45 protein-coding genes are annotated in these 50,861 nt (G+C 62.4%); 21 read left to right on the top strand and 24 right to left on the bottom strand.

The window, feature by feature from the left end:
- The first annotated feature begins 462 nt into the window (after positions 1-462).
- A complete protein-coding gene (locus tag GMST_RS21175) occupies positions 463-3,198 on the top strand; it encodes an MBG domain-containing protein (RefSeq protein ID WP_183356706.1) in 2,736 nt (911 codons plus the stop codon).
- 204 nt (positions 3,199-3,402) lie between these two features.
- Positions 3,403-3,786 (top strand): hypothetical protein, encoded by a 384-nt coding sequence (locus tag GMST_RS21170; protein WP_183356705.1) that lies wholly within the window; start codon positions 3,403-3,405, stop codon positions 3,784-3,786.
- A 146-nt stretch (positions 3,787-3,932) separates the two neighbouring features.
- Here the strand turns inward: GMST_RS21170 and extS are convergent, their stop codons facing one another.
- The 8 genes from extS to extH form a co-directional block, all read right to left on the bottom strand.
- On the bottom strand, positions 3,933-4,703 hold the full coding sequence (gene extS, locus GMST_RS21165) for a selenite/tellurite reduction operon c-type cytochrome lipoprotein ExtS (RefSeq protein WP_183356708.1): 771 nt from the start codon (positions 4,701-4,703) through the stop codon (positions 3,933-3,935).
- A 2-nt stretch (positions 4,704-4,705) separates the two neighbouring features.
- On the bottom strand, positions 4,706-5,122 hold the full coding sequence (extQ, locus tag GMST_RS21160; RefSeq protein WP_183356704.1) for a selenite/tellurite reduction operon b-type cytochrome membrane protein ExtQ: 417 nt from the start codon (positions 5,120-5,122) through the stop codon (positions 4,706-4,708).
- Complete coding sequence (locus GMST_RS21155; RefSeq protein WP_183356703.1) at positions 5,119-5,739, bottom strand: cytochrome b N-terminal domain-containing protein; 621 nt, start codon at positions 5,737-5,739, stop codon at positions 5,119-5,121. The genes extQ and GMST_RS21155 overlap by 4 nt, the downstream gene beginning before the upstream one ends.
- A gap of 45 nt (positions 5,740-5,784) precedes the next feature.
- Positions 5,785-6,177 carry a QcrA and Rieske domain-containing protein gene (locus GMST_RS21150; protein WP_183356702.1) on the bottom strand — a complete coding sequence of 131 codons (393 nt, stop codon included), beginning with the start codon at positions 6,175-6,177 and terminating at the stop codon, positions 5,785-5,787.
- Positions 6,132-7,409, bottom strand: a complete 1,278-nt coding sequence (gene extO / locus GMST_RS21145; protein WP_183356701.1) for a selenite/tellurite reduction operon b-type cytochrome iron-sulfur cluster-binding subunit ExtO — start codon at positions 7,407-7,409, stop codon at positions 6,132-6,134. The genes GMST_RS21150 and extO overlap by 46 nt, the downstream gene beginning before the upstream one ends.
- The gene (extM, locus tag GMST_RS21140) at positions 7,363-9,222 is read right to left on the bottom strand and encodes a selenite/tellurite reduction operon c-type cytochrome ExtM (protein WP_183356700.1); all 1,860 of its coding nucleotides are present in this window, start codon (positions 9,220-9,222) and stop codon (positions 7,363-7,365) included. The genes extO and extM overlap by 47 nt, the downstream gene beginning before the upstream one ends.
- A gap of 213 nt (positions 9,223-9,435) precedes the next feature.
- On the bottom strand, positions 9,436-10,650 hold the full coding sequence (gene extI / locus GMST_RS21135; protein ID WP_183356699.1) for a selenite/tellurite reduction operon porin ExtI: 1,215 nt from the start codon (positions 10,648-10,650) through the stop codon (positions 9,436-9,438).
- 65 nt (positions 10,651-10,715) lie between these two features.
- Positions 10,716-11,987 (bottom strand): selenite/tellurite reduction operon rhodanese-like protein ExtH, encoded by a 1,272-nt coding sequence (extH, locus tag GMST_RS21130; protein ID WP_183356698.1) that lies wholly within the window; start codon positions 11,985-11,987, stop codon positions 10,716-10,718.
- A 307-nt stretch (positions 11,988-12,294) separates the two neighbouring features.
- Here extH and GMST_RS21125 point away from each other — a divergent pair, with 307 nt between their 5' ends.
- Positions 12,295-13,212 (top strand): LysR family transcriptional regulator, encoded by a 918-nt coding sequence (locus GMST_RS21125; RefSeq protein ID WP_183356697.1) that lies wholly within the window; start codon positions 12,295-12,297, stop codon positions 13,210-13,212.
- Between the two features lie 124 nt (positions 13,213-13,336).
- On the opposite strand, the gene GMST_RS21120 is transcribed toward GMST_RS21125, so the two are convergent.
- On the bottom strand, positions 13,337-13,831 hold the full coding sequence (locus GMST_RS21120; protein ID WP_183356696.1) for a cytochrome P460 family protein: 495 nt from the start codon (positions 13,829-13,831) through the stop codon (positions 13,337-13,339).
- Positions 13,832-14,175: 344 nt separating this feature from the next.
- Between GMST_RS21120 and GMST_RS21115 the strand changes: the two genes are divergently transcribed.
- The 7 genes from GMST_RS21115 to GMST_RS21085 all read left to right on the top strand — a co-directional run bounded on the left by GMST_RS21115 (position 14,176) and on the right by GMST_RS21085 (position 20,606).
- A complete protein-coding gene (locus tag GMST_RS21115; protein ID WP_183356695.1) occupies positions 14,176-14,484 on the top strand; it encodes a rhodanese-like domain-containing protein in 309 nt (102 codons plus the stop codon).
- 38 nt (positions 14,485-14,522) lie between these two features.
- Positions 14,523-15,197: a cation efflux transmembrane domain-containing protein gene (locus tag GMST_RS21110; RefSeq protein ID WP_183356694.1), complete on the top strand. Its 675-nt coding sequence runs from the start codon at positions 14,523-14,525 to the stop codon at positions 15,195-15,197.
- 123 nt (positions 15,198-15,320) lie between these two features.
- Positions 15,321-15,485: a SelT/SelW/SelH family protein gene (locus tag GMST_RS22350; protein WP_246399984.1), complete on the top strand. Its 165-nt coding sequence runs from the start codon at positions 15,321-15,323 to the stop codon at positions 15,483-15,485.
- 247 nt (positions 15,486-15,732) lie between these two features.
- Complete coding sequence (locus GMST_RS21100) at positions 15,733-16,233, top strand: hypothetical protein (RefSeq protein ID WP_183356692.1); 501 nt, start codon at positions 15,733-15,735, stop codon at positions 16,231-16,233.
- Between the two features lie 102 nt (positions 16,234-16,335).
- Positions 16,336-17,079, top strand: coding sequence for an energy transducer TonB (locus GMST_RS21095; RefSeq protein ID WP_183356691.1), 744 nt, complete (start codon positions 16,336-16,338; stop codon positions 17,077-17,079).
- Between the two features lie 28 nt (positions 17,080-17,107).
- Entirely contained in the window at positions 17,108-19,141 is a 2,034-nt protein-coding gene (locus GMST_RS21090; protein ID WP_183356690.1) for a TonB-dependent receptor, read from the top strand.
- A 187-nt stretch (positions 19,142-19,328) separates the two neighbouring features.
- Entirely contained in the window at positions 19,329-20,606 is a 1,278-nt protein-coding gene (locus tag GMST_RS21085; protein ID WP_183356689.1) for a rhodanese-like domain-containing protein, read from the top strand.
- A gap of 256 nt (positions 20,607-20,862) precedes the next feature.
- Here the strand turns inward: GMST_RS21085 and GMST_RS21080 are convergent, their stop codons facing one another.
- The 4 genes from GMST_RS21080 to GMST_RS21065 all read right to left on the bottom strand — a co-directional run bounded on the left by GMST_RS21080 (position 20,863) and on the right by GMST_RS21065 (position 24,941).
- Positions 20,863-21,084: a hypothetical protein gene (locus GMST_RS21080; protein WP_183356688.1), complete on the bottom strand. Its 222-nt coding sequence runs from the start codon at positions 21,082-21,084 to the stop codon at positions 20,863-20,865.
- A gap of 128 nt (positions 21,085-21,212) precedes the next feature.
- On the bottom strand, positions 21,213-22,181 hold the full coding sequence (gene nrfD / locus GMST_RS21075) for an NrfD/PsrC family molybdoenzyme membrane anchor subunit (protein ID WP_183356687.1): 969 nt from the start codon (positions 22,179-22,181) through the stop codon (positions 21,213-21,215).
- 11 nt (positions 22,182-22,192) lie between these two features.
- Positions 22,193-22,750, bottom strand: coding sequence for a 4Fe-4S dicluster domain-containing protein (locus tag GMST_RS21070; protein ID WP_183356686.1), 558 nt, complete (start codon positions 22,748-22,750; stop codon positions 22,193-22,195).
- Positions 22,743-24,941 (bottom strand): molybdopterin-containing oxidoreductase family protein, encoded by a 2,199-nt coding sequence (locus GMST_RS21065; RefSeq protein ID WP_183356685.1) that lies wholly within the window; start codon positions 24,939-24,941, stop codon positions 22,743-22,745. The genes GMST_RS21070 and GMST_RS21065 overlap by 8 nt, the downstream gene beginning before the upstream one ends.
- A 287-nt stretch (positions 24,942-25,228) precedes the next feature.
- On the opposite strand from GMST_RS21065, the gene GMST_RS21060 reads away from it, so the two are divergent.
- The 3 genes from GMST_RS21060 (at position 25,229) to GMST_RS22490 (ending at position 27,746) form a co-directional block, all read left to right on the top strand.
- Positions 25,229-25,624, top strand: a complete 396-nt coding sequence (locus GMST_RS21060) for a hypothetical protein (RefSeq protein ID WP_183356684.1) — start codon at positions 25,229-25,231, stop codon at positions 25,622-25,624.
- Between the two features lie 152 nt (positions 25,625-25,776).
- Entirely contained in the window at positions 25,777-27,252 is a 1,476-nt protein-coding gene (locus tag GMST_RS21055) for an Ada metal-binding domain-containing protein (RefSeq protein WP_183356683.1), read from the top strand.
- The gene (locus tag GMST_RS22490) at positions 27,249-27,746 is read left to right on the top strand and encodes a methylated-DNA--[protein]-cysteine S-methyltransferase (RefSeq protein ID WP_183356682.1); all 498 of its coding nucleotides are present in this window, start codon (positions 27,249-27,251) and stop codon (positions 27,744-27,746) included. Before GMST_RS21055 ends, GMST_RS22490 begins: the two co-directional genes overlap by 4 nt.
- Here GMST_RS22490 and GMST_RS21045 read toward each other — a convergent pair.
- From GMST_RS21045 to GMST_RS21015, 7 genes are all read right to left on the bottom strand, one after another.
- Positions 27,743-28,327, bottom strand: a complete 585-nt coding sequence (locus GMST_RS21045) for a thermonuclease family protein (RefSeq protein WP_246399987.1) — start codon at positions 28,325-28,327, stop codon at positions 27,743-27,745. The two genes, GMST_RS22490 and GMST_RS21045, sit on opposite strands and share 4 nt — an antisense overlap.
- Before the next feature lie 58 nt (positions 28,328-28,385).
- Positions 28,386-29,657 (bottom strand): Ni/Fe-hydrogenase cytochrome b subunit, encoded by a 1,272-nt coding sequence (hybB, locus tag GMST_RS21040; protein ID WP_183356680.1) that lies wholly within the window; start codon positions 29,655-29,657, stop codon positions 28,386-28,388.
- A gap of 219 nt (positions 29,658-29,876) precedes the next feature.
- A complete protein-coding gene (cysK, locus tag GMST_RS21035; protein WP_183356679.1) occupies positions 29,877-30,827 on the bottom strand; it encodes a cysteine synthase A in 951 nt (316 codons plus the stop codon).
- A 149-nt stretch (positions 30,828-30,976) separates the two neighbouring features.
- A complete protein-coding gene (locus GMST_RS21030) occupies positions 30,977-32,044 on the bottom strand; it encodes a sulfate/molybdate ABC transporter ATP-binding protein (protein WP_183356678.1) in 1,068 nt (355 codons plus the stop codon).
- A gap of 6 nt (positions 32,045-32,050) precedes the next feature.
- On the bottom strand, positions 32,051-32,932 hold the full coding sequence (gene cysW / locus GMST_RS21025; protein WP_183356677.1) for a sulfate ABC transporter permease subunit CysW: 882 nt from the start codon (positions 32,930-32,932) through the stop codon (positions 32,051-32,053).
- Positions 32,933-33,240: 308 nt separating this feature from the next.
- A complete protein-coding gene (cysT, locus tag GMST_RS21020) occupies positions 33,241-34,071 on the bottom strand; it encodes a sulfate ABC transporter permease subunit CysT (RefSeq protein WP_183356676.1) in 831 nt (276 codons plus the stop codon).
- Between the two features lie 152 nt (positions 34,072-34,223).
- Positions 34,224-35,219 (bottom strand): sulfate ABC transporter substrate-binding protein, encoded by a 996-nt coding sequence (locus GMST_RS21015; protein WP_183356675.1) that lies wholly within the window; start codon positions 35,217-35,219, stop codon positions 34,224-34,226.
- A 610-nt stretch (positions 35,220-35,829) separates the two neighbouring features.
- Between GMST_RS21015 and GMST_RS21010 the strand changes: the two genes are divergently transcribed.
- The 4 genes from GMST_RS21010 to mnmA all read left to right on the top strand — a co-directional run bounded on the left by GMST_RS21010 (position 35,830) and on the right by mnmA (position 39,128).
- Positions 35,830-36,645 carry a HesA/MoeB/ThiF family protein gene (locus GMST_RS21010; RefSeq protein ID WP_183356674.1) on the top strand — a complete coding sequence of 272 codons (816 nt, stop codon included), beginning with the start codon at positions 35,830-35,832 and terminating at the stop codon, positions 36,643-36,645.
- Positions 36,646-36,774: 129 nt separating this feature from the next.
- Positions 36,775-37,740, top strand: a complete 966-nt coding sequence (locus GMST_RS21005; RefSeq protein WP_183356673.1) for a ferredoxin-like domain-containing protein — start codon at positions 36,775-36,777, stop codon at positions 37,738-37,740.
- On the top strand, positions 37,728-37,949 hold the full coding sequence (locus tag GMST_RS21000) for a sulfurtransferase TusA family protein (protein WP_183356672.1): 222 nt from the start codon (positions 37,728-37,730) through the stop codon (positions 37,947-37,949). Before GMST_RS21005 ends, GMST_RS21000 begins: the two co-directional genes overlap by 13 nt.
- An 87-nt stretch (positions 37,950-38,036) precedes the next feature.
- Positions 38,037-39,128, top strand: a complete 1,092-nt coding sequence (gene mnmA / locus GMST_RS20995; protein WP_183356671.1) for a tRNA 2-thiouridine(34) synthase MnmA — start codon at positions 38,037-38,039, stop codon at positions 39,126-39,128.
- A 71-nt stretch (positions 39,129-39,199) separates the two neighbouring features.
- Here the strand turns inward: mnmA and modC are convergent, their stop codons facing one another.
- The 3 genes from modC to GMST_RS20980 form a co-directional block, all read right to left on the bottom strand.
- Positions 39,200-40,255: a molybdenum ABC transporter ATP-binding protein gene (modC, locus tag GMST_RS20990; RefSeq protein WP_183356670.1), complete on the bottom strand. Its 1,056-nt coding sequence runs from the start codon at positions 40,253-40,255 to the stop codon at positions 39,200-39,202.
- 1 nt (position 40,256) lies between these two features.
- Entirely contained in the window at positions 40,257-40,940 is a 684-nt protein-coding gene (gene modB, locus GMST_RS20985; protein ID WP_183356669.1) for a molybdate ABC transporter permease subunit, read from the bottom strand.
- A gap of 334 nt (positions 40,941-41,274) precedes the next feature.
- A complete protein-coding gene (locus GMST_RS20980; protein ID WP_183356668.1) occupies positions 41,275-42,078 on the bottom strand; it encodes a hypothetical protein in 804 nt (267 codons plus the stop codon).
- Positions 42,079-42,727: 649 nt separating this feature from the next.
- On the opposite strand from GMST_RS20980, the gene GMST_RS20975 reads away from it, so the two are divergent.
- The gene (locus GMST_RS20975) at positions 42,728-45,316 is read left to right on the top strand and encodes a PAS domain S-box protein (protein WP_183356667.1); all 2,589 of its coding nucleotides are present in this window, start codon (positions 42,728-42,730) and stop codon (positions 45,314-45,316) included.
- Between the two features lie 206 nt (positions 45,317-45,522).
- Here GMST_RS20975 and GMST_RS22340 read toward each other — a convergent pair whose 3' ends face one another.
- On the bottom strand, positions 45,523-46,137 hold the full coding sequence (locus GMST_RS22340; RefSeq protein WP_246399982.1) for a carbohydrate binding domain-containing protein: 615 nt from the start codon (positions 46,135-46,137) through the stop codon (positions 45,523-45,525).
- Between the two features lie 558 nt (positions 46,138-46,695).
- Here GMST_RS22340 and GMST_RS20965 point away from each other — a divergent pair.
- The 3 genes from GMST_RS20965 (at position 46,696) to GMST_RS20955 (ending at position 50,206) form a co-directional block, all read left to right on the top strand.
- Positions 46,696-48,291 carry a methyl-accepting chemotaxis protein gene (locus GMST_RS20965; RefSeq protein ID WP_183356666.1) on the top strand — a complete coding sequence of 532 codons (1,596 nt, stop codon included), beginning with the start codon at positions 46,696-46,698 and terminating at the stop codon, positions 48,289-48,291.
- Between the two features lie 425 nt (positions 48,292-48,716).
- A complete protein-coding gene (locus GMST_RS20960; RefSeq protein WP_183356665.1) occupies positions 48,717-48,947 on the top strand; it encodes a hypothetical protein in 231 nt (76 codons plus the stop codon).
- An 878-nt stretch (positions 48,948-49,825) separates the two neighbouring features.
- Entirely contained in the window at positions 49,826-50,206 is a 381-nt protein-coding gene (locus GMST_RS20955) for a hypothetical protein (protein ID WP_183356664.1), read from the top strand.
- Positions 50,207-50,861 lie beyond the last annotated feature (655 nt).

The raw sequence follows: 50,861 nt of genomic DNA, 5'->3' as shown, positions 1-50,861 counted from the left end.
CCCCCCCTGACTCACCCCCTGACTCACCCCCTGACTCACCCCCTGACTCACCCCCTGACTCACCCCCTGACTCACCCCCTGACTCACCCCCTGACTCACCCCCTGACTCGCCGCCTCTCTCATCGCCGCATGACTCGTCGTCCACCGCACGGCGCCGCACGAACCAAGCCCCGGACTCAACAAGCGAAACCGTTGTCCGCCTCACCAGCCGAAACGGCATCGTCTTGCCCTGAACGCCGATTTCCCGCCCCCTGCCCTGCCTCAGCCGCCTTCCGCCCCTCATCGAGCCTGTGCGCCTGGCGTACACCCACGTGCGCAAATATCGCACTCCTGACCAGGTCGGAATATTTAGCAGTCTTTAATTTCAATGTCTTGCGTCGGCACACGCCATGCGAGAACAATTAAGGGATCCCAACCTTTCGGCGTCAATGAGACGAAACGAGTTTGACCAGGAGGTATGCCATGACACGCAGAATTGTGCTAACGGCTTGGTTACTGCTGCTGGTTCCACTGGCGGCAGCAGCCGCAACGGTGAACCTACCCAAAACGGGGCAGACGCTTTGCTACGACCCAAGCGGCCCCATCGACTGCGCCAACACCGGACAGGATGGAGAAACGCAGATCGGGGCGGACTGGCCATCCCCCCGCTTTACGGACAACCTGAACGGCACGGTTACCGACAATCTGACCGGCCTCATCTGGCTTAAGGACGCGGTCTGCGCGGCAATCAACCCCCCTCCCCCCAATCCCGCCCAGAGCCTGCAAGGGGGGTGGAACTGGACGGCCGCACTCGCAGCCGCGAAGTCCTTGAGAAGCGGCCAGTGCGGTTTGAGCGACGGCTCGCTCCCCGGCACCTGGCGGGTCCCCAACGTGAACGAGTTCGAAAGCCTGATGGATCTCTCCCAGGCCAACCCGCCGTTGCCCGCAAACCACCCCTTCACCAATCTCCCCTATCCCTGGCCCATCTACTGGACCTCCACCATCACGGCTGACTACTTCCCCGGCATCAACGCGATAGGGGCGGATATGTACACCGGCACCATCCAGGGGGACGCCAAGGTCAACCTGAAGTACATCTGGCCAGTAAAGGGCGACTCCACCACCCTGGCGAGAACGGGCCAGCACGGCTGCTGGGACGCCGACGGCAACGATACTCCCTGCAACGGTAGCGGGTCGGACGGCGATCTGCAAAAAGGGGTGCCGATGCCTTATCCGCGTTTTTACGACAACGGCAACGGCACGACGACCGATGCTCTCACCGGGCTGATCTGGCCCAGGAACGCGGGATGTTTCAGCAACATAAGCTCGCAGCGGCAGGCGATCAGCTTCGCCCAAAACCTGGCAAACGGCGAGTGCGATCTGAACGACCGCTCTGTTCCGGGCGACTGGCGCCTGCCAAACCGGAAGGAAATGCGCAGTCTGGTCGATTACGTGGGCGGCTGGCTGCGGGAATTCGTCAACGCCCCCAACCACGGCTGGTACTGGACTTCGGATTCCTTCCCCGTCCCCTCCTATACGTCCGACAAGTGGATGGTGAAGTCCCAGGGGCTGGACTGGCTCGCGAGTACGCTGCTTACCTATCAGCAGCTCCCCCCGTACTTTGCGCTCCCGGTACGCGGGCCGCTCATAATCCAGCGCATAACCTTCAATGCGCCCGCCACGATACGCTACGGCGACCCGCCCCTGAACCTGAGCACGATCACTACGGGTGGCGGCTCGGGCAACCCGGTGACCTTCAACCTCGTAAGTGGCCCGGCCACACTCACCGAGACCACGTTGACCTTCACCGGCGGGGGAAATGTGGTAGTGACGGCGGCCCAGGCAGGTAATGCCCAGTACTACCCTGCCGCTGCCACGCCGCACACCTTCGTCGTCGAGAGCTCCTCAGGAACCGTGGCCATCACAACGGGCGACCTGACCCGCACCTACGACGGCACTCCGAAGCCGGTTACCGCCACGACGTCTCCCCCCGGTCTGCCGGTCACCTTAAGCTATGCCGGGAGCGCCTCCCCGCCGACCAATGCGGGGAGCTACCTTGTGGAAGCTACCATCACCGATCCCGTCCACCCGGGAAGCGCGCGCGCGACCCTGGTCATCGGGAAGGCAACCGGCACCCTCACCCTGGGCGGATTGAACCAGACCTACGATGGAACCGAGAGGAGACCCACCGCAACGACGGTTCCTGCCGGAGGGAACGTCATTTTCAGCTATACCGGCAGAACAACGCCCCCCAGCGCCGCAGGGAGCTACCCTATCGTCGCGACTATCTCCGACCCGAACTTCCTCGCCACGAGCGCGAGTGGCACCCTGACCATCGCCAAGGCCTCCGGCACCGTTACCTTGGGGAGCCTGAGCCCGGTTTACGATGGAACGGTGCAGGCCGCTACGGCTGTCACTAATCCAACGGGCCTGGCCGTCATCTTCAGTTACACCCCAGCAAACCCCGCCGCGGCCGGAAATTATGCCGTCGTTGGAACCATCGCCGACCCCAACTACCTCGGGAGCGCCAGCGGCACGATGACCATCGCCAAGGCCCCCGGCACCGTTACCCTGGGCAACCTGACCCAGGTTTCCGACGGGACGCTGAAGGCCGCCACGGTTGTCACTCATCCTGCCGGCCTGACCGTCATCTTCAGTTACACCCCAGTGAACCCGGTTGGAGTCGGAACCTATGCCGTCGTCGGGACCATTGCCGACGCCAACTACGTCGGGAGCGCCAGCGGCACCCTCACGCTTACCGCCCCGGCTGTCGCCACCTTCCTGGTTACCGGAACCGTCCTCAGCGGCAACGGCAGCATCAGCTGCACCTCACCGGTCAACGCCGGCGCCAGCGCAGCCTGCACGGTTACCTCGGCCGCTGGATATCACCCCAGCGCCCTGACCGACAACGGAGCCGATCGCCTGTCTGCCCTTTCCGGGGACACCTACTCCATATCCGGGGTCACGGCGAACCATGCCGTGGTCGTCCAGTTCATACGCCCGGACGGCATCCTCGACCCGGCAAACGGCAAGACGGGGCCCGATATCGGCGACGCCTTGGCCGTATTGAACATGGTGCACGGAGGCTCTGAAACCACCAGCGTCGGTTTGGCGCATGCCGACATCGCCCCGCTCGGATCCGATGGGAAACCCTCGGGTGACGGGAACCTCGATATCTACGATGTAATCGGGATCTTGAGAATGGTGGTGGGGTTGTAGCTACCGAGGAGGCAGGCCATGAAAAGGATTCAACGGTATATCGCACTTCTGTGCATCCTGGTGTCGGGGCTGCTCGCGGGTTGCGGCGGATCATCCGCGCCCGGTTCAGCACCGACAACGACAACGACCGCGACAACCACCACGCCACCCGAAGCGTCGCAGTCCCCTACCAAGTCAATCCTCAAGCTGAGCACCCAGGGAGTGTTGCCCCAGGGAACCCAGCTCTCGGGGCTTGGCGTCACCATCCAGCTGCCGACGGGAACAACGGTCGCCACCGACAGCACCACACCGGTCACGGTCTCTTCCGGTGTAGTGACCATTTCCGGGGTCGCGGCCCAAGCCGGAAACAGCGCGATGTTGCCTCCGGTCTACAAACCTGCGACTTCGACGGCACCGGGCACACTCGAGCTCGTCATAGCCGGGAACTTCGGCGTTGGTGAATTCGCCACGGTCAACTGCAGCACCTCGTCCGGGAGCACACCGCCCACGAGCTCGAACGTGACGGCAATTTCCTTCTCGCCGACCGACCAGCTACTGCGACCGGTGACCGGACTCAGCACGGGGGTAAACGTGACGCTGATCCCGTGATTTTAAAGAGGAGAGCGGCGGGTTATCCGGCGGAACACCAGCAAAGGGTGAAGCCAGACCGCCCGCAAACCGCAAAGGGCTTACAGTTCAAACTGTAAGCCCTTTTTTCGTAGCCCATTTAAAGAGGCACCGTTGTACCCGGCCCGTCACCTGCCGGATTGCAGCTCAGCCAGAAGCCGCTCCGTTTCGGCTTTGCTCAACCGTAGAGGTAGCATCTGGGTGACCTGCCGGTGGGCACGCGGGTTTTGCAGCCATTTCCTCAGCGCCTCTGCGGTCCAACGTTCCCCTTGCTGCCAGGTTTTCGGGTAGAAGTCGCTGAAGAGTCCCGAGAGGTTCGGTCCGACGTTTCCTCTACCCAAGCCGCCCCACGTTCCGGTCAGTGCCTTGTGGCAGGGGCCGCATTGCTTCTGGAAAACACGCTCCTCGCCCCGCCCCCCCTCGAAATGCACCAGCTGCGGTCCCTCTTTCCCTCCTTTTTTTCCCTTCAGGGCGCCGGCAAGGATGGCGACCACGAGATCGTCCACCTGGTGATCGCTACCTTGAAAATCCGGCATGAAGAAGGCAGGGGTCCGAATGGCACGCTCCAGTTGTTCAGGCACCGCCGACTTCCCCAGGCGGTCCAGATCGCTCGCCAGATGGTTACCCTTTCCGGCTAGGGTGTGGCAGCGCCGGCAGGCGAAGAGTTCCACCAGTTTTTCCCCGCGTGCGAGCGGCTCTGAGCCGGCAAGCGCAGACCAGGCGTACCTGCCGCGTACCAGGTCCCGATGCGCGATGGCAAGGCGCTCGGAGCGCCCGTCCCCCCGGTGACACTCCTCACAGCTACCCAATTGTGCATAGTGCGGCCTGTGGCAGCGCAGGCAGCTGGAGCGGGCCGCCTGAACCGTGCCCGGCATCACGACAAGCGCAGCCAAAAGCACCCCTAAAACGGCAGGACGAAGGCCCAATTCTCACCTCTGAAATACCTGGCGACGACAGTCAGGAGCAGCACGGCGGCGAAGGTGGCCATGGCTGCCGCAGCGATGCCGAGGTGCCCTTTCCCAAGCCAGGTGGCCTGATCGCTCTTTTTCTGGCCCGGAAGCCAGGGGAGCAGAACCATCCCTACCGCCAAGACGAGCACGGCGTAGATCAGGTACTTCGAGTGGCTCACCAGTTCCTGGATCCAGAGCAAGAACCAGGCGGATTTGACCGGGTTCGGGACGCGCGCCAGGTCGGCCGGCTCCTGCAGCGGCGCCGGCAGCAACGCGGCGGACACCAGAAGGCAGATGGTGCTGACCACCCAGGCGATCTTGATGATCCGGAAGAAGTACGGAGAGCTTTTCAGGTAGCCGCGCGTCATAGGTAGGGAAGCACCCCCTTGTTTTTCCGGATCCGGTAGAAATGCAGGAAACTGAGCCCCATCACGGAAAGCGGAACCAGCATAATGTGCAGCGCGTAAAAGCGCAAAAGCGACATCGATTGGCCGATGCCGTCCGGAACCAGGATCCCGCGCAGCAGCGGGCCGCAGGGGAAGATAGCCAAGAGTTCCATCCCGGTCTGGGTGGCCCACAGGGCCAGTTGGTCCATGGGGAGCAGGTAGCCTGTGTAAGCCTCGAAGACGCAGAGCAGCATCAAGAGACAGCCGATGACCCAGTTCAGGTGGCGCGGTTTCTGGTAGGCGCCGGTGAGGACCACGCGCAGGGTGTGCAGCATGAGGAGCACCAGGAGGGTGTGCGAGCAAAGCCGGTGCAGGCTGCGCAGGTAGCCCCCTCCCCAGACCGAGCTTTCCAGGAACAGGATGGAAGCGTACGCCTTGTCGGGTGCGGCCTGGTAGTAGAAGAGCAGCAGCATCCCCGACAAAAGGAGCAGCAAAAAGGCGCCGAAAGCGAGGCCGCCCAGGCAGAACGTGTAGGAAAACGCCAGGTTGCGCCGTAAAACGACCCGCGGAAAGAGATGGCTGAGAAAGTCGTTGAGCAAAAAGCCTCCCGGGGCTCGAAACCTCAGATTGCGCCTTTGCTGGCCTTACACCAGCACGTGGAAGAACTCCCCCTGTTCTTCCACCGCCAACCGCCTGAGCGGCAGATCGGCCGGACCTTTGAGGACGCGCCCATCGCGGTCGAAACTGCTGCCGTGACAGGGGCAGACGATGTCGCCGGGGGTCACGTTGACGGTACACCCGAGGTGGGTGCAGATAAGACTTAAGGCGTAGACACGCTCCCCCTCCCTCATGAGGGCGACCCGCTCCGCGCGGTAGACCAGTGCCCCCTGGACCGGCAGGTCCGCCTTGGCCACCTTGAGCAGCGCCTTTTTCCGGCGCAGCGTCGGGCTCAGGTAGCGCCCGAGTGCCGCGGCTCCGGCCAGGGCCGCGATCAGGGTGACGAGGAAGCCTCGACGTGTTTGATCAGCTGTTGCCATTTTTCCAGGTATGCCCTCTGGTATTCCTGAGTCTTGGCAGCCACCCGCCGGTAGCGCGCCATGGGGAGGAAGTCCCCGTTCACCACCTTTTGCCCGGACCGATCCCAAAAGGACGGCAGGGTCATCCCGTCGGCCTGCAGCTGGTAGATCCGGTCCTGCGGAGCCTCGAGCAGGTAACGGCGCGGGGTATCGTGACACCCCTCGCACATGACCGTCCCCCGCCTCACCGTGTGCGGGAAAAACGTCTTCCATTCGGCAGCGAGGAGGCGATTTTCCAGGAGGTCCTGCCCCCCCGCCGTCCACCCCCCAACCGCCCGGTCGTTCCTGATATCGGAGAAATAGAGCAGGAACTGGGGGCGGATCGGGCTCACCTTCCCGGCGGCATTGATCCCCAGGGGGGGCGCGTCCTGCTTGCGCAGGTAGGCGCTCTTCAGGTAGTTCCCGGCGTTCTCCTTGACCTCGAACTCCTCCTGGAGGGTGCTGTCGGTAAACCGGAGCCAGAAGGTGCCGTACTCCTGCGCGGCCCAGGCGGAGTGGCAGGCGTAGCATTCCAGCTTCTCGAGGTGTGCCGCGATCCGGTGCTCCACGACCTTTTGGCTCACCCGGTGGCAGTCGCGACACCCCTTGGAGGCCTTCTCCCCGGCCGCCAGGCTCGTCATGCTGTGGCAGGCGGCGCAGCGAAGACCGGCCTCGGCATGGACGTCGGGGGTCATCTTCAGGAAGCTCTGGCCGTAGGCGACCTCGCCGCGCTGGTAGCGCAGGCTGTCCTCGCGCGGCGCCATGCCGTAGTAGTCGGTCCCGACGAAGTACCCCTTGTGGCAGGCAAAGCAGGCCCGGTCGCCGGCGCGCTTAAGTCGGTGACCGCTCCCGCCGTGGCAGTCGGTGCAGCCGGCCAGGTGGCAGGACCCGCAGCGGTTTTCGAAGAACCCGGCGTCGAACCTACCGATGCTGCGTTCCACAAAGCGCCGCTCCCGGTCCCGGGTTCCCATGGCGTGGTCGAAGAGCCGGGCGTACCCCGCGTGGCAGCCGCTGCACCCTTGGGCGCCTCCGGCCGCAGCCGCTGGGTTGGCAAGCGTCGCGCTTTCGCTCAAATGACAGGAGAGGCAGGCAAGGCGCGCATGCACCCCCTCAAGGGTCACCCGGTGGCACACCTTGCAGTTTTCCGCGGCACGTCCCGGCGTCGCGCTAAGGGCGAGCCAGCAGGCGGCGATGCACAGCATCATCCAGCGCACGATAATCCAGTTCCTTTCGGTAGATCGGGTCCGACGCCTTGGCGTGACAGACCAGGCAGGTATTGACCGCCAGGGTGCGCCGCACCTCGGAGCCGTTCAAGGGGCGGGAGTGCTCCCTGGTGATGGCGGAATAGGCGCGGACCCTGCCGTCCTGCAAGGTGAGAAAGCCGTCCAGCGGCTTGTCCGCCGACTGCTCGCAGATCAGGGTCCCGTAGATGTCGCCGCCGGCGACCACGTGCTGTCCGAACCCCAGAAATGCCGGGTTGCCGTGACACTCCACGCACCCGACCGCCCGTTTCCCGGTGTTGTGCGAGAAGAAGGGGGCGAAGCGGAGCTGCTGCTTCCCCTTGAAGCGCGCGACGTACTCGTTTTTGGACGCGGTGCCGTCCGGTTCCACCACGGTAACGAAGGTCTGGCACCCCGGGGTCACCGTGGAGACCTTGCCGCGCTGGTTCAGGGCGAGCGGAAACGGATAGAGCATCCGGTAGTCCTCGGTCTCGCTGAAGCGCCCCGGGGTCTCGCGCCCCTTGATGAAGTCCATCCCCTTCACCGTCTTGTCGTAGCGGGTGTGGCAGCCGTAGCACTGCACCACGGTGCGGGAGTGGCAGGCGTAGCATTCCATCCGGCCGTGCCCCACGATGCTGTGCTCGGCGCTGCCGGTGATCACCTTGCTTTTGAAGAGCTTCCCGCTGCGCTTGCCCAGGACGTACACGGTGCCGTCCTGGTAGAAGACGTTCGAGTAGCTGCGCCCCTTGGCGGTCTGCACCATCTTCATCCCGGGACGCATCCGGATCCGGTAGTTCCTCGATTCCCGCAGCGCCTCGTCGCTTTCGCGGGCGATCTCCCGGTAGCGCGGCAGCCGGGCCCCGCCGTGACAGTCCTCGCAACTGATCTCGGTCTGCAGGTTCATGTTCTGGTAGGCGTAGCCGTCCCCCATCAGGTCGCGGGAGGTGTGGCAGTCGATGCAGTCCATGCCGGCTTGGGCGTGCACGTCGGGTGCTATGTGCACCGCGTTGCGCAGACCGCTCAAGAGAACCGGCCCCGGGGACCCGTTGCGGGTCGGCACCAGCGAGTTGTTGCCGTCGTAGAGCCCCTGGAAGGAGAGCGCGATCCGGCCGCTGCGGTTGTGGCAGCGCGCGCAGACCTGGTTCCCCGGCAGCGCCTCCAGGGCATGGCTCGCCGAGAAGGGGGCCTTCCCGCGCATAACGGGATCGGTTCCCTGGTAGGTCGCGTCGTTGTTGAAGGGGAAATGGCAGGCGGCGCAGCCAGAGCCGTGGCTGGAGGCGTAGACGTCGCCGGTCCCCTGCCCCACGTGGCACCGCGAGCAGAACTTGCGGTAGAGTTCGCCGGATAGGTTGTCCAGTTCGGCAACCGGTTTAAGGGTGAGCCGGTTCCCAAGGGGATCGATAACCTCCCCTCCCCTGCTGCTGTAGAGCTGCTCGTCCCACCCCTCCCAGGTAAGCTGGGTGTTCTTGATCATCCCGGTCCCGGTGTACATCAGGTTCGCCTTCATCCGGCCCACCTGGTACTGGTGACAGGCCCCGCAGCTCTTCTCCCAGTGCTCCGGGGCGGCCGGGTTCTTGGGTCCGTACATCGTTTTGTGCGCGACGGTCGCTACGCTCGCCTCGGGGTCGCCGCCGTGACAGGAGACGCAGCGCGGATGGCTCGCAGATACCCGCTCGATCCGCAGGTGGCAGCGCTCGCACCCCATTTTCCGGGGGCTCTGCTCTGCGCAACCGGACAGTGACAGCAGCAGGATAAGTCCCAGCCAAAGGGGAAACACCCGGTTCGTGGTGAGGTTCGCGCGACGCATGGTCTCCGGCACTGCCTTGAGGTTGGCCTACTATAGTAAAAATTTTCCCGTTAACCAAGTTCTTTCATTCATATTCCGGAATATATACAGACAAAAAAGTGGCCGACGGCGGGCTCCGTCGGCCATGACATGGAAGGAGGTGATACAGGGAGCTTCAGTTCCTGTACCGGTGGTAATCAAAAGTACCGGATATCGGCCGGTCCCGAACCGCTATCAGAAGATGAGCTGCAGCTGCGCGATGAAGGTGTTGAAATCTTTGCTTCTCAGGTTGGTCCCCTGCAACCCGCTCAGGGTGGCTTCCTTGTCGAAGTCGGTGTGGCTGAACTCGGCTGTAAGCTTCAGGTTCTGCCCGCGCAGGTAGTAGTTGGCGCCGACCCCGTACCAGTCGATCTGCTGGTCGTAGATGTTGTTCAACTGGGCGAAGCGCCACTTCTCGTAGCGCCCGAAGAACTGCAGCGGCAGGTTCGGCAACAGGTAGCCGCCTTTTACGTACCAGCCGTTTTTCTGGCCGTTCAAGCCGACCGAAAGCAGGTCGGGATTGGTCCCCTTGTAGGCGTCGTCCAGGTCGACATCCTCGTAGGCCGCCGAGGCGGTGACGGTGCCCAGGCCGGCGACCGGGTACTCGAAGTAGCCGTCCACCGTCCAGCCGCGGTAATCGCTCTTGCCGGTCAGAGCCGCGGTGTCAGCATAGGCTACGTCCGGCTCGAACTGGTAGGCGGCACCCACCGTGAGTACCGTTTTCTCGCCCAGGTAGGTCCCCTTGTAGCCGTACTCCTTCTCCGGATCGAGGAGCGTCAGGTGGGCGCGGGCCGAATAGCGGAAGTCGCTGGCCGGGGCGGTGTTGCCCGAAACGGCCTTGCGCCCTTCCATCACGTCCAACCGGTACTGGAAGATGTCCTGAAAGAGGTTCCCCCAGACCGCCACCCCGGTGTCGCGGGTGGTGACGTAGGGGGCGCGGATGAAGAGCGAGCGGTCCAGGGTAAGCGGCATCTCGCAGGCTTCCAGGTTCTCACGGCTGAAGTTGTACTTGAACTTGCCGACGTTGATCTTGAAGCTGTCGTGCAGGTTGAAGCGCATCACCGCATCCAGGAGCTGGAACTCGAAGCCGCGGTTGGTGTCGGCCACCCCGAGGGTGCCGATGTTCTGGTCTTCGGCGAACTCGGTCTGCACGTAGAGGCCGAAGGTCTCGCCCCAGCGCCCCATGAGCGCCAGGCGGTTGCGCCGGAAGTTGAAGTTGGTGGTGGTGTCGTCGTTGTTCGCTCCCGAGCCGGTGTCGCGCACCGTCATCTGGAACTGCCCCTTGTAATCGATCTGCAGCGCCCCCTGGTCATCGGGGCCGAAGGTCATCTGGGGACCCGCTATCGCCGTGCCGGCCATCAGCAGGAGCGCAGCCGCCGCCACGCTCCCCGACTTTATCAATCTGCTCATAGTGCCAACTCCTTTTGGTAGAGAAGGATTGCGTCCTTTGCTGGACTGGTGCTTTCAGACCGGGGTCAGCAGCCGCTGCCGGAATCCCCCGAAGAGCTCCCGGAACCGCCGCTGGTCGAGCCGCCACTGGTCGTGCCGGTGCTGATGTACTGGGTGTCTTCGACCTTGATCTGGTTGGCCCGCGGGTCGGTTACCGACGAGAAGAGCGCGTTGGAGACCGGGTCGAGCGCGAGTGTGCCGGCCGTGATGGTCCCAGTGGTCCTGGGGAATGTGGTGTTTGGCGTTACTACGTCCACCTTCCAGATAGTGGCGACGTTGTTGGCGCCCACGTAGGCGGACCACTGCCCCCAGGAGCCGTCATACAGGGTGACCGGCCAGCCGAGCACGCCGTCCAGCACCAGGAACAGGGTCGAGGCGCGCATACCGGAGGCGCAGTAGACGTAGTTCATGCTCCGCGCGTTGGTGAGCCCCTTGGCGTTCAATCGGGTCACCAGGTCGCTGCTCGCCGGGAACATCTTGGTCTTCGTGTTGACGCCGCCCGGGAAATCGGCGTAGCGATTGAAGTCGTCCACGATGGCATTGGCGATGTTGGCGGTGATGGTGCCGCCGCGCAGATCGACGATGGAGACATTGGTCGTACTGACCGCTCCCAGGTTGATGTCGTCGACCAGCTTGATCATGTCGCCGATGGGAGCCCGTAGCGCAGAGTTGAGGCCGGTAGTGCGCACGCTGTAGCTGGAGCGGGTCACCGTGGTGGCGGCGGCGGTCAGGGTGTTGCCGGCATCCTCCCAGGCGTTATCGCCGCCGTTTAGCACCTTCAGCCGGTCCTTCGGGAACCCCCAGTAGCGGAAGGTGAAGTAGGCCCGGGCGGTATTGAGAAAACTCCCCCCCTTGCTGACCGAGAAGACCACCGTGGTCCGGCTGTCGATGCCGGAGCGCTGGATGATCTCGTCCATGACGGCGCCGGTGGGAACCATGGTGCCGATCGGGGCGATGCCTTCCAGGCGGGTCATGGTGAGGTCCACGTTGTTGCTGGAGTCAAGCAGCAGCGAACCGGGGATGTGCGCCGTTGCGTACGCCGCCGGCGTCGTCACCTCGAGCACCACCACCTTGTCCACCGGCGAGCTGTTCTGGTTGATGAAACCGCTGTCTGTCCAGGTTTTCAGCGTGGCCGCGTCGACGAGTGCGGTGGGGGTCTGCCTTGTTACCGACACCGGTTGGGTCGGGGTGTCATACCCTTTGGTGCCGCAGCCGTACAGGGCAAGTACCGCCACGGTGAGCACGGTGAGCAGTCCGCCAAGAAGCCATCTGCTCGCGACCTTCGTTCTTTCCGACATAACGCCTCCTCAGTGCAAAATAGATGAAGAATACCGACAATGCAGGGGATCAGGATACTGGCGTCGCACCTCCTTCAGGTTCGCGCAGCACACCGGGTGCCCGGTTGGAAGTCCTCTTCCCTGCGCCTTAAAGGGAAGCATTTCCTCCTACCTGGAACAGCGGGTCTGGGCAGTGTTCTAATTAGGATGCTGGCTGGGGCTTTTTTAATTGCAATCTTACTAAGATTTTGTCATAAGCAATAAATGAATAATTTGCATAATTGGAATGCGAAATGCGCATGAGGAACTGCAGCGGGGGGACGTCAGCGTGGATCTCCTACTTCTGAAAACCTTCTTGAAGGTTGCGGCACTTGGTAACATCACCAAAGCGGCAAGCGTTCTTTTCGTAACCCAGTCGGCAGTCTCGCGCCGCATCAAGCAGCTCGAGGAGGTGATCGGCCACCCCCTCCTGGAGCGCAACGGCAGCGCTCTTACCCCCACTCCAGCCGGACGGCTCCTGATCGAGAAAGGACGCAAGATGCTCGACCTGGAGCAGGAGTTCCTGAGCGGTCTGGACCCTGCCAAGGCCAAGCGCAAGATCTCCTTTTGTTCCACCCCTTCCGTCGGCGTCGACCGGCTCCCCAAGGTGCTGGCCTCCTTCACCGCGGCCCACGCCGAAACCGTCGACCTCAACTGCGTCTTCGCCATGCCGGAGGTGGCCCTGGCCGGGATCGACAGCCGCCGTTTCGACCTCGCGCTCATCGAGCACTGCGACGAGATCGACCTGATGGGGCGCATCTGCTACCAGCTCCCCGACGACGAAGTGGTCTTCATCAGTGCCCCCGAACTCGGCATCCCCTCCGGCCGCACCCCACTCAGCGCGTTGCACGGCCAGCGTCTCTACCTGAAAACAGAAAACGGCTGCGCCAGGCGCTTCATCGACAAAAACCTCCGGCTCTCCGGGCGCGACTGGTCCGAATTCTCAGGCATCGTGTACTTCGACGACTTCTCCTTCATCCTGGGAGAGGTGGCAGCCGGCAAGGGGGTCAGCTTCGTCTCCAAGGCCCTGGTCAAGCGGGAGATTGCCGCCGGAGAACTGCACTGCCACTTCATCGATAACTTCCTGCACCAGCGCCCGCGCACCATGGTCCTGGCCCACCAGGAGCTGAGCGAGCAGCATCGCGCCCTGCTGGAGTCCCTGTTCGCCGAATTCGGCCTGGCCCCCCCAACGGGAGCCGGAGGCTAGCCAGAGCTCTGCGCACCCTTTTTTCTCGCTCTGAGCCAAGACGCCAGACGCAAAAAAGCCCGCAACCTGATGAGTTGCGGGCTTTTTCATCTTTTGCCAGGTACCTTGCGGAGAACCTGGGCGCCTAGGGGACCGACGGCAGGGAGGTGAAGAGGTAATCCTTTGCCGCAACGGGGGTGTGGCAGCCGAAGCACTCGGCGACGAAGCCGGGATCCTTGCCGTACGGTTTGAGCTCCTTGCCGACAAAGCGGGCGAAGCCCCAGCCGCCGGTAGCGGCATACTTGCGGGAATCCTTCACCATGAATTCGACCTGGACGAATTCGCCCGGTTCGGTGGCCACCGGAAACGCAGGGTGTTTCACCGCCTTCCAGGCGACCTTGGCGAGGACGCTGCCATCGGGGAGCGGGTTCTTGCCGGCGCGCAGGCCGGCCAGGGCAACGTCGTTCGCCGTAATCAGGCGGATGTGCCCCTTGTCCTCCCGGTAGGAAGGCGCCAGCGGCTTCCAGGACATGAATTCCGGGTAGAGGGCTATCCCATTGGGAGCGACCGGCAGATCGGCCGCACCTGCCCAACCTGCCATCAGTACCAGCGCCAACACTATCCACAACGTTTTAGGCATGCCATCCTCCTTGTTCTTCATGGTTCAGGTAACAGATTTTCTCTCAAAGACAAAGTCCGAATACTTTAACAAGGAATGTGCAGAGCGCAATGAGAGAGCGCCAAACTTTTCCTGTGACAGACAGGTCGTCTCTTTCTCTGGCAGGTGTTTTCCTTATGACATTTTCCTGGTCTCAACTTACAGTTGAAGCTGGCCAGTTTGTTCCCGTTGCCAATAGTCTCCCGGCCTTCCGGAGGCAGGTGCGCCCCTGAGACAGGAGATAACGATTGACATATCATTTTTTGCATGTATTTTGAGACCTGACCTAAGTGCCGTCACACTACGTCCGTACCAGAGGAGCCGCCATGCGCGCACAGGAACTGGCAGGGAAGTTGAAGTCCGGAACCGCCCCCGCCGTCATCGATGTCCGGACCGGGTTTGAATTCAATCGCGGGCACATCCCCGGGGCGATACATGCACCCACCTGGAAGATCCTGCTCTTTTTGGCCAAACTCCCCTCCGACAAGAACACTGAACTGGTGATCACCTGCGAACACGGGCCGCGGGCCCAGATCGCCAAGGGGATCCTGAGTACGCTTGGATACCTAAACCTTGACCTCCTCGAGGGGCACATGCATGGCTGGAGAAACGCCGGGCTCCCTACCGAAAATTGAGCGAAAGCGGGTTGCCCAGCGGCCCCGGAGACACACACATGTTCTGCAACAAGATGCTTGAACTGCAAAGGGTCTACCGCCAGGCGAGCCTCTTGGCGCTCATCACCATCTACTACAACCTCCTGGAAGGGGCCGTCTCGGTCTGGTTCGGTGCCGGAGACGAAACCATCTCCCTGTTTGGCTTCGGCATCGACTCCTTCGTCGAGGTGATCTCGGGCGTCGGCATCTGGCACATGGTGCGCAGGCTCGGGCGCGGCGAGACGGCGGACCGTGACCCCTTCGAGCGCCAGGCCCTGCGCATCACCGGCGGCGCCTTCTACCTCCTCACCGCGGGGCTCATCGCGACCGCTTCCGCTTCCCTGTTCCAGGGGCACCAGCCGCAGACGACCCGCTGGGGCATCGTGATCTCTCTGATCTCCATCGTTTCCATGCAGGCCCTGATCCACTTCAAGACCAAGGTCGGCACGGCCCTCAACTCCCCGGCCATTCTGGCGGACGCCGCCTGCACCCGCACCTGCCTTAGGCTCTCCGTGGTGCTCCTGGCCGCGAGCCTCGGGTTCCAGCTCACCGGCATCGGGTCCCTCGACGCCGTCGGCTCCTTGATCATCGCCGTCCTCTCGTTTTGGGAAGGACGCGAGGCGTTTGAGAAGGCGCGGGGCCTGGGCTGCGGCTGTTCCTGCGGCTGCACTACCAGCACGAAGAGCGACCACTGACCCGAACCAAAGCGGAGGCTACCCATGCGGCTGAGAATCGAGTTCTGCAACATCTGAGCGCAGTACTCCGAAACGGCGGCCGGTCTGGCCCGCCTCATCGAGGGTAAAGGTTGGCAGGTGGCGGTGCAGCTCGATCATGAAGGACCGCGGGGCGAGTTGGCGGTCTACCTCGACGAGGAACGGATCTTTTCCCGCATTGCGGCGGGGCGGATGCCGGAACTGGAGGACATCGCACCCATGGTGCACCTGCGCCTTTTCGTGGAGCTTACGGTTCCTGACACTACCTGAGATGCCGTTACTGTCACAGCTGATTGCGCCGTCACTCTGGGAGCTCCTGCTCACACTCAGTAGTGCCAAGAAAAACAAACCTTCATAAGCCACGCCACACATAAAGACTATACAAACAAAAAAAACCTGCTAGGCTATGAGCCAATCTGCACCTGAAGAGACATTGAGCCCAATACGTTAGTGTCTTAACAATCAGGCCGTCGCGCCTGGACAGGCTTTCGAGCCTGGTGCAATGAGCTCGCATACCATGCCGGTGTCATCCCACCCCAACTTCAAAGCTCCGCTGCGCGCCGTCATCGCCCTGCCGATGCTGCTGATCTACCTTTGTCTTTCGGTAAGCCCCCTTATCTCCCCTACCCTGCGCTCGAAGGTGGTGCTGCACGCCTTGACCGGAGCATGTACCGGTTCCTGCGACACCTGCGGTTGCCCGCCGGAAAGTAGCACCCGCGGCACCTGCTGCTGTGCGAAGCAGCGCCAACTTGCAGGTAACCACCGCCACGAGGAGCTTCCGGACTGCTGCAGGAAGACCGCGTCGGACAGCGGAGCCACCGTCATCTCCTGCGGCTGCCCCTGCGGCAAGAGCGACTCGCTCCTTGCTGCGGCCGAAAAGGCAGGTGAGTTGCTCCCCTTCTATTTCCAACCCGGTTTTGCCATTCCCCGTTCCGACACCCGGCATCTCGAAATGCCGCGCACCGTGCTCTCCCGCCTCCCCGAACCTCCCGACCCGCCCCCCGACATCCTGAGCTAACCAGACGATCACCAGATACCCGACGTGCGTGGACGGCCCAGGCAGCAACGCCACAGCTGCGCCCGCACTCGCCCAAAGATCCGCCTTTGCAGGAGGTTGCCCATGAGTCAACTGACCAAATGCTGCGGCTTGTCTTTCACGTTGCACCTGGTTCTGGCCCTGGCCCTGACCCTGGCCGTCTCGCGGCAGGTTCAGCCGGTACATCCGGTTACGATCTCCCTCGAGTACCTGGACCTGCCGGACTTGCCGCGTCCGAAGACGGCGCCGTCGCCGCAGCGGCCGGAACTGCGCCCGCCGCTCCCCGCCAGCACCAGCGCCCCGGTGCCGGTCAGGGAACCGGCGCCGGTACCGGTGCAGCTCAAGAGCCCGGCCACCCAGCCTACCCCGGTGGCTGTCCCCTTGCCACTGCAGCCAGCGGCAGAACGGGTCCCGGCACCAGGCCCGCCGCGCGACGCACAGCGACCGGAGCCGGCTACGGTGGGAAGCGCCAGCGCCCCCCCCGCGAGCGCCGCGCCGGTCGCCACCCCGCCGCCGGCTCCGGCCGCACACCGGGAAACGGCGCAGCAGCACTACGTGAAAGAGCATTTCGCCTACATCCGAGACCTCGTCACCCGGCGGCTCGCCTACCCGCCCCTGGCGCGCCGCATGAACTGGAGCGGCAAGACGGTGGTGAGTTTCGTCATCCAGGAGGACGGCAGCATCTCCACCCTGAAGGTGGTGGAGAGCTCGCGCCACGCGATCCTCGATCAAAGCGCCCTGGACACGGTCCGCGCCGTCGCGCCGTTTCCCAAGCCGCCGGTCCGCGCCGAGATCGTGCTGCCGGTGCACTTTGCGCTGCACCCCTAACTTTATTATTTAAAGGAGATTTCCTGTTATGAAGAGCATTTCCAGATACGCCCTGTTGTTGTCAGCCTGCGGCTTTGCCCTCTACGCACCCGAGGCCCGGGCCGAAAGCCAGATCCTCGACGAGATCACGGTGCGCGGCCAGAAGCAGTCCCCCATCGAGGAGAACCTCTCGATACGCGAGGTGCGGGAAAGCCCGGCTCGGGACCTCGGCGAAGCCCTGAAGCAGGTCGAAGGGGTAAGCTACGTGCACAAGGGGGCCATCGCCAACGACGTGGTGCTGCGCGGCTTCCAGCGGGACAACATAAACGTCCTGGTGGACGGGGTGCGCCTGCACGGCGCCTGCCCTTCCAGGATGGACCCTCCCTCCTTCCACCTCGATTTCGCCGAGGTCGAGCAGGTAACCATCGTCAAGGGCCCCTACGACCTCAGTAACCCCGGGGGGCTCGGCGGGATGATCGACGCGCAGACCAAGCGCCCGGGGACCGGTTGGGGCGCCGACCTCAACCTGATGTACGGATCCTGGAACAGCCTGAACGCGGCCGCCACCGGTTCCTATGCGACGGAGAAGTACGACCTCCTCATGGGGTACGCCTACAAGTACTCGGACGTCCCGGAGTCGGGCGACGGCAGGCGCTTGACCGAGATCTACCCCGCCAGCAGCCCGAACCGCTACCGCCCCGGCTCCGTCGACTCGAAGGCCTACGAGATCAACACCGGGTGGCTCAAGCTCGGTTTCAACCCGACCGCCAACGCGCGCAGCGAGCTCTCCTACAGCTACCAGGACGCCGACCACGTGCTCTACCCGTACTTGAAGATGGATGCCGACTACGACCGGACCCACCTTTTAAACTGGAGTTACCGGATCGAGAAGGTCTCCCCTCTGGTGCGCGAACTCAAGGTGCAGGCCTACTGGGACAAGGTGAACCACCTGATGGACGACCGGGAGCGCGCCAGCTCCCTCACCACCACGCGCTTCTACTCGATGCAGACCGACGCGAGCACCCAGGTCTACGGGTTAAAGCTGCAGGGCACCCTTGCCGCAGGACCGGGATCCCTTAAGACCGGGGTCGACTACTACAACCGCAACTGGGACGCCGTGAACCGCCGCGCCGGGTACTTCGCCTACCGCGACCTGGCCATGGTCCCCGACGCCAGCGTCGACAACCTGGGGCTCTTCGGGGAGTACCAGCTGCCGCTGGGCGACCGCCTGCGCCTGACCGGCGGCCTGCGCGGCGACCTGACCTGGGTGGACGCGGAGAAGAGCAACACCCGGGTGAGCGCCGGGACCAGCCGCGATTTCACCAACCTGAGCGCCAACCTGCAGCTCAACTACACCCCGGTGCAGGGGCTCGACCTTTTCGTCGGCATCGCGCGCGGGACGAGGACGCCGGACCAGCAGGAGCTCTTCCTCGACGTGCCGCTCGCCGCCGCCCCGACGCTCAACTCACCGTACTGGCACGGCAACTCCGGGTTGAAGTCGACCGTGAACCATCAGGCCGACCTGGGCGCCAAGTTCGCCACCGACCGCTTCTACCTGAACGCCTCGCTTTTCTACTCGGACCTCCAGGACTACATCAACTTCTACCAGGTGCCCGGCCTCTTCGAGAAGAGCTACCAGAACGTGCATGCCACCATGTGGGGCGCCGAGTTGGGGAGCCAGGTCGCGCTGGACTACAACATCTTCTTGAGGGGAGCGCTTTCCTACGTCGAAGGGGAGAACCAGACCGGCAACCGGCCGCTCTCCGAGATACCGCCTCTTAAGGGGACCCTGTCGGTACGCTACGACGACGGCCACCTCTTCGTCGAGGCACTGGAGAACCTGACCCGCGAACAGGACCGGGTCGATACCGGCCTGCTCGAGCAGCGCACCGCGGGCTGGGCCACCACCGACCTCAAGGCGGGCTACAGCATCGAGCGCTTCACCGTGATCGTCGGGGTGAGCAACCTGCTCGACAAGCAGTACTTCAGCCACCTCTCCTACGCGCGGGATCCCTTCCAAAGCGGGGTGCGGGTACCCGAAAACGGCAGGAACATCTACGGCTCCGTCAACTACCGGTTCTGATTCAGCACTATGCAGCTACTCGAATATATGATATAGAAAATCCCAATCCAGGGACGATGGCAACGGCGGGGGCGGTGCCGGTGGCGCCGCATGGTGCAACGGCGCACCGCTCCCGCCGCTCAGCGGGGCACGGTCGGCCATTTCCTTTCAGCAGGTAACTTACTTCAGGTACAGGAGGTTGCACAGCATGAGGAGATCGACAGGCAGGGTGGCACAGCTGACGCTCGTCGCGTTATGGTGCGGTTGCAGCATCGCATACGCCGGCGAAACGCTCAACGTGGTGGGACCGGTCCGGGCGCTGGCCAACAAGTCGAAGACCATCGCCCTTGATCAGGGGATCAAGAAGGCGCTGGTCCTGAGGTTCGACGAGAAGACCGCCTTTGTCAACGCGGCGGGGACCAAGGACATCCTCCCCGGAGAGAACGTTTCGGTCGACTACCAGCGCGACGGCGACGACCTGGTGGCGACCAGGATCACCAAGATGATCCCGAACCTCCCGGAGGGGGTCCAGGACGTTCCGCTCCAGGAGATGGAAGCTCTCCTGGAGCGCCCCAATCCCGAGGTGATGATCATCGATGCCCGCCCCGCTTCCAAGTACGCCAGCGGGCACCTCCCCTACGCGGTCTCCATTCCGCTCCCCGTACTCGAACAGCAGGGGAGCACGCTCCTGCCGGCCCGCAAGGAGGTCCAGCTCGTTTTCTACTGCGGCGGCGTCTCCTGTGGGCTGAGCCACAAATCGGCGCAGATCGCCCGCAGCCTCGGCTACCCTAACGTCCGGGTTTTCACCGCAGGGGAGCCCGGGTGGAAGAAGGCCGAGCACTACACCATCCCCAGCGCGGCCTTTATCAGCGAGGGAAACGCGGTGCTCATCGACCTGCGCGAGGCCAAGGCTGCGGCCGCAGGCCACCTTCCCGGTGCGGTCAATATCCCCCTGGCGCAGCTGGAGCAGTGGGAAAACCGCTTCCCGAGCACAAAGGCCGCCCAGCTGGTCTTCTATGGAACGGGCGAAAAAGACGTGGCAGCGGCGGTCTCCACGGCGCGCGACTGGGGTTACAGCAACGTGACCGGTTTCCCCGGCGGGATCGAGGAGTGGCGCAGGGCAGGCTTCCAGCTCCAGGGGGGCTCGACCGCGGATCGCATCGTGTACCGCAAAAAGCTCGGCCCCAACGAGCTCGGCCCGAACGATTTCCTCAAGGGGCTGCCGGAGGGGACCATCCTGGTCGATGTGCGGACCCCGGAGGAGTTTAAAAAGGAGCGGCTCCCCAACGCCATCAACATCCCGACCGAGCAGATGGCCAAGCGCTTCGCGGAACTCCCCAAGGGAAAACCGGTGCTCTTTTACTGCAACACCGGCACCCGTGCCGAGATGGCCTTCGACGTGGTGCAGGGAAAGGAGTACGCGGTTAAGTTTCTGAACGCCAACGTCGAATTCAAAGAAGACGGCAGCTATAAGGTGAGCGAGTAAGCGGACTGTCCCCCTACGCCCCCCACGAGCTAACCCCAACTCCCCCTCGCCCTCCGGGAGAGGATCGGGGTGAGGGGCCGCTGGCTGGCGTGCCGCAGATAAAGACGGAGCAAGGGACACGGCACCACACAAGGGGACGGGCAGCTGCGGAGCCAGTCCCCCTGGGGCAACGACATATCAGAAAAAAGGGAAGGCGCCCAGTGATCGGGCGCCTTCCCTTTTGTAACCGCCAGTGATTCCGCTCTGGTTGAAGAGCTTAGCAGCCGGCCATCTCTTTCTTCTTCTTGGCCGGCTTCCCTTCCTTCTTGGCGTCAGCGGCCTCGTCCTTCTTCTCTTTCTTCGCCTTCTTGGCCTTCTTCTCCGGCTTGGCCTCGGTGCTTTCCTTCTTCTCGGCCGGTTTGGTCTCTTCGGCAAAAGCCAGGCCGGACAGGCTCAGCGCCACCAGGGCCGCTACCAACAGGGTTGCCATACGCTTCATCGGATACTCCTCCTTACCTGGAATAACGACCCCTGCAGGGGCCGGCACAGCTGATGAGGCAATTGACAATGGACGATTGACCATTGACAACGAAAGGCCAAATCGGGACGCCCTACCCGGCCGCCCCCCTAGCTCAGACGGCTCAACTGGCCGGCGTAGACGAAGGAGAGCCGGATGACCAGGCCTCCCAAAAGCACCATCACGGCGCTCAGGTTCATCCGCATGAGCTCCTGCCCGGTCAGCTCGTCGCCATGGTCCTCGCGCACCTCCAAAAACTTGAGCACCACGGCAATGGGGAAGATCACCACCAGGAAGAGAAGCCCCAAGCCGTACCAGAAGTACTCGTGATTCAGGGTGAAAAAGGGAAGGATCGAGTTGCGGTGCGCCCCCGAGGAGGTGTACTGGCCGTAGAAGAAAAGCGGCAACAACACCATCTCGGCCAGGATGAGCCAGATGTCCACCTTGGTGAAGAAGAGCTTCACCTTCTTCTGGTCCGCTATCATGATCATGAAGGCGGCACCGGCGGAAAGGGCCGAGGTGAGAAACAGGACGGGGAGGATCGCCGAGTTCCACAAGGGGCGCGCCACGAAGGAGCTCAAGAGGACCCCGGTGTAGACCCCGATGAAGATCCCCATCCCGAAGTTGGCTGCGGCAAGCTGCAGGCGGTAGGCGCTCAAACGCTCGGAAATGCGGATCAGCACCGGAAGCCTCAACTGCTGACGGCGCTCCGCGGGGAAGGCGGCCAGGGCGTAGAAGACACTCACCGGGTAGAAGACCAAAAGCCCCCAGGAGCCCCAGGACATGGGGGAGAGCGGCTGCACGGTCAGGTAGAACCAGAAGACGTTCAGCTTGCGCTCCAGGTCCAGGAAGATGAAGAGCATCCCGACGCTCAGGATGAGCGGCACCAACAGCCCGGCAGTCGACGCGGCTCGTTCGCCGGTTGCCAGCGCTCCCCCTTTACGCACGTGCAAAACCGAGGTCATCACCGCAAGCCCCGCCGAGAGCCCCCCGAGAAACAGGTACAACGAGACCCGCCAGTCCCAGACGTGCAGGTGGGGAGAAACAAGCGCATTCGCTCCGGTAACCGTGATTTCCATGGGAAAGCCTCCTATTCCGGCGTGCCGAATTTCTTGATGTAGAAGACCCGCGGCTTGGTCCCCGCGCTGGCCAGGAGCACTTCGTGGTGGTTGTCGCGCAGGGCGGCGCTCACCGCGCTGGCGGGGTCGTCCAGGTCGCCGAAGATGCGCGACTTGCCGATGCAGGTCGCGACGCAGGCCGGCTGTTTCCCCTCCGCGATGCGCTGCGAGCAGAAGGTGCACTTGTCGGCGAACCCCTTCTCCTCGTTGATGTAGCGGGCGTCGTAGGGGCACGAGGCGACACACGCCTTGCACCCCACACAGCGGTGTTTTTTCAGAAGCACCATCCCGTCCGCAGCCTTGTAGGAGGCGCCGGTCGGGCAGTTGTAGACGCAGGGGGGATTGTCGCAGTGGTTGCAGAGCTCGGAGCGAAGCTCCATGCGCAGCCGGGGAAACTCTCCCTCCACCAGTTCCACCACCCGGGTGCGGAACTGGCCGGGCGGGACCTCGTTCTCCTTCTTGCAGGCGACCACGCAGGCCATGCAGGCCACACAGCGCCGCTGATCGACCACCATGGCGTACTTAGGCATGGACACCCTCCTTTTCCACGCGCACGAAATTGACGTGCATCCCGGTCGAGCCGCAGATCGGATCCACGGCGTAGCGGGTGATCATCCCCTGGTCGTCGGCCCCCTTGGCAAAGGCACGCGAGAGCCCCTTGCTGGCCGCGCCGAAGCCGTGCACCACATAGACGCAATCGGTGCGGATGCGCTGAGTGACCTTCGCCTTGATCCGGTTGCTGCGCACCCCGTCCTGGTTCACCAGCACCACGTACTCACCGTTTTTGACCCCGAGCTCCTTAGCCTTCCCGCTGTTGATCCAGACCTCGTTCTCGGGGTAGAGCTCGTGCAGTTCGGGGTTGTTCGCGGTGCGGCTGAAGGTGTGCACCGGGCTTCTGCCGTAGACCAGCCGGAACTCACCCGGGCGCGGCCCCGGGTGACGGGTATAGCGAGGCACCGGGTCGAACCCCTTCTCCTTGAGCTCCTTGCTGTAGAGCTCGATCTTTCCTGAGCCGGTCTTGAACTCGGCCGGTGCGTCGGCAGTGATATACGGGTTGGCGCTGTCGGGGATGGTGATGGTCCCGACCTTCTTGAGTTCCTGGTAATTGACTCCCCAAAGGGCGCACTGCGCCTGGATCTTCTCCTCCAGGGTCTGCCAGGGGAAGTAGTCCCCCAGGTCGAGACGGTTGGCGATCTGTTTGGCGATCCACCACCCCGGTTTGGAGTCGTAGAGCGGCTGCAGCGCCGGCTGGCGCAGCGAGATGCTGAGCGAGCGCCCCTTTCCGACCGCCAGCGCGTCGTGGCGCTCCAGGTAGGTGCACTCGGGGAGGATGACGTCGGCCATCATGGCGGTGTCCGTGGGCATGACGTCGACCACCACCAGAAGGTCCAGCTTGTTGATCGCCTCGACGGTCTCCTTCTGGTTGGGCATCGCCTTCATGAGGTTGGTGCCGGTTACGATCCATCCCTTGATGGGATACGGCTCTCCGGTGAGCGTCGCGCGGCGGATCTCCTGGGTGACCCCTTCGGCCCCGGCAAAGGGGAAGTTCCCCAGGTTGAGCGGGGCCTTGACTGGTTCGGGAAACGGCTTCCCCTCGAGCTTTGGGAGCGAGCTGCGGGTGGCCAGGAAGTACCCCCCTTCTCTCCCCCAGCTCCCCAAGAGCGCGGCCAGGATGCCGATGGCGCGGGAGCGCTGGACGTCGTCGCCGTACCAGGTGGCGTGGCGCCCGGGATGGATGCAGACGTTGGGTGCGTTATGCCCGAGCAGCCGTGCGGTCTCCACGATGCTCTCGGCCGACAGGTCGGTCTCCTTTGCAGCCCACTCGGGGGTGCAGTCGGAAACTGCTTCGGCAAGTTCCGCGAACCCGGTAGCGTAGGAGTCGAGGTACGCCTTGTCGTAGAGCTGTTCCTTGATGATCACGTGGATCCAGGCAAGCATGAGGGCCAGGTCGGTGGCAGGCCTGATGGGGAGCCAGCTATGAGCCTTGCCGGCGGCGATGGAGAAGCGGGGATCGACCACGATGAGTTTGGACCCCGCAGCGAGTGCATCGGCGAAGTCCTGTACCTGCGAGTTGTGCATGTTCTCGCCAAGGTGCGAACCGAAGAGTACCAGCACCTTCGAGCGAGTGAGATCGACGCGTTCCGGGGAACCGATTCCCTCCCCGAAGGTGAGCTCGAGCCCCACGTCGCGCGGACCGCGGCACTGGGCGAAAGAGGGCATCCCGACGTTGGGGGAGCCGTAGGCGAAGAGGAGCGGCAGAAAATGGTCGGTAGGAGTGCCGTGGGTGAAAAGCGCCACCGACTCGGGGCCGGACTCCGCCTTGATGCGCTTGAGTTTGGAGGCGATCAGGTCGAGGGCCTCGTCCCAGGTCGCCTTGCGGTACTTCTGTTCTCCGCGGGCACCGGTGCGAATCAAGGGGGTCTTCAGGCGGTTGGGATCGTAGAGCAGGCCGGCTCCACCGTTGCCGCGCGCGCAGAGTTTACCTCGGGCTCCGGGATGGGCGGGGTTCCCCTCCAGCTTGACAACCCGGCCGTTCAGCACCTTCGCCATCGCGCCGCACTTCCAGAAGCAGATCTCGCAGAAGGTAGGAACGTAGCTCGCCTTCAGCATCCCTTGCTCCTCGGCCCAGAGCAGGAACTTCTCGGGAAGCGCGGCGTAGGCGGCCAGACTGCACCCCGCTGCACCGCTGGCCTTCAGAAAGGTCCGACGCGAAAATTTCACGGTGATCCTCCTTTGCGAGCTTGGCTGAGAGCTGCTCGGCAGCACCAGATGAAAACTATCTCAGAAGCGGGAGCAGCCACCTGCCATATAGCACACCAACCAAGGTATATCAATATTTAAATACGTGAAGATAGCTGGCTAAGTAACGAAAGGCAGGTACTTTTCAGCAGTACCCGAATAAGTAACTGACGAAGAAAAAAGAGATTTACGCACAAAGCGCGCGCCTTTTACACCAAGTTCTTGTGACAAAAAGTCCCCTCGCCTGGGATGAATAGGATAAAAGGGTGATGTTCGAGAGGCGGAGTCGAAAGGCGGAACTGGGAATGCTGAACGCTGAGGCGGAAATGCCAAACCGGGAACCGGGAATGCCAAACGCTGAGGCGGGAATGCCAAACCCGGAACCGGCAATGCGAAACCCGGAACTGGAAATGCGACACACACAAGGCGGAATGCGAAACGCGGAGCGCGGAATGCGAGATCCGGAGCTGGAAATGCGAGATCCGGAGCTGGAAATGCGAGACCCGGAGCTGGAAATACGAGACCCGGAACTGGAAGTGAGAAACCCAGAGCTGGAAATGAGAAACCCGGAACTGGAAGTGAGAAACCCGGAGCTGGAAATGAGAAACCAGGCGCTGAAAATCCGAAACCAGGAACGGGGAATGCAAAACCGCAACTGGAAATAGTTAAACGTGAAACTCGAAAACCGCAGAAGCCCGAATGACACGACCTGGAACCTGAAACTTAGAACATAGAACGCAGAACTTAAGTATTTTCCGTCGGCGATGAGGTCCGAAAATGGCTGGCGGCCGGTAACGATTTCCCGTATGCTGCGGTCATGGATGAACTTTTCGCCACAACACTGCACCACGCGCTGAGCGCACGGGATCCCCGCTACGACGGGCGCTTTTACTACGGCGTGACCACGACGGGCATTTACTGCCGGCCCATCTGCCCGGCCCGCCCGAAACCTGAGCATCTGCGCTTTTTCAAAAGCAAGGCAGAAGCCGAACGGGCCGGCTTCCGCCCTTGCCTGAGATGCCGGCCGGACCTCTCCCCCAGTTGCAGCCAGTGGCAAGGTACCGCAGCGGTGGTCGCCCGGGCACTCGCCATCATGGAACGCGACGGGGCGGATTCCGAATCACTGACGGTTCTCGCGGAGCGTCTGGGGATCAGCGACCGTCACCTGCGGCGGCTTTTTAGGGAACACCTGGGCGCCTCGCCGATGGAGGTTGCCATCTCGCGCCGGTTGCACCTGGCCCGCCAGCTCCTGACCCAGACTTCGCTGAGCATCACCGATATCGCCCTGGCCTCGGGCTTCAATTCGCTCAGGCGCTTCAACGACGCCTTCACCGGCACCTACCGCCGGACTCCCAGCGACTTCCGCAAATCCGCGCCGCAGGATCCCGCTCGTCACGAGACCATCACGCTGCACCTCCCCTACCTGCCCCCCTACGACTGGGACACCATGCTGCGCTACTTCGCGCGCCACGAGGTCTTCGGAACGGATACCGTCGAAGACGGCTCGTACCTGCGCCAGATCGCTTCAGCGCAGGGACCGAGCCTCCTCAAGGTCCGGAATCGCCCGGAAAAGGCGTGCCTCGAGGTTTCTCTCACCCTGAGCAGCTTCTCCCAGTTGCGCGGCGCGGTGGCCGCGATCCGGGGGGCCTTCGACCTCGACCACAACCCGCTGCTGCTCGCTCCCCTTTCCAGCGAGGGTACGGTTTCGGCAGCCCCAGCCCTGGCGGATGGAATCCGCATTCCGGGCGCCTTCAATCCCCTGGAGAGTGCCGTCGGCGTTATCCTCGGCCAGCTGGTCTCGACGGCCCAGGGGCGGCGCAACCTGCAAAAACTCGTGGAGCGCTTCGGGACGCCGCTCCCCGCCCCCCTGCACCCCAGGCTGACGCACCAGTTCCCGAGCGCCGAAGTGCTGGCCCGCGAGGACCTGAGCGTCCTCGGCTTCACCAAGGTCCGTGCCGCGGCCATCAACGAACTTGCCCGCGCGGTCCTTGAAGACCGTCTCACCCTCTCGCGCAGTTGCGACCTTACCGCGACCCGCAAGGCCCTGGCCCAGATCCGCGGCATCGGTCCCTGGACCGTGGAAATGATCGCCCTGCGCTGTCTGGGAGACACCGATGCGTTCCCCGCGACCGACCTGGTGCTGGCGCGGGCACTGGCGGCCTCGCCGCTCAGCGCGGACGAACTGCGTCCCTGGCGCGGCTACCTGGCGCTCGCCCTCTGGAAAAGGCAGACCTCCAGCGAGGCGACCGACCAGGCAGCACCGGCCATCGGGCCGGAAAGGAGCCTGACATGAACCTCTATCGCACCACCTGGCTAAGCCGCATCGGCCCGCTGCACCTGCTGGCCGACGACAACCACCTGCTCTGCCTGGCCTTCGACCAGAACCTGGAAGCTATCCTGCAACGATTAAACGGCGCGGCGGCGCGCCTGGAGAAGAATCTGCTGCTGAACCGGGTCTGCGGGGAGCTTGCGGAGTACTTCGAGGGGAGCCGCACCTCGTTCAGCGTCCCGATTGCGCCGCAGGGAACCGCGTTCCAGCTGAGGGCGTGGGAGGCGTTGCGCCGGATCCCCTACGGCACGACCGTGAGCTACCAGGTCCAGGCCCGGGAACTCGGCGCGGCGGGTGCGGTACGCGCCACCGGAACGGCCAATGGCCGCAACCCGATCGCCATCATCGTCCCCTGCCACCGGGTGGTGCGCAGCGACGGCGGCATCGGAGGGTACGCCGGAGGTATCTCGGTCAAGAGGGAACTGCTTGAATTGGAGGCGCGTTCGAGAAAGAGCTAGGGTGAGTAGTGACGGGGGTTGACGCGCAGCTTGGGCTTGAACTCCCAGGGGGGCTGCGGTGCATCCTGGTCCCAGAGGCCGACCCTGCGGGCCCGGGCCCGGCGTTCGGCAAAGAGGTAGGCGTGAAAATCGGGGCCGGTGACCAGTTTCTTGTAGGCCCAGGCCCACCCTTCGGCAACCATTTCCAGGTTGATGTTGCGCCCGTCCAGGTAGACCACGGCGAGGGCGAACTGACGCTGTTCCCGGTCCTGCTGCAGGACCACGGTGCGGCGTATATCCACCCGCACCATCTGGTGCAGCACCTTGAGGGAGAGGGCTCGAAAGGCCTCCTCGGCATAGGGCTGGCCGGGTTTGGACCACCCGGTGAACTTGTCGACCTTCGCGGTTTGAGGGGTGGCAATGCCGTAGAGACGGACCTTTATCTCGGTGCCGAAGGAGTTGACCGTAATGAGGTCACCCTCCGAGATACCGACCACCAGCCCTTCGATTATCGAGTTGGGGGGTGTTTCAGGCTGGGCGAACGCCGGAGCGGCCACGGCACAAAGCAGGCAGATAAGCAGAATTGTCCTACAGAACCGCACTATCAAAAGCCCTCCAACTGAAGGTCACCTGCGTGGAATCGCGGCTCATCCTAGCAAATCACCTGCGGCATTGCAATGCTTCAGGCGCCTGTTGCGCTACCTCGCGCTGCGCTGCGGGATACTCGGGAAATTCCGGCAGCATCTTTATGAGCAGCTGGTAGCAGAGCACCTCGAGGGAGACGATCCCGACCGGGATCATGACTTCGGCAAAGGAGGGGAAATAGTGCCACCCGGCACCGGGGTCGAACCCGATCAGGTAGACGTTGAAACGGTAGAGCCCGCCCCCCAAAAGGATGAGCGCCGCGGAGATGAAGAGCCAGCGGGGTGAGCGCCGATATTCACCGCTGAAAAGCGGGGCCGCGCCCACAAGGAGCAGGAAGAACTCGGCCAGGAAGAACCCTGAATAGAAGTCGCCGTGGAACACCGCCGAGACCTGGTCGCGCTGTACCAGATCCCCCACCCGTATCAGGAACCAGATGCCGGTAAGCCAGGGGACGAAGCGGGCCAGTTGGGCGAGTTCGTCGGTGTCGTACTCGCGTTCGAGCACCTGCGAGGCGACGAGCGACTCGAGGACCACCATGCCGTAGCCCAGGTAGATGCAGTTGATCAGGAACAAGAGGGGCAAAAAGGCGGTGTGCCAGATCGGGTGCAGCTTTGTGGAAGCGATCAGCATCAGGGAGCCCAGTGCCGACTGGTGGATGGTCGGCAGAAAGATACCCACCGCAACAACCCCCCTCAGCAGCCGGTTCAAGCGGCGCAGCACCCGGTCGGGGTCTGCCGGATGGTCGCGGCGATCGATCAGAAAGCGGGACAACAGGCGATGCCAGCGGCTCTCGCGGTTGCCGGTCTCCAGGAGCCTGAAGAGCCCCGGAAAATACTCGAGGGACTGGGCCACCAGGAAACCGAGCAGGCCGATGGCCAGCTGGAACAGGGCCGAACTGGGCTGCGAATGGGTCGGCACGAAGAACCCGTAGGCGTTCCAGGGGCGACCGATGTCGACGATGACCGAACTGGCGGCGAGGCAGGAACCGAAGAGACTGATCAGGATGGCGGACTTGATAAGCGGATGGAAGCGCCAGTTGTTGCGGATGTAGAGCAGCGCGGCAACGGCATAGCCTCCGCAGGTGATGGCGGTACCGATAGCGACGTCGTAGGCGACCCAGATCCCCCACGGGTAGCCGTCGCTCAGGTTGGAGACAGCGCCGATCCCTTTGGTGAAGCGGACTCCGATGAAGTACAGGCCGAGCAGCGACAGACCAAGCAGCACGAAAAACGGCTTAGTCAGGATCCGCCTGTTACTCCGGGAATATCCCTTGTTCCGCCCCAGCATGAATCCTCCTTGACACCCCGCGCATATTACCCGCGGAAAGGACATACTGTCAACACTACCTGTCAGGAAATCACCGAAATCGCTCACCTCGTCCCCCCTCCCCCGCCTGTGTCACGGGTTAACCGGTGGCAAGCCGGCTTCGGTTCGGCCGCTGCAGCCACACTAAAAAAAAGCCCCGGTGAGTTCCGGGGCTTTTTTTGCGTCAGGTTGAAGGGGGATCTAGGCTTCGTCGAAGAGCGCCGTTGAGAGGTAACGCTCGGCCAGGTCGGGGAAGATCACCACGATGGTCTTGCCGGCGAATTCCGGGAGGTTTGCCAGGCGTACAGCAGCAGCGGCCGCCGCACCGCTGGAGATACCAACCAAAAGCCCCTCCTCCCGGGTCAGCCGGCGGGCGAACTCGAGGGCCTCGTTGCTGTCCACCTGCTCGACGCGGTCTACCAGGGAGAGGTCGAGGGTATCCGGGATGAAACCGGCGCCGATCCCCTGGATCTTGTGCGGGCCGGGTTTCAGCTCCTGGCCGGCCAGCTTCTGGGTGATCACCGGGCTCTCCTTCGGCTCGACGGCGACGGCGATGATCTCTTTTCCCTTACTCTTCAGGTAACGGGAGATGCCGCTGATGGTGCCGCCGGTCCCGACGCCGGAAACGATGACGTCGACCGCGCCGTCGGTGTCGGCCCAGATCTCCGGACCGGTGGTCTTCTCGTGGATCTCCGGGTTCGCCGGGTTCTTGAACTGCTGCGGCAGGAAGTAGCGCTGCGGGTCAGAGGCGACGATCTCCTCGGCCTTGGCCACGGCCCCTTTCATGCCGGCGGACCCCGGGGTCAGGATGAGCTGCGCGCCCAGGGCTGCCAGCACGCGGCGCCGCTCGATGCTCATGGTTTCCGGCATGGTCAGGGTCAGCTTGTAGCCGCGCGCCGCCGCCACGTAAGCCAGGGCGATACCGGTATTGCCGCTGGTCGGCTCGACGATCTCCACCCCGGGTTTCAACACGCCGCGTGCCTCGGCATCCCAGATCATGTTGGCACCGATGCGGCACTTGACCGAGTAGGCCGGATTGCGCCCTTCGATCTTGGCGAGCACGGTGGCCTGGGCTCCCTTGGTGACGTGGTTCAGTTTCACCAGCGGGGTGTTGCCGATGGATTGGGAATTGTCTTGGTAAATGCGGGACATGGCGTAGTTCTCCTTTCAGATGGTGGTCTAAACCGCGCCGGTTGCGAGCCGAGCCGGCTTTGTAGAAAGATTCTGTATCTTTATATTTATCCTGCAACATTGTCAAGTAGATTTAGATTTTTACTTGACCTGTTCGCTGTGTTTTAAAACTAGATCTGGTAGTCCTCGGTGAAGACCCGGATCTTGCGTGGTCGGGCAAAGACCTTCTCGCCCACGCTCAGGCGCAGCCGGTCGGCTACGTCGCGTGCGAGATCGACCTCGATGCCGTTGCCGTCGACCAGCGCCAGGTTCACGCGTACCAGGGGCCCCACCGAGAGCACATAGCGAACCTCGGCTTCCAGGGCGCCGAGATCCAGGGTTTCCCGCTCGATCTCTATGTCGTGCGAGCGGACGTAGCCGAGCGCGGGGGCATTGTGGGCCGTGGCAAATTCCGGAGAGGCCAGCTCCAGCCCGGCCATGCGCGCCTTCCCTTCGTGTACCCGCCCCTGAAACAGGTTCACGTTGCCAAGGAAATCGAAAACAAAAGGTGTGGCGGGATGGTCGTACACCTCCGAAGGGGTCCCTTGCTGCTCGATGCGGCCCTGGTTCATCACCACGATCCGGTCGGCAACCTCGAGAGCCTCTTCCTGGTCGTGGGTGACAAAGACGCTTGTCACGTGAATCTCGTCATGCAGGCGCCTGAGCCAGCGCCGCAGCTCAAGGCGCACCTTGGCGTCCAGTGCGCCGAAGGGCTCATCCAGCAAAAGCACCTGCGGCTCGACGGCCAGGGCGCGCGCCAAGGCGACCCGCTGGCGCTGCCCGCCGGAGAGCTGCGCGGGGTAACGGTCCGCCAACTGTTCCAGCTGGATCAGCTTCAAAAGGGTGAACACCTTGTCCCGGATGTCCAGTTTCGTCGGGCGGATTTTCTTCGGTTTTACGGTGAGTCCGAAGGCGATGTTGTCGTACACCGTCATGTGCCGAAACAGCGCGTAGTGCTGGAACACGAACCCCACCTTGCGCTCCTGGACCTGGCGGTTGGTGGCCTCTTCGCCATTGAAAAGGACGTGCCCGCTATCCGGTGTCTCAAGGCCGGCGATGATGCGCAAAAGGGAGGTCTTGCCGGATCCCGAAGGCCCCAAGAGGGCAACAAGCTCCCCTGAAGGCACGCTGAGGCTCACCTGGTCGAGCGCGGTGAAACTACCGAAATTCTTTGTGATGCCAACGATATCTATGCTCATCTTGTTTTACCTTTCGGAGCCCGGCGTCGCCAGGGTTTGGTGGATCTTCCATTCGGCAACCGTCTTCACCGCAAGGGTCACCAGGGCCAGCAGTGCCAGGAGCGAGGCGACGGCAAAGGCCGCGGCGTAGCTGTATTCGTTGTAGAGGATCTCCACCTGCAGCGGAATCGTATTGGTCGCGCCGCGCACGTGCCCTGAAACCACCGAGACGGCCCCGAACTCCCCCATGGCGCGGGCGTTACACAGGATGACGCCGTAGAGGATCCCCCACTTGATGTTTGGGAACGTGACGCGGAAAAAGGTTTGCAATCCGCCTGCCCCCAGGGTGAGCGCAGCCTCCTCCTCGTCGCGTCCCTGCGATTCCATGAGCGGGATCAGTTCCCGGGCAACGAAGGGAAAGGTAACGAAGATGGTAGCGAGCACGATTCCAGGAATTGCGAAGATGATCTTGATGTCGTGCGCCTGCAGCCAGGGTCCCAGGCAGCCTTGCAGCCCGAAGATCAGCACGTAGATGAGGCCCGAGACCACCGGCGAAACCGAGAATGGCAGGTCGATGAGGGTGATAAGCAGACTCTTCCCGGGAAAGCTGAACTTGGCGATGCCCCAGGCCGCGATGATGCCGAAGAGGAGGTTCACCGGCACGCAGAGCGCCGCGGTAATGACGGTGAGCCGGATGGCGGACAGGGTGTCCGGTTCCTTAAGAGCCGCCAGGTAAGCGTCCCACCCTTTCTCCAGGGCCTGAACGAAAACAGCCCCCAGCGGCAGCAGCAGAAACAACGCGATGAACCCCAGCGCCACTGACGTCAGCAGCACCCGCACCCAAACCGGTTCCGAGACGTTCGAGCCGTTCTTGCCGTTTTTCCTGTTCAAGCTTGCAGCTACGTTCATAAGAACCTCTAAGGCAATTGACAATTGATAATGGACAATTGACAGCTAAATGCTGAACGAGTGGGAAGGGTAGTTCCCACATAAGTAGTTCCAATCAACGCCAACAACTTCAACAATTTCCCCTCTACGATTGCCAGGAACCGCCACGTGTATTTCCCTATAGCTTATTAACAATTGGACCTACGTTCTCCCCTTTGCGAAGGGGAGACAGAGGGGATTTAGCACTACAGTTTGGTCGATACGTTTTTAACGCACAGCGGGAACAGCCAGCCTTTCGTTGTCAATTGTCCATGGTCAATTTGTTCAGGTCATTCCGCGTATCTGCGGCTCCACTTCTGCAGCATGTTGATAGATAAAAGCAGCAAAAAGGAGACGAGCAGCATGACGGTGGCTATTGCGGTGGCGCCGGCGTAATCGTACTGTTCCAGTTTGGTGATGATCAAAAGCGGTGTGATTTCGGAGACCATGGGCATGTTGCCGGCGATGAAGATTATGGAGCCGTATTCCCCGACCGCGCGGGCAAAGGCGAGCGCAAAGCCGGTCAGGATGGCAGGCAGCATGGTCGGGAGCAACACCCGGTAGAAGGTCTGCCAGCGGCTCGCCCCAAGGCAACTGGCGGCCTCCTCGATCTCCTGGTCCAACTCTTCCAGTACCGGCTGCACCGTGCGCACCACGAAGGGAAGTCCGATGAAGATCATCGCCACCATGATGCCCAGCGGTGTGAAGGCGACCTTAATGCCGAGCGGCTCCAGGCGCGAGCCGAGCCAGCCATTGGCAGAGTAGATGCTCGCCAGCGTAATGCCGGCAACGGCGGTAGGGAGGGCAAACGGAAGATCGACCAGGGCGTCGATGAGCTTCTTGCCGGGAAAACGGTAGCGGACCAGCACCCAGGCTACCAACACGCCAAACACGCCGTTCACCATGGCGGCAACCAGTGCAGAGCCGAAGGTCACCCGGTAGGAGGCGAGAACCCGGGGAGCTGCGACGGCCGTAACGAACTGGTCCCAGCTCAAGGTCGCCGTCTTGAAAAAGAGGGCCGACAGCGGTATCAGAACGACGACGCTCAGGTAAAAGATGGTGTAGCCAAGCGATGGCCCAAAGCCGGGCAGTACCGCATTCTTTGATCGAGACAGTCCCATTGCCCCTTCCTTTCTTATGTAGCCGCTGCAGCACTGAAACCGTGGCCAGCACGGGCTTCTGTCGACCCCTGGTGCTCGTTTAGCTCCTTGCGAGACCCCGCAGTTCGTCACCCGCCGTTGTCACGTGTCCATCGCCAATTGTCAATTGAGCCTCACCGTCTTTTACCGTAAATCTGATCGAAGATGCCGCCGTCGGCGAAGTGCTGCTTCTGCGCCTTGGTCCAACCGCCGAAGGCGCCGTCGATGGTCACCAGGTGCAACTTCGGGAAGCGGTCGGAGTACTTCGCTGCCACCTTCTTGTCGAACGGCCGATAGTAGTGGCGCGCCGCGATCTCCTGTCCTTCGGCAGAGTACAGGAACTTCAGGTATTCCTCCGCCACCTTCCTGGTCCCCTTCCTCTCCGCTACTTTGTCGACCAGCGCCACGGGCGGCTCGGCAAGGATGCTGATTGAAGGAACCACGATCTGAAAGCGATCACGGCCCAACTCATTCACCGCCAGGTATGCTTCGTTTTCCCAGGCGATCAAAACATCCCCCATACCCCGTTGCACGAACGTGGTAGTTGCCCCGCGTGCCCCAGAATCAAGAACCGGCACGTTACCGTAGAGCCGGGTAACGAAGTCCCGCGCCGTGGCCGCGCTCCCCCCCTTTTGCCTGAGGGCGTAGGCCCAGGCCGCCAGGTAGTTCCAACGCGCGCCACCCGAGGTCTTCGGATTGGGCGTAATCACCTTTACCCCCGGCCTTACCAGGTCGTTCCAATCGCGGATCTTTTTCGGATTTCCCTTGCGGACCAAGAAAACGATGGCCGAGGTGTAGGGGGAACTGTTGCCCGGTAACCGCTGCTGCCAGCGCTCCGGCAAAAGGTGGGCTTTCATCTGGATTTCATCAATATCGTAGGCCAGTGCCAGGGTCACCACATCTGCCTCGAGGCCGTCGATGACCGCCCGTGCCTGTTTCCCGGACCCGCCGTGGGACTGCTTGATGATCAGATTCTCCCCTGTTTTACGCTTCCAATCCCGCGCGAACGATTTATTGATCTCCTGGTAGAGTTCCCGGGTCGGATCGTAGGAAACGTTCAGCAATTCGACCTGCGCGCCCGCAAGAGCCGGCATCAAAACCAACAGCGCCGCCACTATCAGTTGTCTCATCAGGAGAACCCTCTTCACCTTGGTTAGTCTATAGTTTTAGTAGCCTGAAGCTTCAAAAAAATTAGCGCTACCCAACGCTAAGTGATTATACCGGATTTTTCCGGGTATACCGCCGTCCGGCGACCTTTCGAGAAGTCTCCGAAACTACGGGAGGTTCTCGCAGCGCGAATACCAAGGTTCACACCTCAGCAGCGAAGGTAGCCGCACAAGCCCATTAGTCGATCAACTTTGTGGGCTAATGACTAACACTTTTACAGCACCAGTGTCAAGTACCTTTTTACACATTCACTAACATCAGGCTAAACTTTACAGGCCCACCTCCACACCCCATAGAACAGTACCTCGACACCCCGATTATCAGCACAGATGATGCCGAGATGCCACAAAAGGTTACTCGTTCAGCAGGTTACCATTCCGATTCATTTGCACACCATAACGATGTGCTTTCTTTTTTTACTTCTTGACAGTTTTACTCTTTATATCTAATCTCAGCACGATTCTGAGCCTGGCCAGAGCCTGCACCCCTGAAAGGGGTGTCTTTCTCTACGGCATCACAGACATAAAGCTGTCCAGGAGGATAGGTGAGCGATACAAGAAGCGGGGAGGCACGATGAGACTGACCGAGGACCAGATCACTCGGTACTCGCGCCACATCCTGCTCAAAGAGGTGGGAGGCAAGGGGCAGCAGAAGCTGCTCAATGGTAAAGTGCTGATCGTCGGCGCCGGCGGCCTGGGTTCACCGATCGCACTCTACCTTGCGGCAGCCGGCATCGGCACCATCGGCATAGTCGATGCCGACAACGTGGACCTCTCGAACCTGCAACGCCAGGTGATCCACTTCACCCCGGACATCGGCAAGCCCAAAGTACTCTCGGCCCGGGAAAAGATGATCGCCATCAACCCCGACCTGAACATCATCACCTACAACACCTGGGTCTCCGCCGCCAACATCGCGGAAACGATCGCCAACTACGATTTCGTCATCGACGGAACGGACAACTTCGCCGCCAAATTCCTGATCAACGATGCCTGCGTGTTAACGGGGAAGGCCTACTCACACGGCGGGATCCTCCAGTTCGACGGCCAGACCATGACCGTCGTCCCCGGTGCATCCCCCTGCTACCGTTGCATCTTCCCGGAACCGCCCCCCAGAGACGCCGTCCCGACCTGCTCCGAGGCAGGGGTGATCGGCGTGCTCCCCGGCGTGTTGGGATCCCTGCAGGCGACCGAGGCGGTCAAGTACCTGCTGGGAGCCGGCGACCTTTTGACCGGACGCCTGCTCACCTACAGCGCGCTGCGCATGAAGTTCCGGGAGATTTCCCTCAAGAAAAACCCCACGTGCCCGATCTGCGGCGAGCATCCCAGCATCACCGAACTCAGAGACGAGATCGACGCACTGCCCGCCTGCGAGCTGGGTACCAGGTAAGCGCAGAGCCCTCTGCGGAGGAAGTCCCCCAACTGTCGACGCCTTCCCCAAAGGGGGGTCCGGAAACGAGCACCCAAGCGGCTCAGCAAGTACCAAGATCCGCTGAAACTTCTTTTGCCAGGAGAGCACGTGGCTAACCCGAAAATCGATCTGAAAAATTTGAAAGCCGGCGGTTTCATCAAAGAGCGCGGCAAGGACCTCTTCACGGTGCGCCTGCGCGTCCCCGGCGGCCGACTCTCGGTGGACCGCCTCGCGAAGATCGCCCAGGTGGCGCAGAAATACGGCAAGGGGTACGTGCACTTGTCCGTGCGCCAGTCCATTGAACTGATCAACATCCACTTCGCCGACTTCGACACCGTGGTGGCGGAACTGGGAGAGGAGCAGCAGAAGGTCGCCTCCTGCGGCGCCCGTGTGCGCGTCCCGACCGCCTGCGGCGGCTGCGAGTACAATCCGAACGGCCTGGTGGACACCCAAAAGGCGGCCCTCGAGGTGGACGCCAAGCTCTTCGGCACCGCTACCGGGCACCACAAGTTCAAGGTCTGCTTTGCCGGCTGTCCCTTCGACTGTCCCAAGTCGGCCATCAACGACGTCGGCTTCCAGGGGGCCATCTGGCCCAAACTCGACGCCGGAGCGTGCATCGGCTGCGGGCTGTGCGCCAAGTCGTGCACCGAGGGGGCGCTCGCCATGGGCGAGGACGGCAATCCGGTCTTCACCGGCGAAAACTGCATCTACTGCGGCGACTGCGTCAAGGTCTGCCCCACTTCCGCGTGGGAGGTGGAAAAGCGCGGCTACTCGGTGCGCATCGGCGGCAAGTGGGGGCGCCGCCCCTTGGTTGGCACCCTCTACGCGACCTTCCTCCCCGAAGAGAAGGCGGTCGACTTCATCGCGGCCGTGCTTGCCTGGTACCAGGAGAAGGCCGAAGGCGCCGGCCGGGTGCGTCTGGGGGACATCATCATGAGGGAAGGAACCGCGTCCCTGCTGGAGAGGCTGCGCCAGGATTTTGCCGAGTATCTCCTGGAGGAAACCATCCCGCCACAGGTGATCGACACCCAGCTCCCGCTCAGGGCTCAGGAGGAAAAGACATGCAAACGGTAGATCTGCGGGGGGTGACCTGCCCCACCAATTTCGTGAAGGCAAAGCTGGAACTTGAGGAAGTCGAGGTGGGAGCCACCGTGGAATTTCTCCTCGATGACGGAGAGCCGGTGAAAAACGTGCCGAGAAGCCTGAAGGCCGATGGGCACAAGCTCCTCGGGTTGAAAGAGACCAACGGCTACTACGTGCTGACCCTCGAAAAAGCGGAGTAGTCTCCCCCGCCGTCCCATCAGGGCCCTTACGTCCTTTAGGTCCATCAGGTCGAGTTGGCCACAGCACGAGAGAAGGAAGCAGCAACCATGTCAGTCACAGCAGATAAAAAGCGGGTTTTGGTAGCCATGAGCGGCGGCGTCGACTCCTCGGTCGGCGCCGCGTTGCTCAAAGAACAGGGACACGAGGTGATCGGCGTATCGCTGCAGCTCTACGAGCGTCCCGAGTCGGTCAATCCCGGCGGGCGCACCTGCTGCTCGCTTACCGACGTGATGGATGCGGCCCGGGTTGCCAAGCGGCTCGGCATCCCCTTCGAGGTGATCGACCTGCGCCAGCGCTTCAAGGAACTGGTGATGGACAACTTCGTCGACGAGTACAGAGCCGGCCGCACCCCCAACCCCTGCGCCCGCTGCAACGAGCGGATCAAGTTCGGCATCCTCTTCGACATGCTCGCGGGGCTGGGCGCCGAGCTCTTGGCGACCGGCCACTACGCCCGCATCGAAAAGGACCCCCAGGGGCTCTACCAGCTCAGCAAGGGGCTCGATCCCGGCAAGGATCAGACCTACTTTCTCTTCGGGATGCAGCAGGAGCACCTGGCCCGCACCATCTTCCCGGTAGGGCACCTTGAGAAACCCCAGGTGCGCGAACTGGCCGAGCGCTTCAACCTCCCCACCGCCCGCAAACAGGAGAGTCAGGAGATCTGCTTCATCCCCGACGACGACTACGTCCGGTTCCTAGAAGAAAACGGCATCCCCGCCCGCCCGGGGGAGATCGTCGACGCAAGCGGGGCGAAGCTCGGCAGCCACGACGGCATCCACCACTTCACGGTGGGCCAGCGCCGCGGCCTAGGGATCGCCTGGCGCGAGCCGCTCTACGTCACCGCACTCGAGGCCGAGAGCGCCCGGGTGGTGGTAGGCCCGCGCCCCGAACTCCTGCGCCGCGCCCTTTTGGCCGACCAGGCAACCTGGACCGGCGCCCCGATAAGCGGCGTCTTCCAGGGAAGCTGCGCCATCCGCTACCGGCAAAAGCCCTTTCCCTGCACCGCCCGGTTTCAGGAGGACGGCCGGCTCATGGTCGAGTTTAAAGAGCCCCAGCACTCGGTCACCCCGGGGCAGGCCGTGGTCCTCTATGACGGCGACCGGGTGATCGGCGGTGCCTGGATCATCGCCCCCGCGGCCTAGCCTTGGCGCAGGTTCGATCAGTGGGCCGGAGGCCTTGGCGGAAGTTCGAACTGTAGTGCCTTAGCGGAGGCTCAACCCAGCCGCCGGAAGGAGGCCGCCTTGATCACCGCGTAGATCTCGCTGCGGGCCTGGATCGCCAGTTCGTCGGCCGCCTGCACCACCACCTCGGCCACCAGCTTTCGCCCGCCGCAGCCGAGCTCGACCCCCACCTTGTTTCCGGAGGGAAAGGTGTCCAGCACGGTGCACTTCAAAAGGTTCCGCGCGCTGATCGCCTCGGGGTGCTTCTTGAACAGGATGATATCCCGCGAGGAGAGCTCGAACACCGCCCGCGGGGCATCGTCCCCCGCCGAGACGAAGAGTTCCGTGTCACCCCAGCCGTAAGCGTACATCCCCCCCAGCCGCCGCTTCAGCTCCACGTCCAGAAGGTTTATGTACCCCACCTGGCTTTGCCCCATGCGCTGCCGGGCGAGCTCTTCCGGCGTCATCTGCCCGGCGATCCGCCCCCCCGCCACCGCCAGCACCTTTTCCGTCATGAGCCTCACCTCGATGAGCGAGTGGGAGATGAACAGGTAGGGGATCCTGAACTCCTCGCTGGCACTTTTCAGGTAGGTGATGATCTGGAACTTGAGGGAATCGTCCAGCGCGGAGAGCGGCTCGTCCATGAGTAACAGCCGGGGGTTGGCGAGGATGGCACGCCCCAGGGCTACCCGCTGGCGCTCGCCGCCGGAGAGCCGGTTCACCCCGCGCTTCAGGAGCTCCTCCAGCCGCAGCACCCCGATCAGGGTCTTGAAGTCGATGCGGCGGTGCTCCGGGGCGCAGCGCCGGTAGCCGTAGAGCAGGTTCGCCTCCACGCTCAGGTGCGGAAAGAGGCAGGCGTTCTGGAACACGATCCCGACCCGGCGCCGCTGCGGCGGGAGGTCGATGCGCCGGCTCGAGCTGTACAGGCAGTCGCCGTCCAGCCAGATCTCCCCCTCTTCGGGCTGGGACAGTCCCGCCAGCAGGCTCACCAGGGTCGACTTGCCGCAGCCGGATTGTCCGAAGACGCCGATCGCCTCGCCGCTTGTGGTGAAGTCCGCCGCGAGGTCGAAGTCCCCAAGCCTCTTGCGCACCGCCATGCTAAGTTCCATCTCAGTCCCTCCGGGAAAGCCTGCTCCCCAGCGCCTCGTGGCAGAAGAGGACCAGGACGGACAGGGCCACAGCCACGAGGCAGAGCGCCAGCGCGGCCCGCTCGCTGCCGGGGGAACTCGCGTACTCATAGATGGCCAGGGGAATGGTCTGGGTGACGCCGGGGATGTTGCCGGCGATGATGATGGTAGCTCCGAACTCGCCCAGGCTTCGGGCCAGCATGAGCGAGGACCCCGCCAGGATGCCGTGCACCGAAAGGGGAAGGATCACGGTGAACAGCGTGTCGATCGAGCGCGCCCCCAGGGTGCGGGAGGCCTGGATCAACTGCCGGTCGATACCTTCCATCCCGATGCGGATGGAGCGCACCAACAGGGGAAAGCCCACCACCGCCGAGGCGAGCACCGCCGCCTTCCAGGTGAAAATGAGGTTGAGGCCCAGGAGATCGCACAAGGGGGCGAGAAAACCGTTTTTTCCCAGGGAGATGAGCAGCAGGTAGCCGATCACCACCGGCGGGAGGGTGAGCGGCAGGTTGACCAGCACCTCGAGAACCACCTTTCCCCTGAAGTTGAGGTAGGTAAGGACATAGGCATAGAGAAAGCCCAAGGGGAGGCTCAGTGCGGTGGCGACCGCGGCGACCTTGATCGACAGCGCGATGGCGTCGAAATCTGCAGGGGTGAGTGACAACATGGATGGCGTCCGCCTTTGCCTGCGAAAGCTCTGCCCGGTACCGGTGCGGCAGGAAACTCGTTGATATCACAATCGGGGCAGAAATGGGACAAAAAGCTCCGGCACGGTAAACCTCTGGTAGCAGGTTTCGTTCCAGCCTCGCGGGCTTGCCGGCGTCTCCCCTTACTTCGGCAGGTTAGCCGGCCCGGCCGCACCCTTCTCTTCTGCTACCACCGGAAAGACCTCCCGCTTCTGCCTTTTTCTTGGGCAACGCAAGCTCCGTTGAAACGGCACAAAAAAACCGGCACCTGGTTCCAGGTTGCCGGTTCTTGTCCCTGCGGCGGCAGTCGGGGGATCAGAAGCTGTAGGCGAGCTTCAGGGAGAAGAGGTGCGCCTCCGAGTCGGGCTGGAAGGCCTGGTTGTTCTGGACGACGGCACCGGGGATCGCGGAGAGCCTCGTGGTGGGAACCTTGTCGGATTCGCCGAAGCGCATCCCCTCGTACTCGACGCTCAGGGCGAAGGCGCCCCGTTTCACGCCGGCTTCCGCAAACGCCGAGGGAAGCGACTTGGGCTCGGTCACCACGTCGCTGTAGCCCGCGGAGGCGAGGCTTACGTGGTTCCTGGTGTACAGCGGCAGCAAAAGGCCCGCCTTGGCAAAGACGGTGTGGGCGCCGACGCCGACTTCGGAGCCGACCCCGAGCTTTGTGTAGATACTGTTCCAGTCCTCGCCGGAACGGGTGCGGATCCAGAACTTGTGCCCCACCCCGACGAAGGGCTCGAAGGAGAGGCTGCTCGTTACGGGGAGCCTGAAGCCCAGGGAGACCTCCTCCCGGGTCCCGAGGTAGGAGGTGTCCGATTCGATCTTGGTGGTGTTGGTAAGATCGTGCCCGTCGTAGTTCAGGCTGCCGCCCCAGACCTCGGCCAACTCGGCCAGGTTGAGCCCCCCGACCTCCCCCTTGTGGGCGACGCCGGCACCGAAGAGGGCCCCGGTCTCCTTCACGAAACTGGCACCGTTCAGCTTCTCGTCCCAGGTGAAATACCCCGACTTGAGATAAACGGAGACCTCGCCGGCTTGGGCTGCCGCGGAGGCGCCTGCGAGCAGCAGAAGCACGACAACGGCCAGCAGAAGCGAACGGAAACGGGAATCGGAAGTTTTCATGACTGTCCCCCTTGGTGTGCAGTTACCCGGGGAACTTCAACATCCACTCCAGAATCTACCGCTTGCGTGCCGATGCGGATAACCGCCTGGATTCAATCGCGACTTCCCTACCCACCCCCTCCCCTATTGAAAACCCCTTTCACGAAGGGCGTGCCATCTCCCTGAACAGCACCCCTCAGCCGCCGCCCCGCTATCCGTCGTACTTTCTGCAGGTTACCGTTTTCTCCTCCACGGCCGCAGGCCCGGGCAGTTTTTGCACAGACACCGGAAAGCGGGCCCGCCGGGCCCTCACCGGCCCCCCCCCGAGGGAAAGGTTAAAATTCCTTGACAAGATTTCAGCGCCTTTATATATTTGCCGAACTTAATATGACACATTTTATGTTCTTGCAGTAATCGCCCGGAAATTTACTGGCAGTAGCAAGCTCTCGCGGTAACCTAAGTGAGTATCGACCACCAAGCCGCCACCGCTCAAAGTTAACCACGGCCTGCCTATGACACCGTCAAAGCGGCTCCGCACAGACTCCACTCGCCCATCCAGAACGCGCAGTGGCGGCGGGGACGCCAGGCGGCGCCCCCAAAAGCGTCTCCGCCCAGCGGACCGCGGCCCAGCACCTGGCACCCGGATCGTCACGGCTTCTGGAGGAGAAGAATGGGAAAACGGATGATGTCCAGGCTGCTGACGCTCTCCATCGGTGCGCAGATAAGCCTCATGGCCCTGATCCTGGTCCTGCCGGCCGCTGGCATCATCATGTTCTCCGGGCTCAAGCTGCGCGAGGCTGCCATGTCCGCCGCGGTGCAGGAGATCCGCAGCATCACCAACGGCATAGCCAACGAACAACAACAGGCAGCCGATGCCGCCGAGCAGCTGCTGAAAACCCTGGCCCAGCTTCCCGACATCCGCACGCACCAGGTCGAGAAGACCCGCGCCATCCTGCGCGATATCCTCACGACGAGCCCCGCCTACCTGAACATCTCTGCGGTGGACCGCGACGGCACGGTCTGGGCATCGGCCATCACCAACCAGCAGGTATCGGTGGCGGACCGGCGCTATTTTAAAAACGCCCTGGCCAGCGGCCAGTTCTCCTCCGGGGAGTACATCGTAAGCCGGATGGCCGGGCGCCCCACCCTCAACCTGTGCTACCCCTACAAGGATGCCTCGGGCGCCATCGTGGGTGCCCTGACCATCGCCTTCGACCTGGACCGCCTGGCGCACGCTGTGGCTCACCCGCAGGGCATCCCCTGCCGCTATCTCCTCGTGGACCACCGCGGGGTCGTACTCGCCTGCAGCGACCGCTCCGGGCGGGAACTCGGCTCGGCGGACCCGCCCGGCGCCCTGGCACGCATGCAAGGCCCGGAAGACCACGGCTTCTTCATCGCCAAAGGAGCGGACCGGGCCGAGCAGGCCTACTCGTACCGCCGGCTCACCCTAAAGGGGGAGACCCGCCCCTATCTCTACATCCGCGCCGGGGTCCCGGTGGCGAGCACCCTCTCAAAGGTGAACGCCATGCTCGGGCGCAACCTGATCCTCTTCATAACGAGCCTCGTCTGCGCCCTGGGCGTTGCCTGGTTCATCGGCAAGCACTCCATCATCAACCGGGTCGCGGTGTTGCGCGCGGCCTCGCAGCGCCTGGCCGGCGGCGACCTCAAGGTGAGGGTCTCTGAGCTTCTGGTCGGCGGAGACCTGGGGCAGCTCGGCAGGAGTTTCGACGAGATGGCGCACCAGCTCGAGGCCCGGGAGCGGGAACGGGACCTGGCGGACAAGGCCTTGCGCCGCTCGGAGACCCGCTACCGCTCCCTCTTCGAGAACTCCCTGTTCGGCATCGTGGCCGTCGGTCCGGACAACCGCTTTGTCCGGGTCAACGACACCTTCTGCCAGCTTCTGGGCTACCAGGCCGAGGAGCTGGTCGGGGTGATGGACTTTCTCCAGGTGACCCACCCCGACGACGTACCGCTCAGCCGGCAAAGTCACCAGGCGATGGTGCGCGGGGAGGTGCAGCGCTACACCATGGAAAAGCGCTACCTCACGAAGAAAGGGGACGTGGTGCACGTGGTGCTCTTCGTGGAGCGGCTCCCCTGCGAACCGGGGCACTGGGACGGCAACACCGCCTGCATCCTCGACATCACCGAGAGAAAGGAGAACCAGGAAAGGATGCGGCTTTTCTTCGAGCGCCAGGTGGTGGGGATGGCGATCACCGGGCCCGACAAGCGCTGGCTCCAGACCAACGCGAGGCTGCAACACCTTTTGGGCTATTCGGCAGAGGAGCTGACCGAGAAGTCCTGGGAGGAACTCACCCATCCCGAGGACCTGGAGAAGAGCCGGGAGTACTTCGACCGGATGCTTTGCGGCAAGATCGACGAGTACGTGATCGAGAAGCGCTACCTGCGCCGCGACGGCGCCACCCTCTATTTCATCATGTCCATCGGCTGCGTGCGCCGCCACGACGGCAGCGTCGACTACGTGCTCGCCTTGTACGACGACATCACCGACCGCACCAGGGCCGAGCAGGAGATCCTGCTCCTGCAGTCCTGCCTCGAGCAGCGCGTCCACGAGCGTACCGCACAGCTCGAGCTGGCGGTCGCCGAACAGGAGGCCTTCAGCTATTCGGTCTCCCACGACCTGCGCAGCCCGCTGCGCCACATCAACAGCTACCTGACCCTCTTGCAGGAGGAGTGCGGCCACCAGCTCCCCGAGGCGGCACTGGACTACGTCAGGCGTTCGCGCCAGGCCAGCGTCAAGATGGGGCACCTGATCGACGACCTGTTGGAGCTGTCGCGGGTGAGCCGTTCCAAACTGGTGAAACAGACGATCGACCTGAGCGCGCTCGCCGCGGACATTGCGGCAACCCTGCGCGAGAGCGATCCGGGGCGCCGGGTCGCTCTCGAGATAGCTCCCGGTCTTAAGGCCCGCGGCGACAAGATCCTCTTGGGTCAGGTGTTGGAAAACCTGATGGAGAACGCCTGGAAGTACACGGCACGGTGCGAGAACGCCCGTCTGAGCTTCGGAACGGTGGAGACCGGCGCGGCGCACACCTTCTACGTGCGCGACAACGGCGCCGGTTTCGACATGGCCTACCGGGACAAGCTGTTCGGCGCCTTCCAGCGCCTGCACGGCGAGGAGTACGAGGGGACCGGGATCGGGCTTGCCACCGTGAAACGGATCATCGAACGCCACGGCGGCGAGGTCTGGGCGGAGGCCGCCCCCGAGTTCGGCGCCACCTTCTACTTCACCCTCCCCTGACCCGGCAGGTCCGGCAACCGGCAGCAGCGGTAAACTGTCGCCCCCAAGTTGCGAACCAAGTCTCATCTAGCCAAGGTAACTGTCTTTTTGTAGCCCGCCTGTGCAGCATACCAATCCAGTCATCCCCAAGATTTCCCGATCAACAAAAAAAGGCGGCCCCGATGCGGGGCCGCCTTTTTCGTGCCGTTTAGCTATTTCCGGTTGGATCACCCTTCCCTGCGCCTTTTGGTGTAGATGGCGAGGCAGAGGACGCCCGTCCCAAGAAGCAGCAGGGTGCCCGGCTCGGGAACCGGATTGGCAACCGGCGAAGGCGGGGGGGGCGGCGGGGTCAGGTCGAAGACCGACACGTCGTCCAGGTACTCGTACCCCGGGTCGTCCCGGAAACGGAACTCGAGAAGCGTCATGGTGGAGGTGGCGGTTACGTCGTAGACGTACTGGGTCCAGGCCGTAGAGAAACTCTTGGTGTTGCGGCGGCTCACCAGGTTCTCCTCGCCAAAGGAGGCGGAGAAGAAGTTGGGGGGCGCCTTGGGCTGCAGGAACCAGAACGAAATCTCGTAGGTGTCGCCGACGACCGTACTGAGAAGCTGCGACAGCACGCCGTTTGAGTGCACCGGCCCGAGCGCGGCTGCAGAACTCCCGAGGTGGGTGGTCGTGGACTCGACCAGGGTGGCACCCGTGTTCCCGGAGAGCGTCCATCCGGCAAAGTTTCCCTGCTCGAAGCCGCCGTTTGTTACCAGATTGGGAAGCGCCTGCGCAGCAGGGACTCCCGCAGCAAGAAGCCACGCCAGAAGTACCACAAGGGTTGTCAGATGTCTTCGCATAAGTTCTCCACTGCAACGGGGGGAGGCGAGTACGTTTCCACTACCCGTACTGTAGCAATAGTGGTGCCCACGCCCAACTTTCAGTATATCCGCCGGCTTCCCTTTTGAGGCACGCTGGAAAGTCCCCCGAGGACTGTAAAAAAATCCGGCAACTGTCGGCTTCCTTTACAGCGACGCGACACTCCCCTTCGGGTCACCTCGCCAGTCGAACCCCTCTCCGCCGGCTGTTTGGGTGCCGCAAACCTGCACCCAGTGCGGACCCACGGCGTAAGCCTGCGCCTTAACATCGAGTAGTCTTGCACTTACAGTCCCTTTCCCATCGGGCGATACCCGCCTCGCACGCCCCTGAGTGACTTCTAGCTCATTAAGCATTCCGGTTTCAGCTCGAAAAGATGTCGGTTTGTGTATTTTTGTCTCAAGATTGGCGCTAAGAACCCGATAGTCTCATTGAGTCACGACGCCACGACCCACCTTTCCCGTTCCTGCTGCAATCGTCGGCGCCAAATGCTTCGCACCCAGTCTATGCAAGAATGCATTCCCCACGAGAGGAAGCTTAATATGAACATCAGCAAAAAGATCTTCACTGCCAACGTCGCCATCGTTCTCGCGGCCACCTTCACCACCTCGACCATCTCGCTGGTCGTAACCAAGCGGGAGATCTCCCGCCAGGTGAACAACTCGCTCACCTCGCGCAGCAAGGCATTCCGGGAACTGGTGGTGAGCAAGGGGCCCGTTCGCCTGGTGGATGGCAAATTGATGGCCGGGGAGGTGACCCTGCAGGGGAACAACGACCTGGCCGACAAGATGAAGGACCTTTTCGGCGGCGAAGCGACCATCTTCCAAAAAGACGTGCGGGTCGCCACGACCATCAAGAAGAACGACGGCAGCCGTGCCGTGGGGACCACCCTGCAGGGTCCGGCCTACGAGCCGGTGATGACCCGCGGCGTCCCCTACTGCGGCGAGGCTCCCATCCTGGGTACGCCCCACTTCACAAGCTACCTCCCCTTGAAGGACGACAAAAACGAGGTGATCGGGGTCCTGTTCGTGGGCGAGAAGAAGTCCGAGTACCTCGCCGTGTTCGACAGCCTGCAGCACTGGGCCATGTGCATCTCCTTCGTGCTGGCCGGGGTGCTCTCCCTGGTCGCCTACCTGGTGCTGCAGCGCGCGCTGGTGCCGCTGCGCAAGCTGATCGCCACGCTGCAAAACGTCGCCGAGGGCGACGGCGACCTGACCCACCGCCTCGAGGTGAGCCCGGACGAGATCGGGGTGGCGAGCCGGCTCTTCAACGTCTTCATCGAGCGGGTACAGGCGATCGTCGTAAGCGTCGCCCAAAACAGCGACCAGGTGGCCCACGCCGGCGGAGAGCTCAAGGCGAGTGCGGGGCAGGTGGCGCGGACCACCGAGGAGGTCGCCGAGCAGACCGTCACCGTCTCCACGGCCGGGGAAGAGATGGCCGCCACCTCGGCCGACATCTCGCGTTCCTGCCAGCGCGCCGTGGACAGCGCCCAGCACGCCTGCGAACTGGCGAGCGCCGGGGTTTCCGACGTGGAGCGCAGCATCCGGGACATGCAGCGCATCAACAGCAAGGTAGACGCCACCTACCAGAGCGTTTCCGGGCTGGGGGCCAAGTCCGAGGAGATCGGCGCCATCATCGGCACCATCCAGGACATCGCGGACCAGACGAACCTCTTGGCCCTGAACGCCGCCATCGAGGCGGCACGCGCCGGGGAGCAGGGTCGCGGTTTCGCCGTGGTGGCCGACGAGGTGCGCCGCTTGGCCGAGCGGACCACCGAGGCGACCAAGGAGGTCGAGGCGACCATCCGTTTCATCCAGGCCGAGACCGCCCGTTCCGTGGTGATCATGCAGGAGAGCGCCGAGGGTGTGCACCGCGGCACCGCCGACGCCGAGAAATCGGGCGAGAGCCTCAAGGAGATCCTGAACCAGATCAACTCCGTAACCATGCAGATCGGCCAGATCGCAACCGCAGCCGAGGAGCAGAGTGCGACGAGCCGCGAGATCAGCAACAACGTGCACCAGATCACCGGCAGCATGCAGGGTGCGGCACAGGCGAACCGCGAGTCGCTTGCAGCGGTCGAGCGTTTGAACCATCTGGCCGGCAGCCTCAGGGAGCAGATCAGCAAGTTCAGCTTCTAGAGATCAAAGAAACCGGCCCCGGTGCGCCGGGGCCACGGGGGAGTCGGCACAAGCCGGCTCCCTTTTTTTCGCGGCGAACGGCAAAAAACGAAAACCTATCCTCCGTGGCTGACCTGCAGTTTTTGCCTTCGGCTTTTCCGTGGTATGATCAGCCCTCACTGTTCAAGAGCTAAACACTGCGCAAGTTCTGAACAGACAGCGCTCTCCTTCTTCGACTTCGCGCCCCCCTTCCCTGCTCAATTTAGTGCGTCTTATCTTGCAGTTACCAATTTCCCGAATCGTGCGCCAGCTAGGTGCGTATTTTGAATGGGTGGGTATACTTGCTCCAAAAGGGGGCGAGTGATGTGGACCTGAAAAAACTTCTCAAGTTTTTCCACGCCGGTCCGATAAAGGACCGAGACAATCACAATCCAAGGAGCCACCCCATGAAGGATACAACGACCATCGCACCGACCAGCACTTCGGCACTGAGCTTCAGTTTGGCCAACCTGCCGATCGGGTGCCTGCTGGTCCTGGCAAGCCTGCTCGCGCTGGCCGGGGGCATTGCCACCTCGGTTCTCTTCTTCGGGCTGCTGCTACTCTTCTCGCTGTTGCTGATGAGCAGCCGTCAACTGAGCGTTCGCACGGTACCGGTGCCGGTCCCCCCTGGGGAATAAACTCCGCAACTAAGGCAGTTAAAGTTAAACGGCAGGGCCTCGATGGCCTTGCCGTTTTTTTTTACTGAAAAGCGATCACCATAGAGGACACAGAGGCACGCAGAGGAAAATCAACGGCGAACCACCCGAAAATCTTTGCTCGCGGATCATGCGGATTTCCGCGGATAAACCGCCTGAGACTAAACGTTTAAGTCTCGAGGTTTCGACTTTCAGGTTTTACCCAATGTTTCAGGTTTTATCCCTTTCATCCCGTTCATCCCTGTTTAAGTTTCCCCCAAACGCTTTCAAAGGTTTACCCGTCACATCCGCACAATCCGCCTGATCCGCGTTCAACGGTTCACCGGTCGGCAACCGCAACCTTCAGGGGGCCAGCCAAAGCGGCGGCACCTTTTTCGTTGAGGTGGTCGCCGTCCAAATAGAAACCGCGGGTGACAAGGAGCACAGGACCCTGTTGTTAGATTTTCCCGGCTTCAGCACGGGTACGGTCTCAATCGTTAGCGCCTAGGACCAAACGGGATAGAGGTTTTCCTTGCCGTACCTGTTCCTCGGTTTTTCCTTCCTCTTTTTTCCCTCTGTGAACCTCTGTGGTAAAGATGCTGGCTTCGGCCTCCCTCCGAGAGCATTCCGTGACCACGCTGCTCAATTCTTGAAAGTTAAATATATCCAACACTATGCGCGTTCATGGTGGTAACGCGGTGTGCACGCGAGGTGCAGCAGGCGGATAGCCTGGACCTGCCCCGAAGCCCCCGTACAGACCTACAGGTACAATATTCACTAATATTTTCAGCATATTGACAAGCTCACGGCGGAGTTGGCATCGTTATTGGATTAGTTATTTCAAACAAAGCGATGTCACACCAACCAACAGGAGGAACGTCATGAACGAACTCAAATTCGACACAACCGGGCCCGAAGTAAAATTTCTCGCGAAAGCCAAGGTTTTCCTCGACACGGTATTCACACTCAAGGTATTCAAAGAGGATTGGCGAGAGGACAAACTGGGTTCGCGGGACGTGCTGCAAACGGCCCGCGACTGGTACCAGCAGACCTTCGAACGCGGCCTCACCGGAAACAGGTACGACATAGCCGCACGCAACGAAGCGCGTAAAACCCTGGGCGCACACATTCAGAAGATCCTCTACTACGTGGCGATCATTGCGGAGGAAAGCGACATACAGGTGCTGTTGGCCTCAGGGGTGGTCACCAAAAAATCAAAGGTAAGGGTACGCAAGACGGTAAAACTCGCGCCGGCCGCCTAGCAGCAGGAACCTTGCGCCACCACGCACCCCACTTCTAAAACCTAGCGGTGTTTTCTCGAAGTCTCCCCACCCGACAGTTCCAGTTCCCTGCAAAAGGACCTGGGGCTGTCGGTTTTTTACTTTCCGGCTCCAAATCCCCAGCAGAGATCCTTCCGTTTTTAATCTTCTCCCATTTACTGATGTAGGGGGCTCTTTAAGCAAAGTGACCTCTCCTTTAGCTTAAAAAAGCAGATCACAGTCCCTCGGACCGGTCCGAACCATCCCTGACACCTTGCCGCCAAGGGATTCGTCCCGCATTCTTAGCAAAAAACGCTGCACGCAGGCAAATGCCCTCCTTTTTAGCGAATAACCAAGGGCGTTTCCCTCGCCATAGCGGTCCCGGTTTCAAATGAAAGCGGTGATTAGCTTAACTATGATGGCAGTTAGCTTAAAAAGACCCCGTTTAGCTTAACGGCGGGATTTTTAGCTTAACTCAGGAATAACAGGCTCCATCGCGAAGATTTTGGCCTAACCGCGAGGACGCTCAGTGGATCTTCCCCGATCTTGTGGACAGTCCGAAAAGCTGCTAAAACCGGCAGCACGGAGGGACTGTCATGGCAAAGAAGAGGAAGACGTATTCCAGGGAATTCAAGGTTGAAACGGTTAAGCTCATCAC

It is taken from the genome of Geomonas silvestris, from assembly GCF_014193515.1.
GTDB classification, from domain to species: domain Bacteria; phylum Desulfobacterota; class Desulfuromonadia; order Geobacterales; family Geobacteraceae; genus Geomonas; species Geomonas silvestris.
Note: the sequence above shows the minus strand (reverse complement) of the source record. Positions and strands in the feature narration are given on the sequence as shown.

Excerpts from the sequence above, each read along its gene's own strand:
- GMST_RS21015 (WP_183356675.1), bottom strand. The coding sequence starts at position 35,219 with ATGAGACAACTGATAGTGGCGGCGCTGTTGGTTTTGATGCCGGCTCTT.
- GMST_RS21070 (WP_183356686.1), bottom strand. The coding sequence starts at position 22,750 with ATGCCTAAGTACGCCATGGTGGTCGATCAGCGGCGCTGTGTGGCCTGC.
- GMST_RS21085 (WP_183356689.1), top strand. The coding sequence starts at position 19,329 with ATGAGGAGATCGACAGGCAGGGTGGCACAGCTGACGCTCGTCGCGTTA.
- extQ (WP_183356704.1), bottom strand. The coding sequence starts at position 5,122 with ATGACGCGCGGCTACCTGAAAAGCTCTCCGTACTTCTTCCGGATCATC.
- GMST_RS21000 (WP_183356672.1), top strand. The coding sequence starts at position 37,728 with ATGCAAACGGTAGATCTGCGGGGGGTGACCTGCCCCACCAATTTCGTG.
- GMST_RS21110 (WP_183356694.1), top strand. The coding sequence starts at position 14,523 with ATGTTCTGCAACAAGATGCTTGAACTGCAAAGGGTCTACCGCCAGGCG.
- cysK (WP_183356679.1), bottom strand. The coding sequence starts at position 30,827 with ATGTCCCGCATTTACCAAGACAATTCCCAATCCATCGGCAACACCCCG.
- GMST_RS21030 (WP_183356678.1), bottom strand. The coding sequence starts at position 32,044 with ATGAGCATAGATATCGTTGGCATCACAAAGAATTTCGGTAGTTTCACC.
- modC (WP_183356670.1), bottom strand. The coding sequence starts at position 40,255 with ATGGAACTTAGCATGGCGGTGCGCAAGAGGCTTGGGGACTTCGACCTC.
- GMST_RS20965 (WP_183356666.1), top strand. The coding sequence starts at position 46,696 with ATGAACATCAGCAAAAAGATCTTCACTGCCAACGTCGCCATCGTTCTC.
- modB (WP_183356669.1), bottom strand. The coding sequence starts at position 40,940 with ATGTTGTCACTCACCCCTGCAGATTTCGACGCCATCGCGCTGTCGATC.
- GMST_RS21055 (WP_183356683.1), top strand. The coding sequence starts at position 25,777 with ATGGATGAACTTTTCGCCACAACACTGCACCACGCGCTGAGCGCACGG.
- GMST_RS21120 (WP_183356696.1), bottom strand. The coding sequence starts at position 13,831 with ATGCCTAAAACGTTGTGGATAGTGTTGGCGCTGGTACTGATGGCAGGT.
- GMST_RS21115 (WP_183356695.1), top strand. The coding sequence starts at position 14,176 with ATGCGCGCACAGGAACTGGCAGGGAAGTTGAAGTCCGGAACCGCCCCC.
- nrfD (WP_183356687.1), bottom strand. The coding sequence starts at position 22,181 with ATGGAAATCACGGTTACCGGAGCGAATGCGCTTGTTTCTCCCCACCTG.
- GMST_RS21060 (WP_183356684.1), top strand. The coding sequence starts at position 25,229 with ATGTTCGAGAGGCGGAGTCGAAAGGCGGAACTGGGAATGCTGAACGCT.
- GMST_RS21080 (WP_183356688.1), bottom strand. The coding sequence starts at position 21,084 with ATGAAGCGTATGGCAACCCTGTTGGTAGCGGCCCTGGTGGCGCTGAGC.
- GMST_RS21010 (WP_183356674.1), top strand. The coding sequence starts at position 35,830 with ATGAGACTGACCGAGGACCAGATCACTCGGTACTCGCGCCACATCCTG.
- mnmA (WP_183356671.1), top strand. The coding sequence starts at position 38,037 with ATGTCAGTCACAGCAGATAAAAAGCGGGTTTTGGTAGCCATGAGCGGC.
- GMST_RS20960 (WP_183356665.1), top strand. The coding sequence starts at position 48,717 with ATGAAGGATACAACGACCATCGCACCGACCAGCACTTCGGCACTGAGC.
- extM (WP_183356700.1), bottom strand. The coding sequence starts at position 9,222 with ATGCGTCGCGCGAACCTCACCACGAACCGGGTGTTTCCCCTTTGGCTG.
- GMST_RS21090 (WP_183356690.1), top strand. The coding sequence starts at position 17,108 with ATGAAGAGCATTTCCAGATACGCCCTGTTGTTGTCAGCCTGCGGCTTT.
- GMST_RS21175 (WP_183356706.1), top strand. The coding sequence starts at position 463 with ATGACACGCAGAATTGTGCTAACGGCTTGGTTACTGCTGCTGGTTCCA.
- GMST_RS20955 (WP_183356664.1), top strand. The coding sequence starts at position 49,826 with ATGAACGAACTCAAATTCGACACAACCGGGCCCGAAGTAAAATTTCTC.
- extH (WP_183356698.1), bottom strand. The coding sequence starts at position 11,987 with ATGTCGGAAAGAACGAAGGTCGCGAGCAGATGGCTTCTTGGCGGACTG.
- GMST_RS21100 (WP_183356692.1), top strand. The coding sequence starts at position 15,733 with ATGCCGGTGTCATCCCACCCCAACTTCAAAGCTCCGCTGCGCGCCGTC.
- GMST_RS22340 (WP_246399982.1), bottom strand. The coding sequence starts at position 46,137 with ATGCGAAGACATCTGACAACCCTTGTGGTACTTCTGGCGTGGCTTCTT.
- cysW (WP_183356677.1), bottom strand. The coding sequence starts at position 32,932 with ATGAACGTAGCTGCAAGCTTGAACAGGAAAAACGGCAAGAACGGCTCG.
- extI (WP_183356699.1), bottom strand. The coding sequence starts at position 10,650 with ATGAGCAGATTGATAAAGTCGGGGAGCGTGGCGGCGGCTGCGCTCCTG.
- GMST_RS21150 (WP_183356702.1), bottom strand. The coding sequence starts at position 6,177 with ATGGCAACAGCTGATCAAACACGTCGAGGCTTCCTCGTCACCCTGATC.
- GMST_RS21095 (WP_183356691.1), top strand. The coding sequence starts at position 16,336 with ATGAGTCAACTGACCAAATGCTGCGGCTTGTCTTTCACGTTGCACCTG.
- GMST_RS22490 (WP_183356682.1), top strand. The coding sequence starts at position 27,249 with ATGAACCTCTATCGCACCACCTGGCTAAGCCGCATCGGCCCGCTGCAC.
- GMST_RS20980 (WP_183356668.1), bottom strand. The coding sequence starts at position 42,078 with ATGAAAACTTCCGATTCCCGTTTCCGTTCGCTTCTGCTGGCCGTTGTC.
- cysT (WP_183356676.1), bottom strand. The coding sequence starts at position 34,071 with ATGGGACTGTCTCGATCAAAGAATGCGGTACTGCCCGGCTTTGGGCCA.
- hybB (WP_183356680.1), bottom strand. The coding sequence starts at position 29,657 with ATGCTGGGGCGGAACAAGGGATATTCCCGGAGTAACAGGCGGATCCTG.
- GMST_RS20975 (WP_183356667.1), top strand. The coding sequence starts at position 42,728 with ATGGGAAAACGGATGATGTCCAGGCTGCTGACGCTCTCCATCGGTGCG.